This window comes from Flavobacterium xueshanense, from assembly GCF_900112975.1.
Classification (GTDB): domain Bacteria; phylum Bacteroidota; class Bacteroidia; order Flavobacteriales; family Flavobacteriaceae; genus Flavobacterium; species Flavobacterium xueshanense.
Window position 1 is genome coordinate 57,672 of sequence record NZ_FONQ01000007.1, and the last position, 57,671, is coordinate 115,342.

The following is a 57,671-nucleotide window of genomic DNA, read 5'->3' on the forward strand; positions in this document are numbered from 1 at the left end:
TTTATTAAACTATCGTAAAAAAGATTTTGGACTTTATTTTGTAAATTTTTATCAAAATAAATCAGCACATTGCGACACAATATTAAGTTCACTTCCGCGAAAACACTATCAGTTACCAAATTATGATTGGCCCAAACAATATTTTTTTTTAAGGAATAATTCATTATGAAATTATCACAATCGGAAGTATAATAACTCGAAAACGATTCTTTTCCTCCGGTCAATTGATAATTAGAAGTATACCCTTTTATCAATTTGTTCGAAAAAATTCCATCTTTTGCTCGGTTCAGAGCCATTTGATTAAAATCAGTAGCATAAATAGTTGTTCTGTCGTACAAGCCTTCTTCCTGCAAAAGAATAGCCATTGAGTAGGCTTCTTCTCCCGTTGCACAACCTGCATGCCATATTTTTATAAAAGGATATGTCTTTAAAATAGGGATAACATTTTCTCGTAATGACTTGTAGAAAACAGGGTCACGAAACATTTCGGTTACAGTTATTGACAAATCCTGTAAAAGTGCAGAAGCAAATATTTTATCATTCAAAACCTTAGATTTCATTTCAGAAATATCTTCAAATTTTGATACTGCCATTCTGTTCATAATCCTGCGCCTGATATGACCTTGGGAATACTCTCTGAAATCGTAACCGTATTCGTGATAGATTGCTTCTAACAACAATAAAATTTCCGAATCTGATGTTTCTTGATACTGCATTTTAAAACAATTTTGGTTTTAATATTTAACCAAATCAGGTATAATTTATCCAACTCATAAATTAAATTTTATAAAAATTACATTGAAAAATGGATTACATACGATCCATATACCAATTTAATTCTTTTTCCATTTTTTGATATTTAAAAATAGCTGTAATTATTTTTTGCAGACGAACAAAAGCAGTCTCACTTTTTACCACATAATCAAATGCTTTGTGGTGCATACAGTTTACAGCCACTTCAATTTTATCTTGAGAAGACAGCATTACAACTGGAATTTCTGAATTGTAAGCCTTTACTTTATCTAAAGTTTCAAGACCGTTCATGGCGTTTTCTATAATACCGTCTAATTGATAATCTAATATCACCACATCCGGACTGCTAGATAAATTAGATATACAGAGCTCTCCCGTAGAATAAGTTTCTACTATAAAATCAGCATTTTCTAAGAATTCAATTTCTAACGATTTTAAAAATAATGCATCATCATCTACAAGAAATATTTTTACTTTATCATTGTTATTATTCATTAAAGAGTATTTTTAATTATGTTTAATTCTTCTTGTAATTCAATACATGCTTGCAAACAAATTTTTTCTAATTCTAGCACCAAAGTACCAATTCCATCTGTTTTTTGTTCTACTATTGCGAAATCTTGGATTTTTTTTGCCATGTTTTCAAAATCAACACTCATCCCCATGATTGCAAATGATGGAATCATTTTATGTGCTGCTGCTCCTAATAAAGTCCAATTTTTTTCTGCTAAACTTTGTTTAATAGTATGTATCAAAGGAGGCGTTTGTTCTAAATAAAGAGATATCATCTCCATCATTAGTGTAGGATTCGATTTTGTTCTTTCGTTTAAATATACTAAGTCAATATATTTTATTTTTTTTGCTATAGTCACTTCCTCTTCTTTTAGTGTTTCTTTAAGTTTGGCAAGTTTTGGCTTTTTTAAGAGGCCTATAATTTTACTGTATAATATTTTTTCGTCAACAGGTTTTGCAATATAATCGTTCATCCCCACAACTTTGCATTTAGCCAAATCGACTGTGGTCACATCAGCAGTTAAAGCAATGATTGGTACTTTTGAATTCATTGTGTTGCGAATGTATTCTGTAGCTTCAAATCCATTCATTTCTGGCATTTGTAAGTCCATTAAAATGATATCATAAACGTCTGCTTTTAGTTTTTCGATCGCTACTTTACCATTTTCGGCAATGTCCCAAATAAATCCAAAATCATCTAACAATGTTTTCATTAACAATTGATTCAAAGGAATATCTTCAACTACTAGAACTTTTATATTTTTTAATTTTGTATCCAGTTCGACGTCCTCATTTCCCAGTTCAGCATCAGAACTTGTTTTTTGAAAACTTAAAGTAAAACTAAATGTAGAACCAATATCAATTGTGCTTTTTACACGAATGGTTCCACCTTGCTGTTCTATAAGTTGCTTAACTATCGCTAAACCTAATCCTGTCCCTCCATAAAGTCTTGAAGTTCCGCTAGAAGCTTGTTGAAAATTTTCAAATATTTTACCTATTTTATTTTCAGCAACTCCAATTCCATCATCAGTTATGGCAAATTCAATAATCGCTTTATCATCATCTTCATGTATCAAATTTACACTTACGGTAATGTTTCCTTTGGATGTGAATTTAATGGCATTACTAACCAAATTTAAAATGATTTGGTGCAAACGAACCGAATCGCCCAGAAGTACAGCAGGAATTTTATTGTCGTATTCTTTAACTAATTTTAAGTTTTTTTCCTGTATTTTGGTTTCAAATAAGTGAAGCATTGAAAATACAGAAGTTTTCATTTTGAAAGGAGTTTTTTCAAAGGTCATCTTTCCGGAATCTACTTTTGCTAAGTCCAAAATATCGTTTATGAGAACGATTAGTGCATCACCACTCATTTTGATAGCATCTAAATATTCTTTTTGTTTAGAGCTCAATTCTGTTTTTAGTACCACTTTTGTAAAACCTATGATCGCATTCATCGGCGTACGAATTTCATGGCTCATATTCGACAAAAATTGTTGCTTCGCTTTTACTGCATTTTCAGCTATAATGGTAGCACTTTCGGCGCTTTTTTTTGCTTCTTCAGCGATTTCTGTAGCTAATTCGGCAAAAACACGCGCCTCAATCAGTTCGGTAGCAATTCTCTTTTGTTCCGTCACATCTCGAGCAACAATTACAACACCAATAACATTTCCTCTATAATCTTTATAAACGGAACCGTTGAATAAGACATCGGTTAATTTCCCGTCTTTATGACGAATGGTTAACGGAGAATCAGCAACAGATCCTTTTTCGAAAACTTCTTGATATACTTCTCTTGCTTGTTGCTGCTGCGTAAAATAATCAAAAAAATCAGAGTCAGTAAGTTCCTCTCTTGTCATACCTGTGATATTTACCAATGCTTCGTTCATATCGGTAATTTTTCCTTTGGTATTTATCGTAACCAGTGGATCTTGGCTTGCTTCAATCAGACTCAGGGAATATTGAGAAGCTAATTTTGCAGAATTATTAATTTCTGTTAGTTCTTTATTTACAATTTCCCTTTTTTTGTTTTCTTTATTTTGAAATAGTAATTCTTCATTAGCAATCACTAACTCAGCAGCACGTTTTTCTTTTTCCTCGTTTTGATATGCCAATTCTTTGTTGGCAATCACTAGTTCCGCTGCGCGCTTTTCTTTTACTTTATTTTGATGCGCGAGTTCTTTATTTGCGATTTTTAAATCCAATGCCCATTTTTGTTCGGCTATATTTCGAGATACTACAATCACTCCTGATGGATTTCCTTGATCATCTCTAAAAACAGTTCCGTTGAACAGTATATTTGTCAGTTTACCCTTTTTGTGATGTAGTGTGAGAGTGGAATCAACGACGAATCCATTGGTAAAGGCTTCTTGAAAAATATCCTTTGCTTTTTGGGGTTCGGTAAAATAATCAAAATAGTCAGTGCCAATCAAGCTGTCACGACTAATACCCGTTATATTTACTGTTGCCTCATTTACGTCCGTGATTTTCCCCGCAATATCAATTGAGATTGTAGGGTCTAAAATGGCTTCAATTAGACTTCTTGCATATTTTGATATTTGATTATTTATGATTTCTATTTTTTATTAAATTTTTTGAAAAAATTGATTTAATTATATTTTATTGTTTGCCAATTTCCTCAATTGGGTTGCGCCTTTTGTCTTTTAATTGTTTAAAATGAGAAGGGGAAAGACCAGTCACTTTTTTAAATTGACTGGATAAATGAGCAACGCTGCTGTAGTTCATTTTCCAGGCAATTTCCGTGATATTTAATTCTCCGTAAATGATCAACTCTTTTATACGTTCTGTTTTATGGGAAATTATAAATTGTTCGATTGTAGTGCCTTGCACTTCCGAAAATAAGTTAGACAAGTAGGTGTAATCATGATCTAATTGTTGACTCAAATAATCTGAAAAATTAATTTTAATGGGTTCGACCGTATGGTGCACCATTTGTATAATCACATTTTTAATTTTTTCGATTAGCATCGATTTTTTATCATCCATTAATTCAAGTCCTGAATCTAAAAGGGCCACTTTCAGGAGTTGTCTTTGATCCATAGAAATATTTTCCATGATTTCGACCTCTCCTAATTCAACAACCATAAAGTGAAGTTTAAGCTTTTTCAACTCTTCTTTGACCGCCATTTTACAGCGATTACTTACCATGTATTTTATGTACAGTTTCAAATATTTTAATTTTACAGTTTGAACAAAACTAGCTTTTCGTGTTAAAGGTACATTATAAAATTTAACAAATGTGTTATAAAATTTATTCTTGTTAAGCCAATTTGACTTATTTAGAAGTCATTTCATTGTGTTTACTTTTCGTAGTAATTTTGGATCAAAGGTAATTACCTAAATCTGATTTTTGTTATATAATTATTTTAAATGCTTGTTTAATTACTATTGTTGATTTGGCTCTTAATCAGATGTGTTTGTAATAAATACCATCTTAATAATTAAAAAAGTAACCCTACAAATAATCATTGCCTTCATCTTATTTCATATTTGAAGAGGTGACGGTAACGCAAGATTTCTCAAATAAAAAAGAGAAATTTAACTTAAAATTAATTTATAGGAAAAGAGTTAACCCAATCTAAAGACTTGATAGAGGATACTTTATTTTCTGAATTCATTGTGACACGGAGTTCTTTGTTTGCTACTTTTTTTGAATACAAACCTTTGTAACGAAACACCGTTGATTTATCAAAATTATTTCTGTATGCTTCAACCAATTGAAGATCAATAAAAGTACCGTAGAATTGACGAAAACGAGTGCAAGTTTTTGTCAATCTTTCCTCAGTAGTATTTTTAATAACAGAAGGAGTTGCTTCGTTTAATGTGAATGGTTTAAATTTAGAAGTATTGCAAGTCATCAAAACTCTTTTGCCAAGCTCATAAGCTTTACTCTTTTGACTTTCACTAATTTCAGATAATCCAAGTCTTTCAACTTTAACTACTTCCGGTTCTGCTGATGCAGCTACAACATTTTTTGATTTACATCCAATGAGCAAAAAAATACTCAAAACAATAATTAATTTTTTCATGATCTATTTTATTTTTAATAAGATATTGGGGTCCGGACAGTTCTCTAAATAATGTTTCAGATTATTTTCACTGCAAACGCCAGGATAATCGCCAAAGGTATTCGAAATTTCTTTTATAATTTGAAAATGCAAATGAGGTGCATAATCCCCATTTACCGAAGCATCACCCAAAGTGGCTATTTGTTGCCCTTTTTCATAAACATCACCAATTTTGATGTCACTAATACTTTCTAATGATAAATGGCCGTATAACGTGTAAAATTTCTGATCTTCAATTTTGTGTTCTAAAATTATTGTGGGACCATAATCGCCCACACCAGTATTGTAATTAAAACTGTGAATAAATCCGTCAATTGCTGCCAAAACAGGTGTTCCTGCTTTAATCCATAAATCTAAACCGATGTGAATGTTGCGTTCTTCCGTTTTTGAATCGTTGAAAATTTCACTCCTTTGATACAAATTTCTAATTTCATTGTAGCCACCGTAAGCAACTTTTGCGTCATTATCTGTTAAATAGCTTTCTATAAATTTTTCAAAATCGGTTGAATTATCGATCTTGTGTTTGCTAAAAGCTTCATTTTTAATGGATAAATCCAAAGGGATGTAGTGATTATAATCAATTCTTTCATCTATAACTTTAACATTTTCAATGCCGTGTAAGATGGTTTCTAATGCTTTCATGTATTGTAAATTTTTAAAACATTAAAATTAAATAAAAAATGCCAACATAAAAATTTTGCGCTGGGATTATAACTTTTAATTTTAATTTCTGCATTCAAATTTTGAACAAAAACTACTTAAGTATTAGCATTGCGCATCGTAATTGTATAAAATCAGCTTTCAATAAATTTTTTTTTTGGATACTACTTTTTCAAATCCTATGAAGGAATTTTTAGAAAATAATATTCTTTTATTTTTTTATTTCAACTTTTGCTTCGCCACCAGAAACATTTATGCTAGTCTTCGTTTTTCCATCTTTGGTGGTAACGTTTACACCTTCTGTACTTATCGTTATGGCGATACTATCTTCAGCTTTGGTAGTTACGGTAGTTGTTTTTTTATTGGTAGTAACTTTGCTTGAAGTTTCTGTTTGCGCAGCAGGAACGTTATTCCCTTCTTTATCCTTGCAGGATACAATTGCAATCATTGACAATATTCCTAAAAGTAATGTTGTTTTTCTAATCTTATTTGGTTTTTAAATGGTTAACTATTTTAGCTCACAACATACTATTTTATTTGTGTAAGTGAATTAGAAGTACAAAAAAATCCTAACCGTTACCGATTAGGATTTATAACTTGCAAAACATTTATTTTAATATAAACTTGGATATTTTGATGGATTTACTTCATTCATCATTTCGTATACTTTCTCAAAAATATCTTCAGCAGAAGGTTTAGAAAAATAATCTCCGTCTGTACCGTAAGCCGGTCGGTGTGCTTTTGCTGTCAAGGTTTGTGGCTTGCTGTCTAAATGATGATAAGCATCTTGTTGCTCAATTATTTGTTGTAAAATATAAGCCGAAGCGCCACCAGGGACATCTTCATCAATTACTAACAGACGATTTGTTTTAGAAATACTTTTTACAATATCTTGATTAACATCAAATGGAAGTAATGATTGTAAATCGATAATTTCACAATCAATTCCCACTTCAAGCAATTCTTTTGCCGCTTGCTGTATCAATCGTAAAGTTGAACCATAAGAAACTAATGTAATATCAGATCCTTGTTTAAGCGTTTCCACCACCCCGATTGGAGTTTTAAATTCGCCATAATTCATCGGCATTTTTTCTTTCAATCGATAGCCATTCAAACATTCGATTACTAAAGCAGGTTCGTCACATTCGAGCAAACTGTTATAAAAACCAGCTGCTTGTGTCATATTTCTTGGAACCAAAACGTGAATTCCTCTGATGGCATTTATAATCATTCCCATAGGAGAACCTGAGTGCCAGATGCCTTCTAAACGGTGGCCACGAGTACGTATAATAAGAGGTGCTTTTTGTTTGCCCACTGTTCTGTATCTCAAGGTTGCCAAGTCATCACTCATGATTTGGATAGCATACAATAAATAATCTAGATATTGAATTTCGGCAATGGGACGTAAGCCTCTTAACGCCATTCCAATTCCTTGTCCTAATATAGTTGCTTCACGAATTCCAACATCGGCAACGCGTAACTCTCCGTATTTTTCCTGCATTCCTTCTAAACCTTGATTCACATCCCCAATGGCTCCGGCATCTTCACCAAAAATTAATGTTTCAGGGTATTTTGTAAAAATGGCATCAAAATTATCACGCAGAATCATTCGGCCATCCGTGTCTTCTTTTGCATCTTCATCGTAAATTGGCAATACTTCTTTAACAGAAAAAACATTTAAATCAGTTTCAGAAAATAAATTACTGCTAAAATTCTTTTGAGTTTTAGCGATGTATGCTGTAATCCACTGCGAAAGTTCTTCTTTACCAGTTTCATTTTGAATTAAACGCAATACTTTGCGGGCAGTAACCAAAATTTCTTTTTTCAAAGGAGATTTGATTTCGCTTAAATCAGCAATGAATTTTAATATTGTTGCTTTATTTGAACTGGAATCAGCAATTTTTTGCAATAAAGCAACCAGTTCTTTTTGCTCTTCAACAATAGGTTCTATGAAGGCATTCCAAGCAGCTTTTTTGCCTTCTAAAACGTCTTTTTTTGCTTGTGCATCAATAGCTTCGATTTCTTCTGGTGATGCAATATTAATGGCAATCATCCATAATTTCATTTGACGAATACAATCAAAATCTCGTTCCCAAGCCAATCGATCCGCGTTTTTGTATCTTTCGTGAGAACCGGAACTGGAATGTCCTTGTGGTTGTGTCAATTCATTTACGTGAATTAAAACAGGAACGTGATTTTCTCTGGCAATAGTTGCGGCTTTTTCATACGTGGCAATTAAGTCCGCATAATCCCAACCTTTTACTCTTAGAATTTCAAAACCATTTGTATTGTGTTCTCTTTGATATCCTTTTAATATTTCTGATATGTTTTCTTTTGTTGTTTGGTGTCTGGCATGAACAGAAATTCCGTATTCATCATCCCAAACGCTCATTACCATTGGTACTTGTAAAACACCTGCAGCATTTATGGTTTCAAAAAACAAGCCTTCAGATGTACTTGCGTTTCCAATAGTTCCCCACGCAATTTCATTTCCTTCAACAGAAAAATTAGAAGAATTTGGTATTCCTGAAACTTGTCTGTATATTTTTGATGCCTGGGCAAGACCTAGTAATCTTGGCATTTGTCCCGCTGTAGGAGAAATATCAGCACTTGAATTTTTTTGTTTTGTTAAATTTTTCCAAGAACCATCTTTGTTTAAACTATGAGTGGCAAAGTGACCGCCCATTTGTCTTCCTCCTGACATCGGATCTTGTTCAATATCAGTATGTCCGTATAATCCGGCAAAGAATTGTTGAATAGTAAGTTCACCAATGGCCATCATAAAAGTTTGATCGCGATAATATCCGGAACGGAAATCACCGTTTTGAAACACTTTTGCCATAGCAAGTTGCGGTACTTCTTTTCCATCACCAAAAATACCAAACTTGGCTTTTCCAGTTAATACTTCCTTGCGTCCTAACAGGCTGCACTCTCGGCTTATCATGGCTGTTGTATAGTCCTTTAAAACTTCGATTTTGAAATCTTCAAACGTCAATGTAGTATTGGTTTTTTCTTTTATCATAATTGAAAAGTGTAACTTTAAATGCCAAATTTACTTAAAAACAACCTATTTTCATAATACATTGAAAAAAATAGAATTTAATTTTTGCAATTTATTCTAATAAAAAGAACTTTATTTTTTCACTATATGTAATTTTATACATTAATATCTAAGAATACTTTAATAAATATTGATAATAACATTGAATTAGAACCATTTTCGATTAAAAAGATTGATTAATGTTTTAGGCGAAAAAGTTACAATAAAACGTATTTTTTCATTGTAATTATCTTGGGTAATTTCCCATCCATTGTTAGAATAGACTGGAAAATACAATTCAAAATAGTCTGTAACCAGATTTAGGCGAATTCCACTGTCGTAAACAAATCGCTGTTTCACGTCTTTATTTTTGATGAAACCAATATCGCCATAGACCTCAATCCAGTTCCAGATACTATAACTCGCATTGAAGGTGGTAATCCATCGATTGGCAAAAGGAGTAGCAATTTTGGACTTAAAACCGCCTTCTGCCAATACATATTGTTGACTAAAAAGTCCCGTGCTTTCTGATCTTCCAAAATAATTATAATCAAAAAGGTAATCCGTGGGTCTGTCCAATGCGAAACTGAAAAAATCCGATTGCGTTTTATTATACAAAAAACTCCCTGCGTAAAAGCGAAGATTAATTTGGCGGTTATCTTCAAATAGTTTTCGATATTCAATTTCACCCGTAATTTTCCCAAATTTTCCCGAAATTTGTAAATCGGACGTAAAATTAAAATGATTCGTAACCTCCGTTTTTGTATTGATGTATCTCGCATCAAATACCGAATAATTTTCTGGCGAGTTGTCAAGAACCAAAGCGCTTTTTTCCTTATTTACAATCACTTGTCGGAATAAGAAAAGTTGTTTCCTATTATCTCTGAAATTTGGCTCCCTAATTCGTAATTGTATGGCCGGATTCAATCTAAAATAGGAGGCATCTTCGGCATAATTAAAATAGGAGCCGCTTATAGAATATCGGGCATTATAAAGATTGCTTTTTCTAAAATTTTGATTGACTACGAAAACGGCTGAACCGGATAAATTATTCGATTTGGTAGAGTAGGACGGATTGACATCAAAAATAAAAGGCTTTTCAAGAATGGTTTTATTGTGGAGTCGCAGTCCGGGAGTCAGACCGTCGTACAAGTTGTAATAAATGGATGGAACGTACAGGATTTGATTGTAATACGGGTCTTCCAAGTCTTTCATGAATACAAATTTAACCGGACGATTATTAGGGAAAAAACCTTCTAATTTCTTCCAGTTATTTCTTAAGTTGTACTCTGGAACTTCATTTTTTAGATTTAAAATAATCTTATCAATACTGTTTCTGGGAATTGTAAATGTGCTGTCGCATTCTTCAATATCCAGCCATTGTTTAAAAACGATTGCTCCTTTTTTTGTGCCATAAACCGGAATAGGAATTGGCGCTCCTGTTCGGTTTTTAACTGAAAAAGTAATGCTGTCTTCGGTTTTTGTAACGCTCGAAAATTTATAATCAATAATGTCTCTGGAATCAATAATGGTTTTAAAAAACCAACTAATATCTTTGGTGGTTTTTGATTTTAATACAGTTTCAAAATCAGATCTCGATACTTGTGCGTGCTTATTTTTTTGATAAAATTCCTGTATACTGGTAGTTACAGCATCGTTTTGTAAATAATCATCCAGAAACCGAATGCTTAATCCTGCTCGGTATTTACTGGCAATTTGTTCGTTGAACTTGATTAAAGTATTCTTTGGAGCTCCTAATCGCTGGTCCAGATTTTTTCGTGCCATCAGCATGTAAAAATAGCTGTACTGACCGTTAAAATCAATATTGGTCAGATTGAAACTTTTAAGCAATCGGATGTTGGAGGCACTTCCCATCATTTTAGTTTTGGGGTGATTTTCATCGATATATTTCATCATCGCATAGACTTGAATTCCATCGTAAATCCAATTGTCTTTTCTCGGATACAGATGCAAACTCGTCTTTAGATATTCGTTTAAATAGGTTTTCAAAAACTTAATTTCAAAAATGAATTTGTCCGGAAACGGACTTATAAATGATGGAAGTTGATTCAATCCATAAAAAGGATTTTTTTCATAATCCGTCTGGGAAACTACAATTTTTTCATACGGATATTTCCCAATCAAATTATTGGCGTAATTTACAATTCTGTCAATTATAATTGCTTTTTCAATGTTGTCTACTTTTTTGTTTTTCAAGTCAGTCAGTACTTCAACTGAACTGTTTCTGTAACTCTCAAAATTAGATTTAGGTTCAATAATCAGACTAAAATCAGTTCTTTTATTTCCCGATAATCTGTAATGTAAAAAGTCATCTTTTCCAGTTGTTTTAACGCTGTTTAAATCTGATGTTGCTTCTAAAGTTCCCGGAAGTGTGAGGTCAATTTCGTAATCAGAAACAGCATTTGCAATATCCTCCAGATTATTATTACTATTTTTTATAAAAGTATGGTTTTCATACCTTGCAGGAGTTAGGTACCAGTTTTTAAGATTAAAACTACCGTTGTTATTGTAACCGTGTTTTGTAAATTTATCGCTTGGAATTTTTGAGATGTACGAAAGATGCAAAGTAATTTTCTGATTTGGAAGTAATTGCTCCTTTAATTGTACCACAATATAATCAGGATTTTTATCTGGTCGTTGCCAAGATAAAAACTGCTGAGAAGTATCGTTTATAATCAAATTTATTGTGCTGCCGCGTTCTTCTTCTTTGGCCAAATGAAAACCCCTGTAAAATTCGTCCGAAAATCGTTTGGCAAGCGGTGTGTTTTTATTGGAAAAAGCATGATTCCAATCATTCAAAACGATCGAAGTCAACGTATCATCAGACTGATTTATAAAAATAATTTTCTGTTGTATAGCCAATGTTTTATTATCAGCATGAAGCGCCGCAGTCATCTTGTTTTGATGTTGAGCATATTGATGCGCTGATGTTAATAAAACAAAGAAATAAATCGTTACTTTAAGGTATGATTTCAAGATTCGGTATTAATTTATTAAAAAAATAAATATACTTATAATTAGATATAATTGTTCTAATGTCCCTTAAAATTAAGCAAAAAAAGAAACTGTTTTTAAGGCAGTTTCATTTTTTTAAAAGTTTGGTGATAAATCGTATTTCTTATAAAAGGCATTGAGGACATCAACCACTTCATCTTCAGTGTCTACAATTTTAAATAAATTTAAATCTTGAGCACTTACGGTACACGCTTTTTCTACTAATACTGTTTTAATCCAATCAATTAATCCCGACCAAAAACTGGTACCAACAAGAATAATTGGGAACTTTGCTATTTTTTTCGTCTGAATCAAAGTTATCGCTTCAAATAATTCATCCATCGTTCCAAAACCTCCCGGCATCACAACGAAGCCTTGTGAATATTTGACAAACATCACTTTTCGAACAAAGAAATAATCAAAATTCAGATTTTTATCGCTGTCTATATATGGGTTAAAATGTTGCTCAAAAGGCAATTCAATATTCAATCCTACTGATGTTCCTCCGCCCAGATGTGCGCCTTTATTTCCGGCTTCCATAATTCCGGGACCACCGCCAGTAATCACGCCATAACCGGCTTTACTGATTTTGTATGCAATTTTTTCTGCCAATAAATAATTAGCATCTTCGGGCTTCGTTCTTGCGGAACCAAAAATAGATACACAAGGACCAATGCGTCCCATACTTTCATAACCGTTTACAAATTCGGCCATAATTTTAAAAATCGCCCAACTATCATTGGTTCTTATTTCGTTCCAGGTTTTTCTTTTTAGACGATCTTGGATTACTTTATCTTCGTCATTATCAAAATCTTCTAATCTCATATTCAAAAATATAATTTAATTTCTGTTTTTTTAGGAGCTATTTCCTGCTATCCTTTTCAATCTTTATTGTTTTAAAGAAAAACAATAAAGGATTTCCATTCCTATCAGGGCTAGGTAAATTTAATACGTTTGTTCTTCAATTGATTTTGTTATTTTAGAGATAACTTTACCGGTATGTTCAGTAGTTTTTGATTCTACGAGCATAATTAAGCATTCGTCAGTTGACGAAATTCTGTGGTTTATACCTTTTTTAACCACAAATAAATCTCCTTTTTTCATAGAGAATTTGGTCTCGTTTTCAATTTCCATTAAAAGTTCTCCTTCTACAATGTAAAATAATTCATCTTCATTTTCGTGATTATGCCATGGCAGATCTTGGCCTTTAATTTTAGCCACCTTGATAAATTGATCATTAACTTCGCCAATTATTTTAGGTGAAAAGTAGTTTTCTACACCGCTGAACGCTTCTTTTAAATTCATAATTTCCCGAAATTATTTTTTTAGTTTTTATTAATACTAAAGTAATTCTTTTTTTAAAAATTGCGCCGTATAGCTTTTCTTATTTTTTATAATTTCCTCAGGAGTTCCTTTGGCAATTAGTTGTCCGCCGCCTTTCCCACCTTCAGGACCAATATCAATAATGTAATCTGCCAGTTTGATCACATCCATATTATGTTCGATAATCAAAATCGTATTGCCTTTGTCAACCAGTTTATTAATCACTTCCATCAACACTCTGATGTCGTCAAAATGCAGTCCGGTTGTAGGTTCATCCAGAATATAAAACGTGTTTCCGGTATCTTTTTTGGATAATTCTCCAGCTAGTTTAATGCGTTGTGCTTCACCACCGGAAAGAGTCGTGCTTTGTTGCCCAAGCGTAATATAGCCCAAACCAACATCCTGAATGGTTTTTACCTTTCTATAAATCTTCGGAATCATTTCAAAAAATGGAACCGCTTCATCAACCGTCATATTCAACACATCCGAAATTGATTTCCCTTTGTATCGAATCTCCAATGTTTCTCTATTAAAACGCTTCCCTTGACAGGTCTCACATTCCACATATACATCGGGTAAAAAGTTCATTTCAATCGTTCGCACGCCAGAACCTTCGCAGGTTTCGCAACGTCCGCCCTTTACATTAAAACTAAATCGTCCCGCTTTATATCCCCGAATCATACTTTCAGAAGTCATCGTAAACAGGTTTCTGATTTCGGTAAAAACTTCCGTGTAAGTTGCCGGATTACTTCGTGGTGTTCTACCAATCGGGCTTTGGTCAATATCAATCACTTTATCGATATGTTCTAATCCTTCAATTTTTTTATACGGTTGCGGTTTTTTGACACCGTTAAAATAATACGCGTTCAAAATAGGGTAGAGCGTTTCATTAATCAAAGTTGATTTTCCACTTCCGGAAACTCCAGTTACACAAATCATTTTGCCCAAAGGCAATTCTATCGAAACATTTTTTAGATTGTTTCCAGTTGCTCCGGTCAGTTTTAGGAATTTTCCATTTCCTTCTCTACGTTTTGCAGGAACTTCGATTTTCATTTCGCCATTCATGTACATCGCTGTAATAGTATGATGCTTCAGGATTTCAGCAGGTGTTCCTTTACTTATGATTTCACCGCCATATTTTCCTGCTTTTGGTCCAATATCAATCACATAATCCGCACGTTGAATCATGTCTTTATCGTGTTCCACTACAATTACGGAATTTCCAATATCACGTAATTGTTCCAGCGAATGAATTAGTTTTTCGTTGTCTCTTTGGTGTAAACCAATACTTGGTTCATCCAGAATATACAAAACACCAACTAACTGAGAACCAATTTGAGTAGCCAATCGGATACGTTGCGCTTCACCACCTGAAAGTGATTTGGAGCTTCGGCTCAAAGCCAAATAATCCAAACCTACATTCATCAAAAAGTTTAATCGGTCCTTAATCTCTTTGATCACTTCGGTAGCGATACGCTTTTGTTTATCAGATAAATGGTTGTCTAAATCATTAAACCAAATAGTCAAATCCGAAATGTCCATATCGCACAATTCAGTAATGTTTTTTTTATTAATTTTAAAGAATTGTGCTTCTTTTTTCAAACGGGAACCTTTACAAACCGGACATTTTATTTCGTCCATAAATTCTTTAGCCCAACGCTTTATGCTTGTTGAACCGCTTTCGTCATGTTGATTTTTGATGAAATGCGAAATGCCTTCAAAATCAATTTTATATTCGCGTGCAACTCCTAAATCTTTGGAGTTTATGGTGAATTTTTCCTTTCCGCCATTCAAAATCATTTCCATCGCTTCCTCAGAAATGGTGTTAACTGCATCCGTCAATTTGAAACCAAATTTTTCACCAATAATTTCCAATTGCTTGAAAATCCAAGACGATTTATATTCGCCTAAAGGAGCAAAACCCCCTGCTTTTATTGATAATTTTGGATTTGGAATAATCTTTTTTGGGTTTATTTCATTTACCGTTCCCAAGCCGTTGCAATGATCACAAGCACCTTTTGGTGAGTTGAAAGAAAATAAATTGGGTTCCGGATTCTGGTATGAGATTCCGGTGGTTGGACACATCAAATTTCTGCTAAAAAAACGAACTTCATTTGAGTCTTGGTCTAAAACCATCAATACATTTTCGCCGTGGTGCATAGCTGTATTGATACTTTCTGTCAAACGTTTTTCGTTATCAGGAGTGTCTTCAATAACCATTCGATCCACAACAATTTCGATGTCGTGGGTTTTATAACGGTCTAATTTCATTCCCAAAGTAATATCCAACACATCACCGTTTACACGAACTTTAAGGAAACCTTGCTTGGCAATTTGTTGAAAAAGTTCCGCATAATGTCCTTTTCGAGCACGTATAACAGGCGCTAGAATATTGATTCGTTTGCCGGTGAAATCTTGAATTATCAAATACTTGATTTGCTCATCACTATAACTCACCATTTTCTCGCCTGTATTATAGCTATACGCATCGGCACCACGGGCGTACAACAAACGCAGGAAATCATAAATTTCAGTAATCGTTCCTACAGTAGAACGCGGACTTTTACTGGTGGTTTTTTGTTCGATGGCAATCACAGGGGAAAGTCCATCAATTTTATCTACATCGGGACGTTCCAAGCCACCAAGAAACTGTCTGGCATAAGCCGAAAAAGTTTCTACATAACGGCGTTGCCCTTCAGCATAAATTGTATCAAAAGCTAAGGAGGATTTTCCTGAACCTGAGAGCCCAGTAATTACAACCAGTTTTTCGCGTGGAATGGAAACATCTATATTTTTTAAGTTGTGCACGCGAGCGCCTTGAACTTCAATGGTATTGTCTTTGTCTAACATAATTTTGCAAAAAAGCAAAGTTACCATTTTGATTTATTCTTTCCGTACAACAGTTTAGAAGTTTATGTTAAAGATTTTGGTACTTTTGATATAATTTTGAAAAATATTCAAGACATTAACAACAAAGTATTACACTTTATTTTTATGAAAACAAGAATAGGTATTTTAGGATTGGGTGGAGTAGGTGGTTATTTTGGAGGACTATTGGCCAAAGCTTATTTTGAATCAGATGCAATCGAAATTGTATTTATTGCTCGCGGCGAAACTCAAAAAACAATAGTTCGTAACGGGTTAAAAATTATTGATGACACTTATGAAATGATTGTTTTTCCTAGATTGGTTTCGAATAATCCAGATGAAATTGGGAAACTCGATTGTCTTATTTGTGCCACTAAAACCTATGATATCGAAACCAGTTTGGGATCTATAAAAAAATGCATTTCGGCAACGACCATAATTCTACCTCTATATAATGGTGTAGATGCTACCGAACGCATACAAACATTATTTCCTGAAAATACGATTTTGCAAGGTTGTGTATATATCGTTTCGATGATTGAATCGCCGGGAATTATCAAGAAAATTGGTTCTTACGAAAAACTATTCTTTGGTTCTACAACAGCACCAATCTCCAAACTGAAGGAATTACAATCTATTTTTGAAAATGCCAATATCGAAAGTTTTCTTGTAGAAAATATTGAAGAAACGGTTTGGGAAAAATTCATTTTTATTTCAGCTTTGGCTTCAGCAACTTCGTATTTGAACCAAAATATTGGTGGAATTTTAAATAATCGTGAAAATAAGGCAGTTTATATTTCATTGTTAAATGAGATCACCGCTGTCGCTTTAGCAAAAGGGATAACGCTGTCCAATAATATTGTGGCTCAAACGATTATCAAACTTGAAAAATCGCCACAAAACAGTACATCATCTATGCACAGAGATTTATTAGCTGGACATAAAACAGAATTGAATTCGCTAACAGAATATGTGGTAAAAGAAGGACTGAAATTTGGTGTTGCTACACCAGTCTATCAAATGATATTAGAAAAGTTGTTTAGATAAATTGTGTGTAGTTTAATTTATTATCTTAAATTCCAATCCAATATTACGGACGCTTTCAATATTAATTCGCGAATCATCTTTGAAATATTTTCGGATTTTACTGATATAAACATCCATACTTCTTCCAGAGAAAAAATCATCAGTACCCCAAATTGCTTTTAAGATTTGTTCTCTTTTTATCATTTGGTTTTTATGATTATAAAAAAAATGAATAAGAGATGCTTCCTTCTCTGTGAGCTGCTGTATTTTGGAATTGCTTTTTAGACATAAACGTTTAGTATCGAATAAATAAGATCCAATTTGTAATTCATCAATTTCTGACGATAAAGATTGTTTTTGTCGACTTCTTTTCAAAATATTGTTCAGGCGTAAAACGAGTTCTTCTACCTCAAAAGGTTTTACGATATAATCATCGGCACCCAATTTTAATCCAATGATTTTGTCTTCTTTTAACTTTCTTGCCGTCAAGAAAACGAAAGGAATTTCGGGATTGATTGTAATGATTTTTTCTGCGAGCGTGAATCCATCCATTTTTGGCATCATGACATCAAAAACACAAATATCGAAGGTTGCAGATTGGAAAACAGTTAACGCTTCTTCTCCGTTTTCTGCCCAAGTCACATCATAATCATACAATTCTATATATTGTTTGAGAACGCTTGCAAAATCAAAATCATCTTCGGCTAAAAGTACTTTTTTCAATGGGAAATTATTAAACTTGAAACATAATTGTAAATACAGATCCTTTTCCTAAATCACTCATAACAGCAATCGAGCCTTGGTGTGCTTTTATGATTTGATTTACATAATAAAGGCCTAATCCTAGTCCTTTTGTATTATGTAAATTGCCTTGCTCGACTCTGTAAAATTTATCAAATAGTAATGAATGTTTATTTTTTGAAATCCCAATTCCATTGTCTTTAATGCTAATGCGAAATTGATTTTGGACTAATGCAGTTTTGATTGTAATAGTTGTGCTGCCATATTTTACGGCATTTTCGAGCACGTTTTGAATAGCGGTTGTCAAATGAAACTGGTCTAATAACAAAGTGGTTTTTGCAGTATTGAAATCTGTTATGATGTAAGTTTTTGGATTTGAAATTTTAAAATCCCCAATAATTGCATTCAAAAAAGTCTCCAAATCAATTTTTTCTTTTTGTAACTCAATTTCATGTTCACCCAATGAATTTGCCATTACTTGGTCAATCAAATTATGCAAACGATTATGTTGTCGTGAAATGGTATGGAGAACACTGTTAAATTGCGCGTCATTTTCCCGAATGTCTTTTCGCTCCAATATTTTAGTGGAAATACCTAATGTTGTCAAAGGGGTTATGAGTTCGTGAGTGATATTATTGATAAAATCAGTTTTTACGTCACTTACTTTTTTTTGTTTAATTAGTGCTTTAATGGCAATTACAAAAAGTGTTATTAATGTCAGAATCGAAAACAGTGATAAGATCAAAATCATTCTCATTCTTTTTAGAATTATAGTTTCCCAATCGATTACTGAGACATACATAGAATCTTCGGTAAGCAATTTATAATCCTGATTTAAGGAAGAACCGCTCGTTGTTCCAACATAATTCCGAACTAAAAAAGCATTGTCCAAAGAGGCTAAATCTCCGTAAAGTTTGTTTTTTATAAAAGGTTTTTCTGAAAATATGGTATCTGCTTTTTTCAGGCTGTTATAAATGACAAATTTGTTAAGAACAATTGCAAAATTAATAGTGAGATTAGGTATTTCCCTTTCGAATTTAAGTTGCAATTTTCGAGTTAATTCGCTTCTATATTGGTTTTGGAACAGAGCACTTTTAATATAAAATTTAGTTTTTTTATCCAGAATATAATTATTGGCTAATTGTTTATAAAGCAATTCTTTTTTGTTGACAAAAGCCGAATCAATATCACTATAACCATTTGTAATATTACCAATCTCCTCTTTAATTTCCGAGTGAAACTGGGCTACTTTATAATTGTAAGTCGTTTTTACCAAATAGCATTGCACAACCGACAAGGTTATCAAAGCGATAACCGAAAGTGCAATTAATAAATTGATTTTTTGTTTCATTTATGGAAAAATAGAATTCAAAAATAAGTATTTTATTATTCAATTTTTGCATTAACTGTGCATTAACCTTCAATTAACTTATACTACGAATATTTAGAAGCATTTTTGTAGCAAACTAAACCAAAAATCTTTCTAAACCAAAAATCTACATGCCTTTAAAATTCATTTTATTCATTATCTTATTCTTTGTTTCACTATTTGGTTTTTCTCAAAATGAAACTTCAAAAGACAGTATTTCTGATAAATTAAATGAAGTTGTTATTTCCCAAAATAAAAAATCATTTTCTAATCAAAATGGAAATATCAAACTCGATGTTGCCAATTCGATTTACAATTCTATTCCGAATACTTTAGATTTGTTGGCAAAATTGCCTGCGGTTCAAATTTCTTCAGATAGAGAAAAAATAACAATTATCGGAAAAGGAAATCCCTTGATCTATATTGACAATCAAAAAGTTGGAATGAATGATTTGAATGCTTTGGCTGTAGCCGATATAAAAAGCATCGAAATCGTCAAGAATCCATCTGCTAAATATGAAGCCGAAGGACGTGCTGTGATTTTGATTATGCGAAAATTTAGTAAAAAAGATAGCTTTCAAACTTCGATTACAGAAGTTGCTTCCTTCAAAAAAGACTATAATAATTACCTTGGATTCAATTCTAATTTCAAGAAAAACAAAATTGAATGGAAAGCCAATTTCAATTATAATAAGCTTCAGCCTTGGGAAAGTCATCGTATTGATTATCAAATTCCAGATGCTAATATTGTTTCCAATTATGACGTTTCCGCTTTTACAAAAAGAAAACAATTTATTTTTGGAGGTGGTTTTTTTTACAAAATAAACGAAGTTGATTATGTGTCGTTTAATGTAAATAGTAAGTTGCAAAATGATTTTTTTGATATCAATACAGCAACCTACAATAAAAATGCGAACATAAAAAATAACGTTTTAACTTTTAGTGATAATGATAGTAAAAAGAATTTTATGAACTCTTTTTTGAATTATATTAGGAAAATTAAGTCAATTGATACGCAGGTTTTTGCAGGTGTTCAATATTCTATTTTTGATCAGAATGAATCTAGTTTAGTGCAAAATAATTATAACGATACCGAATTTCAATTGACGCAAGATCGTAATCAGAAGTTTAATGTTGACGTATTTTCTGGAAGAATTGATTTAGAAAAAAAGTTCAAAAATGATATGAAATTAGAAATTGGCGGATTATATTCTACTGCAACTTCAAAATCTGATTTAGATTTTTTAAATTATGAAACAAATAAAACTACAACGAATCATTATGATTTTAAAGAACAAAATTCAGCGTGGTACAGTCAGTTTTCTGGAGAAATTAAAAAAGTAAATTTCTCAGTTGGATTGCGAGTTGAAAATACCAAAGTAAATGGAAAATTCATTTCTGATGAAGAGCCTTTAGTCAATAAAAATTACAACAATTTATTTCCGAAAGTACAGCTTACTTTCCCGATAGATACTCTAAAAACTATTAGTTTAAATTATGCAACAAGTATTTCGAGGCCCAATTACTCGTCATTAAGTCAAGGATCAACGTACATCAATCCGTATTTTTTATATGCTCGAAATATTAATTTGGACCCAACTATCAACAACGAAATTTCATCCACTTTTCAATTAAATGATAAAACAATTAAATTGAGTTATTATCAAAATAACAATCCTGTTTACGGTAGTTTTTCGTATGATAACCAGCAAAACATAATGACTTTTAAAGAAATAAATTTTGATAAAGAGTCTGGATTTAATCTGGAATTGACTGCTCCTTTTAAGTATAGAAATTGGAGTTCCACTAATTCTTTAAGTTGCATATGGAATAAAATAGAAGATGATTCCGCGCTATTTAGAGCGTCAAAACCATATTTGTATTACTATTCGAATAATGAATTTAAGCTTCCCAAAGGCTATACAATTTTGTTAACAGGTTGGGGATTAACCGGACAAAAAGAAGGTGTCTTTGAAAGAAATGCTAAATTTATTATGGATTTTGCAATTTCAAAAACGTTTTTCACCAACTGGAATTGCACATTAAGTTACAATGATATTTTTAGAAATATGATCTATGAAGAGAATTTCACGATAAACAATATTAGTTCAAAAGCTAATTATTTGGTTGATTCCCATGAATTTTCAATAACTATTAAATACTCATTTGGTAAAATAAAATCGACAGAGTTTAAAGAGAAAAGCATTGATGATAATTCGAATAGAATCCGATAATTTCATATACAAACAGAGTCCTTGTAATTACAAGGACTCTGTTTGTTATAATTCATTTTATAAATTATTCTTCTTCACCATCGTTTTGGTTCGATTCATTTTGAGAATCTTCTTTATCACCAGAAACTATTTCGAAAAAACTAAAAATAGAACCGCCATAACTTTTTTCGAATGAAAAGTGAATCATGTGATCCAGTTTAGTATATTTTGAATGCTCGATTACCATCATTCCTTCTTCATTTAGCAATTCTTTTTCGAAAACTAACAAGATAATTTTCTCAAAAGTTTTTTGATCCAAGGCATACGGCGGATCTGCAAAAATAATATCATAAGACGTTTTACATCGTTCTAAATACGTGAAAACATCACTTTTTGTGGCCGCAATATTAAAATCATATTCGGCTGCAACTTGTTTGATAAATTTTACACAACCAAAATCGCCATCAACAGAAGTAATCGGTGTGCTTCCGCGAGAAGCAAATTCGTAACTGATATTTCCGGTTCCGGCAAATAAATCTAATATTTTAAGTCCTTCAAAACTGAAATGGTTGTTCAAAACATTAAATAATGCCTCTTTGGACATGTCAGTTGTGGGACGAACGGGAAGTCCTTTTGGTGGAAAAATGCGTCTTCCTTTGTATTTTCCTGAAATGATTCTCATGAGTTGAAAAGTATAAAATGATTTCTGTTTTCGGCCTCAGAAAAATAATTGTTCCATCGCAAATCTTCCACATCGATAAGGGAAACGTTGCGAATGTATTTGTAAGTGATTTTAAAATAATCACTTTCGGCATCGATATTTCCGATTAGTTCCAGTGGGAAGTTTTCTGGATTTAAGTTCAATTGTTCGGCAGTAAATAATATGTAATACAAGAAATCTTCCGGCGTACTGTAATCAAATGAATTGAATAGGAGAAGTTTTTGGTTTTGAACTACAATGATTTCAAAATGACCAGTGTTAATATGGACAAACATTTTTTTCTCATCCTTATTTTTGGAAGCAACCAATAATTTGGAAACCAAAATGCTATTGGCATGTTTATAATCAAAAGCACCAAATTGGTCAATAAAAAAATTATTGATATTCACGTACGGAATATAAACCGCATTCATTTGATAGTTTGGAATTTCATCAAAAGCGAAAAAATCGGTTTCAAAAACCTTGGTATTGTATTGCAAATAGCTGCCTAAAAAGTTTTCGTCAAATAGCGGTTGCGGAACAAAAGTTGAAAGATTATTATTGTGAATTACCAGAATCTCATCATAGGAATCGTTTAATTCCGGATGATCTCGAAAAGCATTGGCAAACAAATTTTCAATTTTTGTGGATTTATGAAACGTATCAAAATGCACTTCGTTGAATGAAGTTACCGTGTTATTTAGCGTGTCAAAACAACAAAAAGAAAGTCCCGTCAAGGAAACTTGAATGGAGAGTTTTTTATATTTTTTTTCGGCTATGTTCATAATACTAATGCTTTTTTCAACAGTGCAAACTTACAAATTTAAAAATCAATAACAATTGCAATGGCAAAATTCAATTACAAAATTCAATTGCAATGACAGTTGCAATATCAACGACATTGGCAATGACAATAGCAAAATTCACTGGCAGTAATTGAAAATTGAAATTGCTATTGACATTGAAATTGAAAAAACATTCTTTACTTTGCAGTCAAATAACACGAAATGAATTCCTCCCTGTTTTATAGTCTTTTACAAAAAAAGTTCCCTTTTCAACCCACGTATAAACAGGATATTTTTTTTCAAAAAATAGCAATTTTTTTAACCGAAACCGATAATAGAACCATTTTTGTTTTAAAAGGATATGCGGGAACGGGAAAAACAACCGTGATTTCTACGATTGTAAATAGTTTATTGGACATCAATAAAAAATATGTTTTATTAGCGCCTACAGGTCGTGCAGCAAAAGTAATTGCTAATTATTCGAACAAGCCTGCTTTTACAATTCATAAAAAAATCTATTTTCCCAAGAAATCTTCCGGTGGTGGCGTTTCGTTTACATTGCAGCAAAACAAACATAAGAATACAATATTTATCGTCGACGAAGCATCTATGATTTCAGATACTAATTCGGATTCGAAGCTTTATGAAAACGGTTCTTTACTAGATGATTTGATTTCGTATGTGTATTCGGGAACTAATTGCAAAATGATTTTATTGGGAGATACCGCTCAATTGCCGCCGGTAAATTTGGATATTAGTCCCGCATTGGACATTCGTACTTTGGGAATGAATTATGATAAGGAAATTGAGCATATAGAGTTGGATGAAGTGATGCGTCAAGAAGAAAATTCCGGAATTTTGCATAATGCTACCGAGCTTCGGGAATTATTAAAAGATTCCTTCATAGATGAATTCAAATTTGATGTCAAGAAATTTAAAGATATTGTTCGATTGACCGATGGGTATGATATTCAGGATGCTATCAATTCCGCCTACAGCAATTATAGTATAGAAGATACGGCTTTTATTGTTCGTTCCAATAAAAGAGCGAATCAATATAATGAGCAAATCAGAACCAAAATCCTCGATAAAGAAAGCGAACTTTCCACAGGCGATTTCTTGATGGTGGTAAAGAATAATTATTTCTGGTTGAAAGATTCTGATGAAGCCGGTTTTATTGCCAATGGTGATATTATTGAAATATTGGAAATTTTCAATATCAAAGAATTGTATGGCTTTAAGTTTGCCAAAGTAAAAATACGAATGATTGATTACCCTAATCAGATTCCATTTGAAACAGTATTATTATTGGATACCATAAAAAGCGAATCTCCATCGTTGACCTATGAAGAATCAAACAGATTGTATCAGGAGGTCTTAAAAGATTATGAAGGCGAAACCAAATATAATCAGTTCCAAAAAGTAAAAGCCAACGAATATTTCAATGGCCTGCAAGTGAAATTCTCGTATGCAATTACGTGTCATAAATCACAAGGCGGTCAATGGAATACAGTTTTTATTGAACAACCTTATTTGCCCGATGGAATCAATAGAGATTATATTCGGTGGTTGTATACCGCAATGACCCGAGCCAAAAATAAATTATATTTGATCGGTTTTAAGGATGAGAATTTTGTCGAGTAAAATAAAATTCCTTTTCCCGAAGAGATACAAATTACCCTCGCATCTTTCAATGATTTAACTGTATTGATAGAAATATGGTCAACTTAAGAAAACAGATTCTTTTTTGATGATAAAATTTATCAAAACAAAGCGTTTTTCTCTCATTTTGAGAAAGAAAAAAACTCTGTAATGATGACTCCTGTTAAAGCAGTTAAAGGAGAATGTCAAGAAATTAAAAACAGAAATAAAGCTCCAAACGACTTGTATTGGACAGCAGTGTCGAGAATTAGACAGCCTATAGAATCTCTTTTTAATTGGTTGATTGAAAAAACAAATATTCAAAGAGCATGTAAAGTCAGATCCACTAAAGGATTGTTACGACATCTGTTTGGCAAGATTGCAACTGCCTTTACAAACTTAATATTTTAAACCTTTATTCACGTAATTAAGTTAATTACAAATATATTGGTTAGCTAAATGTGCAGTTTTTGTTTGCATTTCCAAATTATCTTTATCTATTTATTGCAGCCTGATCAGTCAAGAATAACAATTTTCCGTCGAAGGGTTTAATGAGTTGCGTAGGGTATTTTTCGGGATTATAATCGCCATATAAAACTTCGTTTAATGCATGCGCTTTACTTTCTCCAAAAGTTATTACCACAATTTCCTTCGCTCTATTAATAAAAGGCGCTGTTAGGGTTATTCGATACATACTTTGTGACTCAAGATAATAGGCCGATACCCATTTATTATTTTCATGCAATACGGCTTCACCTGGAAAAAGTGAAGCGGTATGGCCATCATCGCCCATTCCTAATAAAATCATGTCAAATTGTCCATGCTCTCCTGTAAGACTTTTGATCAATTTTTCATATTCGAAAGCATATTCCTCCGGTGAAAAACCTTCCTTATACATTGGAAATAGGTTGCTTTTTGGTATGCCAACATGATTTAACAGGTAGTCGGATGACATTTTCGCGTTGCTGCGTTCATCATCAAGCGGCACCCAGCGTTCGTCACCCCAAAAAATAAAAACATTTTCCCAATCTATTTTGGCCTTGTACTGGGGTGTTGCTAAAAGCTTGTAGATCGATACAGGAGATGAACCGCCGGTAAGCGCTACCAAAAAGCGGCCCCGTTTCTGTATTGCATTTTTTGCCGCAGCTACAAATATATTGGCTGCGTAAGGTGTTATTTCTTCTTTACTACTAAAAATACTTACCATCTGCTACTTCTTTTTCTTCTAATTCTACGTCATTTAGTGAGTTTGATGCCCATTCATGTCCCTGGCGGGCAAGTAATTTATTTGCTTCTTCAGGACCCCAGCCCCCGGCTTCATATTTATACAAACTTGAAAACTTATCGTTTTCCCAAGCTTCCTGAATGGTTGTTACTACATCCCATGCTTCTTCAACCTGATCTGAACGCATGAATAAAGTTGGGTCTCCCAGCAAAGCATCCAATACTAATGTTTCATAAGCTTCAGGTGATTGAGTGGAACATGAAAAATAATCAAAAACCATCTCTGCAGGTTTTAACGAAAGTGACAGGCCAGGTTTTTTTGTCATAAACTGCAGCCTAATATCCATTGCAGGTTGAATATTTATAATTAAACGGTTTGGCATCATACCTTCTTTACCAAAAGAAAAAGTAGAATGGGGTACAGGCTTAAATTGTATAACGATCGAAGATTGTTTTTCCTTCATTCTTTTGCCTGTTCGAACGTAAAAAGGAACACCTTGCCAACGCCAGTTGTCAAGATAAAATTTCATGGCTACAAATGTTTCTGTGTTAGAATTGGCTACAACTCCCTTTTCTTGCAAATATCCGGATACTGGTTTTCCTTTTATTGATGCTTTATCATATTGACCTCTTACTGTGTAATGTTTTACTTCTTCGGGAGTTATACGTCGTATCGCTTTTAAAACGTCAGCTTTACGGTTTCTGATTTCATCTGCTTGCAATGATGTGGGAGCTTCCATCGCTACCATTGTTAAAATTTGCATTAGGTGATTTTGTATCATATCGCGAAGTGCACCGGCATCTTCATAAAACCCGCCACGATCTTCAACACCAACTTCTTCTGCAACAGTAATTTGGACAGAATCAATAAAGTTTCGGTTCCAAAGAGGCTCAAACATCGAGTTTCCAAAGCGGAAAGCTAAGATATTTTGCACTGTTTCTTTGCCCAAATAATGGTCTATTCGGTATATCTGTTCTTCTTTAAAAGTTTGTGACAGTAGCTCATTTAGCAGCATTGCAGAACTTTTATTGTATCCAAAAGGTTTTTCAATAATAATACGGTCCTGTGCAGGATTAGCAGCAAGATCCATTTTCTTTATATTGTTTGTGATTGTTTCAATGAAAGATGGCGCTATTGACAAGTAAAAAAGTCTGTTGGCACGCTCCCCAAAAGACAAATCTATAGCGTCCAACTTTTGTTTCATTATTTGATATGATTCTTCGTGATCTATATCATTTTGCAAATAATTGATATGAGAAGCAAATTGTTGGTAGGCTTCTGTTGAAGCTATTTTATTTCTGGAAAACGCTATCAGGTTCTCGCTTACATGGTTTCTATATAATGCATCGCTTCTCTCTGCTCTTCCTAGCGCTAAAATTTTAAACTTTTCCGGCATGCGACCATCAAGGTAAAGATTATAAAAAGCCGGAAAAAGCTTTCTTTTTGCTAAGTCGCCCGTTGCCCCAAAAACAACAATGATGGTGGGCTTTATAGTATTGACATTATTCATTTTGTTCCATTTAAAATTTAGTCATTCCACTCTGTGTGAAATATACCGTTCGTATCAATACGTTCATAAGTATGTGCCCCGAAGTAGTCACGCTGCGCCTGTATAAGGCTGGTAGGAAGTTTTTCGGATCGGTAAGCATCAAAATAAGCTAAGGAATTCATTAAACCAGCAATGGGTATCCCCTTTTGAACTGCGAATTGTACCGTAGACCTAATACTGGATTGATTCTCGTTTATGGCCTTCGCGATAGTATCATCGAGCAGTATGTTTTTTAGTTCACCATTTTTGGCGTAAGCCTGGCGGAAATCCTCAAGCACTACAGAGCGAATAATACATCCACCGCGCCAAATCTTAGCGATGGTCTCAAGGTTCAGGTCATAATTATACTCTTGTGAAGCTTTAGTTAATAATGCTAATCCTTGTGCATAGGTTATTAATATAGAAAAATGTAGAGCTCCTTTTAGTGCTTCTATAGCCGAAGGCAGATCAGTGTTACCTTGTTCTGCATTCCAAACTAATTTCGCGGAAGCCTCAATTCTTTCCGGTTTGTTTTTCGACATATTACGCATTGCAACCGCAGCGTCTATGGTGGGCAACGGTACTTCTAAGTCCATCCCATTTTGAGAAGTCCATTTTCCGGTTCCTTTAGATTTTGCCCAATCCGATATTACATTTATAAGCTTTTGGCCGTCGGTATCTGTTTTCTTTAAAATATGGCCTATAATTTCAATCAAGTAGGATTGAAGTTCGGTGTCATTCCAGTCTTCAAATACTTTTTGAATTGTAGAATCGTCTAATCCGTAGCCGCGTTTCATAAGATCGTAAACCTCTGAAATAAGCTGCATAATACCGTATTCAATTCCGTTATGAGCCATTTTTACGTAGTTACCCGCAGATCCGTTGCCTAAATATTCTACGCACGGTTCGCCATCCACTTTAGCTGCTATCGATTCAAAAATAGGTCTTAGTCTTTCATAGGCTTCTTTATTACCGCCGGGCATAAGGCTCGGGCCAAATCGCGCTCCTTTTTCACCACCGGAGATACCCATTCCAAAAAAGTGAATTCCTTTGGCTGATAATTCTGTAAATCTACGGTCGGTATCCGTAAAATAGGTATTTCCACCATCGATAATAATGTCTCCTTTATCTAGGTGGGGCAATAGGCTTTGAATGACAGTATCTACAGGCTTTCCTGCAGGTACTAATATCATAATAGCTCTTGGTTGTTTAAGAAGTTCTAAAAACTCTTTTACTTCTGTTGTGGCTTTAATTTGGTGTTGGGGATTAGCTTCCTGTGTTAGGGATAACACTTTTTCCGTATCCAAATCCAAGCCTGCCACAGCATGTTTTTGGTCGGCCATATTTAACAGCAGATTACGACCCATGACCCCTAGACCAACTATACCAAAATCGAATGTTTTCATAACTAGTATCTAAATTTATTATTGCAAAAAAAGGCTGGAATTTATAAATAAATCCCAGCCTTCATCCATTAATTACGCTACAGTTACACTGTTTATAGCATCTTTTAATGCTTTAGCAGCAGCAGCTGGGTCTTCAGCACCATAAATGGCACCCCCTGCAACAGCTACATCAGCACCAGCAGCTACAACATCTTTGATTGTATCGATGTTTACGCCACCTGCAACAGAAAAGGGAACTTTTGCTAGTCTTCCTTCACTGATTAGTGTTTGTACAGAGTATCCAGCTAATGTTTGTTCGTCAAGACCAGCATGTAACTCTACAAAAGCAACTCCAAATGCAGTTACTTCTTGAGCTCTTTCTACTCTGTTTTTAACTCCAATAGTATCAACTACTACCTTTTTACCGTGTTTTTTCGCAGCTTCTACAGCTCCTTGTATGGTAGCATTATCTACAGCACCCATAACTGTTACTAAATCTGCACCTGCTAAAAATGCGATCTCAGCTTCTAGGAAACCAGTATCTGCGATTTTCATGTCTGCAAAAATTAATTTGTCAGGAAAAGCTGTTTTCATTGCAGTAACAACTTTTAGACCTTCCGATTTAATTAGCGGTGTACCTAATTCTATAATATCTACGTAAGGTGCTACTTTGTGTGCCAATTCTAATGCTGCTTCTGTAGTAAGTAAATCAATTGCGACTTGTAATTTTGTCATGTCTAAATTTATAAAAAAAATTAATAATATAAAAAAATCGTTATTCCAGGTTAGCGTGTTTGGGCCATAGCGCTTCTTTAGTCAAACCTGATTCTTGCCATAAGGTCATAAAAACACCTTCCAAGATAAATAATGTAAATTGTTCAAAAAGGCTGCCTGCATATTGCTTAGAAACGGAAACACCGAAGTCTGTTTTTGTTGCTGCGTTTATTAGTATGATACTGTCTGCCAATTTTGCTAATTTACTTTCTGCAGCAGCAGTAATAGCAATAACTTTAGCTTGTTGACTTTTAGCTTTCTCAGCCGATGAAAGTACTGAAGAAGTAGTTCCAGAACCCGATGCAAGAAGTAACAAATCTCCTTTCAGAATAGCAGGTGTATTCGTTTCTCCAACAATGAATACAGTATACCCTAAATGCATAAACCGCATGGCCGCCATTTTTAATGCAAGTCCGCTCCTCCCAGCAGCCATAACAAAAATTCGTTTGGCTACTTTTATTTCGTGAACCAAAACCTTTAGCTGTTGAGGATTCACCTGATTTGCTAATTGTATATTTTCCTCTAGAATAGCAAGCAAATTATTGTTTGTCAAGGTATTTGTGTTCATATTGTTTTATTTTTAAATAAGGCCGTCCGCTCATTATATCAGTCAAATTATTACAGCATTAAGAGTGGGTAATTTTGAGTGGTATTTTTTGCAGTAACTATTTAGTACAGGATACAATTATGTTTTTGATTCCCATGTGTAAAATCAAACGAAATAATTATCCTACTATCGCTATTTTGAAATAGCAGTTTGTATATATTTGATTAGTAATAATTACTGATGCAAAGATATATCTGAAGGGAGGGAGGAATGTTATATAAACAAGACTATGCGGTATAAATTTGCGCCAATCCGTTTTGAAGGTCGGTTGGAGTTTCTTTTAATTTTGCTTTTACAAATTTATTAAGTGCAGATGGGGAACTAAACCCAAGATCAAATGCGATTTCTTTGTGAGAGTGATCAGAAAACAATAATTGTCTTTTAATTTCAATAATAATGCGGTTATGAATTGCATTTATTGCGGTTTCTCCAGAATATTTTTTAGTTAGAGCATTGAGCTTTTTAGTGCTAATAAAAAGTTTTAATGCATAATATTGCACGCTGCGCTCACTTTTATATTGATGGTTTAAAAGTTTTTTAAAAGCAATATAAATATTTTGATTTTTTCCTTGCGTGTCGTGATGCAAAACAGGATGTTGGCCGTGTATTGATTCTATAAGTCCTAAAAGAAAAATTTTGATGTAAAAACGAGCCTGTTCTTTTTTAACAAGGCTTGGGGCGTTATAAATATCTTGTATGTTCTTTATAATTGGGAGGACTTTTTTTAATTCTGGTCCAGAAAGTGCAGTGTTATTAAGGTGTACCGATAGATTAACATTATAAGCACTGAGTTCATTTTTCAATATATCCGAACAAAACAATACTTCTTCAAATAATATAATTTTGCCAACCAAATCATTACTCAGATTTGAAAAAAAATGGATTTGATCCGGAAATATAATAGAGATATTTCCTGATTTCAATAAATATATTTTATCTTCAATGTGTACTTTAATATTTCCAGACTCAACTAAAATAATACAAAAATGATCTTTTTTATGTGGTTGAAAATAATCTTGAATACTTGCTGTCTCGAGGTCAAAAACCCGAAACGACAAATTTTTATCATCCATTTTCTGAATGTTTTTCTTGATCTCAAACCTTTTTAAGTACATAGGATTTTTTTTATATCAGTGCTCAGCGCGATCAAATCAGCAACTCAAATCAATCAAGTTCACTAGGATATCATGTGCAGTGATACTCGCAATGATAATTTATTAAATTCAAAAAAATATTTTTCTGCTCGCATTTCGTTACCATATTTATAGTCAAAGTATAATATCAGATAAACGAAGTAGCAATAAATTTACGTAAAACAGTAATTTACAAAGATACACTTTTCTTAATTTTAAGAGAATAATTAAGCCTAAAATTAGGCTCAAACTGGATTTATTACTGTTCTTACGTCAGTAACAAGGAATTTTATTTTACACTTTGATTGGAAAAATAAGTAAATTGACCACTCGATTCCAATGCAAATGGACCACCAGTTATCGGATAAATGTATTGGGTTATTTTATATCCTTAAAACAAAAAATAATAACTAAGAAATAGAAAGAAAGAGGTAAAAAGTGAACTAAGAACAAGTATATTGATAAAAAATAAATTCAATTTAATTGTATCCTACTTTTGTTTTTTAAGGTTTTAAAAAAATAGTAAAAAAGTTAAATTTAACTAAAATAAATCTTGATTTTTAATAACTTAAGCGATTGAAAAGAACTTATTTCAGCAGTTTTTTATTTCATTTTTTAGTTTCAAAAACGCTTCAAATTTTTTTTTTAGGGTATAATTGAATCAGGAATTCCTTAATAATAGGTTTTTTTTGAAAGAAAACCACATTTGGTTACCTACAAACCCGGGCAATATAGAGATCGTCAATTGTGTTTGAAACAATAAATACTTTAGATTTATTGGTCCTAAAAATAGTTAAAACTATACACTTTAATGCATTTTGCTTTTAGCTTCTAAAAATGTACATAGTAAGATATGGATTTTTAAATATCAAATAAACATAAAGTATCAAGATTAACCGTTCATATAATTTGGGCTACAAAGTACAGCTATGGAGTTTTGCACGAGGATATTAAAATGCGATGCAGAACTATTTTGATACAAATAAGTGAAGGGGAAGGCGTTCAGATATTAAAAAGAGTAGTGTCAAAAGATCATGTCCACATGCATATTGAATATCGACCTTCCCAGGATGTAAGCACTTCGGTTAAATTACTGAAAGGGCGTTCTTCAAGAAAACTAAAAATTGAATTCCTAGATCTAAAAAAAAGATATTGAGGGCCTCATTTTTGGACTATAGGTTTTGGATGTTGGAGTACGGGTAATATCACAGATATAATGGTAAATCAATATTTGGAACATCACAGAAACCTGAATGAAAATAATAATGACAACTTCATAATTGAAGACTAGCAACCGTGCAGACTTTAAGTCTGCCAACCAAATCTATGGACTTACAGTCCATAGTGGTTTATTTAATTAAAACAGGATATTTTTTTATCATTAAATTTGGGTTTGACCATTAAGACAGCCACATTTTTCTCTTCTCTATTTTTCGATTTGTGCTGATAGCAAGGAATAAGAACTGATAAACAGATAGTAGTGTTTTTAATAAACTTGAAAGTAATTTTAAATTCATTAATTCGTATGGTTTTCAGGCGAGGTAGCATTGAATATTGACAAAAAGAACTATTTTTGAAAGTATGTACGTTACTAATTATTTTTTATTTTATGCTTTTTAGTGATATTAGTACCATGCAAAATAGTTGCAGTTTTGGGATCATACTTGGTTTTTACGGATTTTTTTTAAGAATAAAAATAAAAAAAGAATTCATTACAGAATTAATGGATGAAGACCAAACGCATTATTAGTAAAATAAAAAAATCATACTACCTTAGCGCATCAGCAATTCCGTATAAAAATGAAAATAATAGCAGTTATTCCCGCCCGTTATGCCTCAACACGATTTCCAGCTAAACTGATGCAGGATTTGGGAGGTAAAACGGTTATTTTAAGAACTTATGAAGCCGCCGTAAACACGCAATTATTTGACGATGTTTTTGTGGTAACGGATTCGGATTTAATTTATAACGAAATCGTTTCTCACAAGGGAAAAGCCATCAAAAGTATCAAAGAACACGAATCAGGAAGTGATCGGATTGCAGAAGCTGTCGAAAATATGGACGTTGATATTGTAATTAATGTGCAAGGAGATGAACCGTTTATTGATTCGGAACCTTTGGCAAAAGTCATTGAAGTTTTTAGAAATGATTTGGATAAAAAAGTAGATTTGGCTTCCTTGATGCGTGAAATTACAAATGAAGACGACATCAATAATCCCAATAATGTAAAAGTGGTTGTGGATCAAAATGGATTCGCTTTGTACTTTTCGCGTTCGGTAATTCCGTATCCAAGAGAGAAAAATGTGGGCGTACGATACATGCAACATATCGGGATTTATGCTTTTAGAAAACAAGCCTTATTAGATTTTTACAGTTTGCCGATGCAATCTTTGGAAGCATCCGAAAAACTGGAACAATTGCGTTACCTAGAATTTGGAAAACGAATAAAAATGGTGGAAACAACTCATATTGGAATCGGAATTGACACTCCGGAAGATTTAGAAAAAGCTAGGAAAATGCTGTAATTATTCCAGGTTATCGTGATCGAAATAGCCTTTCGTTTTTACTTTGGTGGAAAAGAAATTCAAGAAAAGTACAATAAAGAACAGAAACAATAAGGCTTGTGTAGTTACTAGAAATTTCCCAATTGTGGTAATAGGGTACAAATCACCATAGCCAATAGATGAGGATGTTACGATACTAAAGTAAACTGCATCAAACCAATGAAAAAACGGTTTGTTCATATAACGGTCAATTGAATAAAAAACGGCATAAGCAAATGCAATCTCTAAATAATTAAAGAAAAGCAACAACATTGATCTCTTGTACGAACGTGGTTTTGAAAATAAATCAGAAGCAAAAATTAATGTTGGAATGTAAAAAACAGTTTCCAAAAATACATAAACAAGAATCCAAATGAGCCACTGATGGCTTTGCCAATGATTTACTAAAATCACTATTGGAAAAACCACTTTAAGTAAAACATAGAAATCCAAAGCTAAATCCTGATATTCGACTCCTTTTTTGCTGGCCCAATATTTAATGTAAATTCCGGGAAAAAGCAATTGGGAAGAAGCAAGGATCAAACGCACTATTTTTTCAATTCCATTGTCTTCCTGATGATCATTATTCCAAATGGATTGAATATTTTGTATTCGTTTTTGAATCGGATTAAATTTTGGTTGAAAACCTTGTGACGTTTTTCCTAGAAGCAGTTTTTTTACAATTTTTTTCATTCCATCAGAGTATTAAATAACGCTATGTAAGAGTACAAAATAATTGTGTTTCTTCAAGACTATTGGATTGCAAATTTTCAGAAAGAACATTTAGGATTCATTATTTAATTTAACTTTTCGATTACAATCAATTCATTATGAACTTCAACTCTAGGAATGGTTTTTATTTGAAATTGACTTTTGAAAAACTCGGAGACGTATTTTTTATTCCTTACATTTTGACTTTCATTCAATAGCATTGTATTGAAAAGGATAAAACCATGATTTTTTAATAGCGAGCAAACTCTATTGGTGAAAAAAGTTTCAAATAAAAAATTAGGCATTGCTGTATCTTGAAAAATATCAATTATAATTAAATCGTATTTGGTTTTAGTTTTCAAAACAAATTCGAAAGCATCAGCAATTACAATTTCAAGATTTTTCACTTCATCTAATTTAAAATAGGTGTTGGCTATTTTAATTATTTCGGGGTCAATTTCAACTCCGGTAATTTTTCCTTTGTATTTTATTTCATCAACCAATGTTTTGATAACGCTTCCGCCGGCAACTCCCAAAACTAAAATATGATTCATTGGAACTATTTTTTCATAACCAATGTTTTTTAATCCTAATCTCAAAATACGTTGTAAACTGCCGTACGAATAATTGGCATTTTCAGAATCTAAAACTAATTCGCCATTAGTCCAAGTCACTTCAATCGATTTACTTAAAGCAGATTTCGTTTCATAAACTTTAATCGGAATTAAATAACTAAATATTTTTTTAATCATTGGAGCAGTTTTATTCAAAAATAAGATATAAATTATTTATTTTGTATGAAATAATAAAGAATGAAAAAACAATTTTACAAATGGATATTTTTCAAGCTCATGGGTTGGAAAATAGTTGGAGGTATTGATGCAAATATCAAAAAATGTGTGATGATAGTGATGCCGCATACGAGTGCGCACGATTTTTATTTGGGCATTTTCATCAGAGGAATAACCGGCTTAGAAATGAACTGGATGGGTAAAAAGGAATTATTCCGCTTTCCTTTCGGATTTTATTTTAGATATATGGGCGGGGAACCACTGGATCGTTCTGGAGGTTTGAACAAAGTCGATTCTATTGCGGCTATTTTTCAAAGAAAAGAAATTTTTCGTTTGGCTGTTGCTCCTGAGGGAACTCGTGAAAAAGTTACAAAACTAAAAACAGGATTTTATTATATCGCTTTAAAAGCAAATGTTCCTATAATTCCGATCACATTTGATTTTGGAAGAAAAGAAGTGAATTTAGGAAATCCAGTTTTACCTTCAGGAGATATCGGAAGTGATATGGATATTTTGAAGAAACATTATAAAGGTGTAAAAGGCAAAATCGAGGAAAATGGATACTCATTTGAATAACTGTTGAATATTTTTGAAAAAAAAATAAAGGTGGACAAGTTTTGACTTATAGTTATCCAACGGCTTCAGGTGATTTTGCACCAATAAATCTAAGAGCCGAAGCAGGCGTAACTTCAGTTTTTGTTCTTAGGAAATAGAATTGTCTTTAAGTTTAAAATAGTGAATAACCCCAATTTAGAAATCTGAATTGGGGTTATTTACTTTTAATCGGGAACATAACTTTTAAAAGTTCCATTTTTATAAAAAATTACGATTTTATCAATGGCACCAGAATATGATTCTTTTGCGCTATTTTGATTTTCTGTTTTTTTTATTTCCAATTCGGGAATCGGATTTGGGATTTTTATTTCCGAAAATAAATTCTCAGGAATTATTTCAGTATTCGGTGGAGTAGGAATATTTTGTTTTCCAATGTACTCAGCATTGTTTTCTTTTATATCTAACTGTTCCGAATTTTTTGGAAAAGTTCCTTTTCCATTCAAAATCCAATACAAATCTACATCAGGAAAAACATCTAATATTTTAAGTATAAAGTCCAAACTGGGTTTGTTTCTTCCTGACAACAGGTGCGACAAACTGGAGCGCTGTACACCAATTCTGTCCGCAAAAGAAGAAGCATTCAAGCTGTAATAATCCAGTATAATTTCTAATCTTTTTATAAAATCTTCTATGTTTACCATTGTAAATTAGTATTATAAATTAACTATTCACAAATGTAATTAAAATAGATTGAAATACCTAAATTACAACTGTAAATCGATTTTAATTGATGTATTTTATTAAAGTATTTTAAAAGGTAATTACATTTAAAACACTGATAAATAAATATTTAAATTATATAAAATAAATTGATAACATTTGTCAATTAAAGGAAGATAAGTCATTATAGCTTCTTACAGATAATTGTTTACATTCTTGAAATATTTTGAATTTAAATAGTTTACAAATGTAAATACAAAGATGTTTACTTTTGTAAATCAAATAAAACAGCATGAATTTAGAACAATTATTCAGTCAATATAAAGAAGAGACTATTCACGGTCGTTACATAACTTTAGATTCGATTGAGCCACTACTTCAAAAATTAAACACCAATAATCAACTTAAAATTATTGGGAAATCAGTGCTCGGAAAATCTATTTATTCGTACCAAATCGGAGAAGGTAAAACTAGAATTTTCCTATGGTCACAAATGCATGGAAATGAAAGTACCACTACGAAAGCATTATTTGACTTTTTAAATGTGTTGCAGAGTGGTTCTGAATTGGCACAACAATTATTAAATTCATTTACTTTTTACAGTATTCCAATGTTGAATCCTGATGGTGCCAAGTTATATACTAGAGAAAATGCCAACAAAGTAGATTTAAATCGCGATTCGAATGAGCTGACCCAGCCAGAAAGTAAGCTATTAAGAGCGGTTTTTGAATCTTTTAATCCAGATTATTGCTTTAATCTTCATGATCAGCGTACGATTTTTGGCGTAAGCGATACCGGAAAACAGGCAACACTGTCGTTTTTAGCGCCTTCTTATAACCGAGAACGGGAAATAAACGAGTCCCGATTGAAAGCTATCAATTTGATTGCGAGTATAAATGAGGTGCTTCAAGAGTATTTACCAAATCAAATTGGACGTTTTGATGATTCTTTCAATATCAACTGTATTGGAGATAAATTTCAATATTTGGGAGTTCCCACATTATTATTTGAAGCAGGTCATTTCCCAAACGATTATGAAAGAGAGGAAACCCGTAAATATGTTTTTATGGCGTTAATCTCGAGTTTTACTACACTGAGCGAAAACGTTATAGTTAGCAACGGAATCACCAAATATTTGAATATTCCTCAAAATAAAGTCGTTTTTTATGATTTTATGTATAAAAACATCAAAATAAATTATGATGGTATCGAAATAATCACCAATTTTGCAGCACAATACAAAGAAGAGTTAATTGAAAATCAGATTTGTTTTAATGCTCATGTTTCACAGATAGGCGATTTAGAAAATTATTTTGGTCATTTTGAATATGACGCTGAAGGTGCGTCATACAAAAATAATTTTGATTCAATTCCTAAATTAAACCAAAAAGCTGATTTTTATTTAGATAATGACATAAAATTTGTTAACGGAATGATAAAAATATAATATTTATGTCTTTTTGTTGTTTTTATGTATAATTTTATACTTTGTTATAGTAATTAATAATATTAATTTAAGAATTATGAGTAAATTTCGTTTAGATGAAGTAGATCACCAGATTTTAGATATGTTGATAGACAATACAAGAGTTCCATTTACGGATATTGCAAAAAAATTATTGATTTCTGCAGGAACTGTGCATGTCAGAGTAAAAAAAATGGAAGATGCCGGAATTATTATGGGATCTTCATTAGTTCTTGATTATGATAAATTGGGATACTCTTTTATCGCTTATGTTGGTGTTTTTCTGAATAACACCTCTCAAACAAAATTTGTTTTGGAACGTATCAACGAAATTCCATTTGTAACGGTAGCTTCAGTAACCACAGGAAAATTTAATATTTTTTGTAAAATTAGAGCTAAAGATACTAAACATGCAAAAGATGTTATCTTCATGATTGATGATATTGATGGAGTGTATAGAACTGAAACGATGATCTCACTTGAGGAAAGCATAAACGACAAGAAGCGCTTGATGCACACTATTTTCAAAAATATGTAATTATCTTGAATGCGCTATATATAAATATAACCTCAAGTTTATTCTTGGGGTTTTTTTTATGACAAATTAACTAAACCAACTACAACTAAATTATGTACACACTCCCTAAAATTGAACGTTTCAATCAAGACGTTCTCTCTAAATACCATATTTACAATAGTGTTTTTATCACATTGCCGTTTCACTCCATAGATAACACGGGAGCTTTACTTCCTTTGTTTACAGATATTTGTGATACAGGATTTAAAAAGCAAGAAACTCCGAAAGAAATTGTTGATTTTTTTGCCAAAAGGTATTTACATGATCCCTCAGAAACAGAGAAAATTGATATCATGTTTCGTTTTATTCAATATATCGAACGCCAAATTGTTCTGTTTGACGCCATTGAAGATGCTGCCTTCCCGGTTATTCACAATATGGAAGGAAGAGGGTCGTTGAGGGATATCAAAGAAAAATCAGATGCAAAAGATAAGGAAGAAGAGTTGATTGATTTTTTGGAGGATTTCAATGTAAGGACTGTTTTGACCGCGCATCCTACACAATTCTATCCTGGTGCTGTTCTTGGAATTATTAATGATTTGACAGAGGCGATTCGTAAAAATGACTTACTTAATATTAAGCAATTACTGGCTCAATTAGGTAAAACTCCTTTTATTCAAAATGAAAAACCAAACCCTTTTGATGAAGCAGTAAGTTTGATTTGGTATCTCGAAAATGTATTTTACCAAACTTCCGGTGAGATGGTGCAGTACGTGCAAAAGAATATTTTTAACGGTAATTCCATAAAGAATCCATTGATTAAACTTGGATTTTGGCCTGGAGGTGACCGCGATGGAAATCCATTTGTGACTACTGAAATAACTCTCAAAGTAGCGGAACGCTTGCGAACTTCTATTTTGAAATGTTATTATATCGAAATTAGGAATTTAAAAAGAAAGCTAACCTTTTCAGGAGTAAATACTTTAGTGACTGAACTGGAACAAAAACTTTATAGGTCTGTATTTTATTCTACAGGAGAAATTTTCATTACTTTGGATGAATTCAAATCACAATTAAATAAAATTAAACAAATAATTATCGACCAGCATCAATCGTTATATTTGGATGAATTGGACGCACTATTAATAAAAGTAAATTTATTTGGATTTCATTTTGCTTCATTAGATATACGGCAGAACAGTAAAATTCATGATGCTGTGTTCAAAGATATAGTGGATTTTTATTTAAAAACAAATGCCTCTGTTTTTCCGGAAAATTATTTTGAATTAACAGAAGAAGAAAAGTTTAAGGTATTGTCAAATACAAACGGAAATCTTGATGCTGCTGTGTTTTCAAATGAAATGACTCGTTTAACAATCGAATCCATTCAAGCGGTAAAAACAATTCAGGAAAAAAATGGTGAATTTGGTGCAAATCGATACATAATTAGTAACAATGAAAGTGCGCTCAATGTGATGGAGACCTTTGCATTATTCCGTTTAAGTAATTGGGAAAATCCTCCCGTTGATATTATTCCTCTTTTCGAATCAATTGATGATTTGCAGAATGCGCATGAAATCATGGAGAAATTATATACGAATCCCGCTTATGCAGCACATTTGATGAATAGAAACAATAAGCAAACGATAATGCTTGGTTTCTCTGACGGGACAAAAGATGGAGGGTATTTAATGGCGAATTGGAGTATTTATAAGGCGAAAGAAGAACTTACTGCAATCTCCAGAAAATATGGCGTAAAAGCAATTTTCTTTGATGGTCGTGGAGGCCCGCCCGCTCGTGGAGGTGGAAAAACACATAAATTCTATGCTTCTTTAGGTCCAAATATTGAAAACAATGAAATTCAGGTTACAGTGCAAGGACAGACTATTAGCTCGAATTTTGGAACCTTAGATTCATGCCGTTATAACTTAGAGAATTTGTTAAGTGCCGGTGTAACGAATCAAGTTTTTAATAAAGGGGAAAATGAATTGATTTTGGACGAAAAAAATATATTGGATCAATTGGCAGGTTTTGGTTATGAAAAGTATTTGAGTTTTAAAAATCATCCTAAATTTATTCCTTATTTGGAACAAATGAGCACGTTAAAATATTATGCTAAAACTAATATTGGCAGCCGACCGTCTAAAAGAAGTAAATCAGAACATTTGGATTTTGCTGATTTACGTGCGATTCCTTTTGTGGGTTCCTGGAGTCAGTTGAAGCAAAATGTACCTGGATTTTTTGGAGTAGGTACTGCCTTAAAGCATTTTGAAGATACAAATCAATGGGATAAAGTTCAGAATTTATATGATAATTCTATGTTCTTTAAAACCTTGTTAGAAAACAGTATGATGTCATTGGCAAAATCATTTTTCCCATTAACAGCTTACATGAAAAAAGACCCTCAATTTGGTGTTTTTTGGCAAATTATTTACGACGAGTTTTTAGAAACAAAACGATTACTTTTGAAAATTGCAGGTCATAAAGAGCTTATGGAAAACTATCCTGATGGTAAAGCATCGATACAAATAAGAGAACGTATAGTATTGCCATTGTTGACTATACAACAATATGCATTACTTCGTATTAATGAATTAAATAAAGAGGATAAACCAGATGAAGCTTTAATAAAAGTGTACGAAAAAATTGTTACCCGTTCCCTCTTTGGAAATACAAATGCCAGTAGAAACTCCGCTTAAAAGATAAAAAATGAAATCAACACAATTACCCGTAAACGAATATGCATCTTTTTATGCTCCTTATATAAACGCTTTAGGAGAAGTAAATTTGATGGAAGAATTAGAAATTTCATTGCATGATTTTATCCGTTTTGTTCAAAATATTCCAATGGATAAGTTTGATTACAGATATGCGGAAGGGAAGTGGAATATCAAAGAGATTATTCAACATGTAATTGATACCGAGCGCATTTTTGCGTATCGCGCATTGCGTATTTCCAGAAATAACGAAACACCTTTACCAGGTTTTGACGAAAATTATTATGTGGCGAATACTGAAGCTGCCAATAGAAGTATTCAGGATTTACTGACTGAATTTTCAGCTGTGCGACATTCAAATTTGTTTCTTTTTAAAAGTTTATCTGAAGAACAATTAAGGAGGATTGGAATCGCTTCGAATGCAGCTGTTTCAGTTCGTGCGATTGGTTTTATTATGATTGGACATCAAAAACACCATCAAAAAGTTTTCGAAGAAAGATATTTGTAACTTATTTAATACAAGTTGACCAGATTTTCAGCTTGTTTTCGAATGACATTGTATTTGCAGGACTAGTAGAAGGCATCTCATAATATAGGAAGCCTTCTATTTTTCCAAATTTCTTCAAAAAGTATCTTTGACTTTCTTTTCCGTTAAAAATGATGGTTGTAATTCGGGGAAATTCTTTGAAAAATGTTTCAAAATCATTTTCTTTATGATTTTTAATGTGAATATCCAAACTTCCTTTTCTTTCACAATTTTCTAAAACATCCCAAAGTCCAATGTTATTTGCTTGAAGTAATTGTTTTTTTTCTTGGAATACTTCAGCTATTGGTAAATTATCGAATAACGTGTACATTATTTTCCAGAAATGATTTCTTTTGTGCGCATAATATTCCTGTTTTTCGAGTGATGCGATGCCGGGCATTGTACCTAGAATCAAAATCTCGGTTTTGGAATTTACAAAAGGAGGAAAGGATTGTATCATGTAAAATTTTTAAACTGCAGCGTTTTCTTTTTCTAATATCGCCAATGCTAACCGAATTTTACCGTAATCTATTTTTTCTTCAAAATAATCAAAATACGGTTTTAAAGCATTTGGTGATTCTAATTTTACTTGCGCTTCAGCAATTTGAGAAACTTCATCTTTTGAAATAAAAGAATCTAAGTCAATATCAGCTCCGTCAACATACAGTTTCGCTAAATGTGACATAATTGTACTAAGACCTAATTTTCTTTTCTGAGCAATTTCCTCGACAGACAATCCGTTTTTATAAAGTTCCAATGTTTCTTTGTAGGTTGTGGCTTCTTTCTTTTTTCTGACAACTTTATATTTTTGAAAATCAATTATCGTTTTGATAAAAGCATCGCCATATTTTTCCAGTTTTGCTTTTCCAACGCCATCAATTGCGAGTAATTCATGATCGCTCATCGGTCTTTCGGTTTCCATTTGGCGCAAAGCCGCATCACTAAAAATTACATACGCAGGAACTGATTCCTCTTTAGAAATTTCATAACGTAATTTTCGTAAAGTTTCAAAAAGTGAATTGGCAGCAGCTTTAGTTTTTGGTTCTCTTGCCTCTTGTTTCTCAATAATAATTTTCTGAACCGTGGTTAGTTGTACTTTTTCTCCTTCAAATAAAACTTTTTTTGCTAGAGTGGTTAATCTGATTTTGTTTTGTTTGTGAAAAGCAATTTCACAGTAGCCTAAATTGATCAATTGTATCAAATATTGATTCCAGTCATACCACGAAAGATCAGCGCCAACCCCATACGTTTTTAAGTTTTGGTATTCTTTTTCATAGATGTAAGCATTTTTGGAACCTCGCAAAAAGTCAATGATTACAGGCAGTGGTTCAGTTTCCTGTAACCGAATAATTGCCGATAATGCTTTTTGTGCAATTACCGTTCCATCGAAAAACAGCGGTGGATTTTTGCAAATATCACAATTCCCACAGTTCTCTGTAACAAGTTCTCCAAAATAAGAAAGCAATATTTTTCTGCGACAACTCAGCGCATCGGCATATTGTTTCATACGTTCCAGTTTAGCCAGCTGTAATTCAGCGTTTAAACCTTGTGTAGCAAATTTTTGCAATTGAATTACATCGCCATAACTTTCAAATAATACCGTTTCTGATGGCAAACCATCGCGACCGGCACGACCAATTTCCTGATAATAGCCTTCAATATTTTTAGGTAAATTGTAGTGAATCACCCAACGAACATTTGATTTGTCAATTCCCATTCCAAAAGCAATGGTTGCGCAAACCACTTTACAGTCATCATTGATAAATTCATCTTGTGTTTTCGAGCGAATTTTATTGTCTAAACCGGCGTGATATGCTTTTGCGCTAATGCCGATTTTTTGTAATTTTTCAGCAAGTTCTTCCGTTGTTTTTCTGCTCAAGCAATATACGATTCCGGATTCATTTGGTTTTTCTTGGATGAAATCTATAATTTGTTTGATTCTGTCCAAAGCAGGGCGAACTTCTAAACTCAGATTTTTTCTATCAAAAGAAGCTACAAATAGTTTCGGATTCTTTAGATTTAATTGTTCGCTAATGTCCTTACGTGTAGCTTTATCAGCAGTTGCAGTTAAAGCTAAAATTGGAGTAGAGGGAAAGCGGTTTTTCAGATATCCTAGATTAGTATACGCTGGTCGGAAATCATGTCCCCAAGATGAAATGCAATGTGCTTCATCGATTGCAATAAGACTTACAGTTAAGTTATTGAAAATATTATCCAGAAAAGACAAGCTTTCCGGAGCAATGTAAACCAATTTAATTGTGTTGGATTTTAAACTTTCAATATAAAATTGTCGTTCGTCTACGGTTTGGCTGCTGTTGATGAAACAGGCTTTAATACCATTAGCTTTTAAGCCATCGACTTGATCTTTCATCAAAGCAATAAGCGGGGAAATTACGATTGTGATTCCTGGAAATATCAGTGCTGGTAGTTGAAAGCAAATTGATTTTCCTCCACCTGTAGGCATTATTGCTACTGTATCTTGTCCAGAGAGAATACAATTTATTATTTGTTCCTGATTAGGTCTGAATTTTTCAAAACCAAAGTTTTCTTTGAGTTTGGCGAGTAAAATTTCATGAGTCATTTTGGCGTATATTTAGAAGTCTAAAATTATAAAAAAAGGAACTCGTGAATGAGTTCCTTTTTATAAATATATTTAAAATGGGATTAACTAATCCTCATCTTCGTCATCGTCTTCATCTGAGAAATCTTTTTCATCAGCATCTTCGTCATCCTCATCATCTCCTAAATCAGAATCCGGTTTGTCGATAGCGTCATCTTCATCGTCGTCATCAATATCATCGTCTAAATCCAAACCCTTGATCGGTTCAACTACTTCGTCGATGATAATTTCATCATCTTCCTCAAAGTTTTCAATTCTATCAGCAAGTTTAGTGCTCACTTTTACTAAATAAATAGTATCGTCAGTTTGTACTTCGACTGCTTCAATCAATTCATTTTTAGCATTTCTAAAACTAATAATGTTTGAATCATCATAACCATCTGGGAATTTATCAACCAAAAGGTTCAAAATTTCATTGGTAAGTTTCGCGTAATCTACAATTACTCTTTTCATAAAATATTCTATAAATCTAATAAATAAGCGAAAATTAAAGGAGCTACAATGGTAGCATCGGACTCAATAATGAACTTAGGTGTTTTAATGTCTAATTTACCCCACGTAATTTTTTCATTTGGCACCGCTCCAGAATACGAACCGTAACTGGTTGTTGAATCTGAAATCTGACAGAAATAACTCCAAAACGGAATGTCATGCATTTCCATATCTTGGTACAACATTGGCACCACGCATATTGGAAAATCTCCAGCAATACCGCCGCCAATTTGGAAGAAACCTACACCATTTGTACTGTTTTTTGGATACCAATCTGATAAGAAAACCATATATTCGATACCGGATTTCATTGTAGAAGCTTTCAAATCTCCTTTAATTACATACGATGCAAATATATTTCCCATAGTACTGTCTTCCCATCCCGGTACAATAATAGGTAAATTTTTCTCAGCAGCTGCATACATCCAACTGTCTTTTAAGTCAATTTCATAATATTCTTCAAGAACACCTGAAAGTAACATTTTGTACATAAATTCATGTGGAAAATATCTTTCGCCTTTATCATCCGCATCTTTCCAGATTTTGTAAATATGCTTTTGCAAACGACGGAAAGCTTCATGTTCCGGAATACAAGTATCTGTTACACGGTTTAGACCTCTTTCGAGTAAATCCCATTCGTCTTGCGGAGTCAAGTCACGATAATTTGGAACTCTTTCATAATGAGAATGAGCAACTAAATTCATGATGTCTTCTTCTAAATTTGCACCAGTACACGATATGATATGAACTTTATCCTGACGAATAATCTCAGAAAATATTTTTCCAATCTCGGCGGTACTCATAGCGCCAGCCATGCTTACCATCATTTTTGCACCATTGGCTAATTGTTCTTCATATGCCTTAGCTGCGTCAACTAAAGATGCAGAATTGAAATGCAAATAATGCTTTTCTATAAACTGACTGATTGGTCCCTTGCTCATTTTTTAAAATTTAAATGCTTAAAAATCAAAACGTTAAAATTATAATTTCAAATTTAACGAATTTTTATATTGAATAATTGAATAATTGTTAATTTATTTTTTGTCGTAACCTAATATTTTCAAAACTTCTTCAGAGGTTTGTTGTTCTGAGAAAACTTCAGTGGCTAATATACCGTTTTCGTCTCTGTCTATCAATATATGTTTAGGTTGCGGAATCAAGCAATGGTGCAAACCACCATATCCACCAATAGTTTCCTGATAAGCTCCCGTATTAAAAAATCCGATATATAAAGGTTTTTCTTTATTGTATTTTGGCAAATAAATAGCATTCATGTTTTGCTCTGAGTTGTAATAATCATCGCTGTCGCACGTCAATCCACCCAACAAAACCCGCTCATACATATCATTCCAGCGATTTACGGCCAGCATGATAAAACGCTTGTTGATTGCCCATGTATCTGGTAAAGTAGTGATGAAAGAGGAATCAATCATGTTCCATTTCTCTCTGTCATTTTGTTGTTTTTGATACAAAATCTGATAAATCGCTCCACCACTTTCTCCTACAGTAAAAGACCCAAATTCAGTAAAAATATTTGGAACATCAACTTCGGCTTCATCACAAGCTATTTTGATCTGATTGATGATTTCGTCAATCATGTATTGATAATCGTATTCAAATGCCAATGAGTTTTTTATAGGAAAACCACCGCCAATATTCAATCCGTCGAGCGAAGGACATTCTTTCTTTAAAGCTACGTAAACCTTAATACATTTTACTAATTCATTCCAGTAATAGGCGTTGTCATTAATTCCTGTGTTGATAAAAAAGTGCAACATTTTAAGTTCCAGTTTCTTATTTTCCTTGATTTCTTTTTTGTAAAACGGAACAATATTTTTGTATCCAATTCCTAGCCTTGAAGTATAAAATTCAAATTTAGGCTCTTCTTCTGCAGCAATACGAATTCCAATTTTGAATTTGTTTTTTATTTGTCCTTGAAGCAAGTCAAGTTCTTCAAAATTATCAATAATTGGAATGGCGTTTTTATGACCATTATTAATAAGTCGCGCAATATTTTCAATATATTGGTCTCTTTTAAAACCATTGCAAATCACATACGTACTTTTATTAATTTTACCGTTTGCTAAGAGGTTTTCAACAATATTAATATCAAATGCAGATGATGTTTCAATATGAATATTGTTTTTGAACGCTTCGTTCATAATATATTCAAAATGAGAACTTTTTGTGCAATAACAATAGTAATATTTTGCCTCATATTTATTTTTTTCCATCGACTTACGAAACCAGCTTTTGGCTTTGTTGATGTTGTTGGAAATTTGAGGTAAATACGTAAATTTTAATGGCGTACCATATTGCTCTACCAGTTTCATCAAATCGATATTATGAAACTGAAGATTATCTTTGTTTAATGTAAATTCTTCTTGGGGAAAATAGTAGGTTTGATTGATTAAATCAGAATATTTTGTATTCATTAGATGTCGTGATTATAGATTAGAATATTGTAAAATAAAGTAACCTATAATTCAAACCCGGATATTTGCATATACGATTTGAAGCTTCTCGTGATCTGCTTTTAAGTATTGGAAAACATCAAAACTAAAGTTTCCTTTAATAGAATAAAACCGCTTCAATATTCTTAAAAAAGACATATTGTTTCGGATTTTACTGGAACTATAATTTGGCTTGTTTTGACTTTTTTTCATCGGTGCAAATGTAAAAAATATTATATACGCAATGCAATCCTTTTTATAAAAATTAATTAAGATTTATAATCCAGAAACGCCTTAAGAATTAATTCATTTTCAACCGATTGATTGATTTTTATTTTTCCTATACCTTCAATCAATACAAATTGAATGTTGCCGTACTCATTTTTTTTGTCATGAATAAGTAGTTCCAAGATAGGTTCGATATCCTTTTCTTCAAAAATGATGTCGTCATATATAGACTTGATGCAGGATTTTATCTCGGAATATTCTTCTTTATTGATTAGTTTTTTATCCAATGAAATGAAACTTTCTAATATCATCCCAACGGCAATGGCTTCTCCGTGCAGCAAAGTAGTTTTATTTTCATTTTCCAGAAAATAACTTTCAATGGCATGACCCAATGTGTGACCAAAATTCAATGCTTTTCGGATATTTTTTTCGGTAGGATCTTGAAGGACAATTTCATTTTTTATTTCAACCGAACGGTAAATCAATGTGTCAAAATCAGCAAAATCTATAATTTTTAAATCTAGAAATTGTTCCCAATATTTCTTATCGTATATTAAACCGTGTTTCAGCATTTCGGCAAGACCCGAACGCATTTCGTTTTGCGGAACTGTTTCGAGATATTGAGTGTCGATAAGCACCATTTTTGGTACATTGATAACGCCGATTTGGTTTTTTAGATTCCCTAAATCCACTCCGTTTTTACCTCCTACAGAAGCATCAACCATTGATAATAGCGTAGTAGGAACGTGAACAAAATCAATTCCACGTTTGAATGTCGAAGCAACAAATCCACCTAAATCAGTAACAACGCCACCACCGAGATTAATTACAAGACTTTTTCTGTCGGCACCAAGTTCCGTTAATACATTCCAAATTTGGACACAAGTCTCAATATTTTTATTTTCTTCACCAGCATCAAATTCTATAATTTCAATCGTAAGATCAGTTTCCAAATATGGAAGAAAATTAGGCAAGCAAAACTCATTGGTATTGCTGTCTACAATAATAAATAGGTTGGAGTATTTATTTTCTTTTAAATGAAAGTTTAATGCTTCGTATCCTTTTTCGTTGAAATGTATCGGATAACTGTTGGCTTGAATTGACTGCATCTTTATAGATTAATTGGAACCGCAAAATAAGGTAATTTTTGCTAAACAATATTCAAAACTCTGTCTATATTTGTACAAAAATATAACAAATAATGGAAAAAATATTCAATAATACACAAGTTGCCTTTTCATTAAAAAGTGATACCGAATTGGACAGAGCTTATTTTCTTTTCAAAATGATTGCAAATCAGCCACTGGTTCGTATTGGAACTGCGGTTACTAATTTTGCCCTGAAAGCAAATCTTCCTGTTGAAGGTTTAATTCGCGCTACTGTTTTTGACCATTTTTGCGGAGGTGTAAATGAAGTTGATTGCCTTTCAGTGGTGGATAAAATGTACACCAAGGGCGTTTCATCTGTTTTGGATTATTCTGTAGAAGGAAAAGAAGAGGAAGATCAGTTTGATGCTGCGCTTGAAATGACCTTAAAAACAATCGAATTTGCCAAAGAACGTCAAGCGATTCCTTTTGCCGTTTTTAAACCTACTGGTTTTGGTCGTTTTGAATTGTATGAGAAATTAGGAGAAAAACAAGTGTTAACTCCGGAAGAACAAGCGGAATGGAATAGAGTGGTAGAACGTTTTGATTTAGTTTGTAAAGATGCGCATTCTAAAAATGTTGCCCTTTTGATAGACGGTGAAGAAAGTTGGATGCAAGACGCTGCAGATGATTTAGTGACCGAAATGATGCGCAAATACAACAAAGAAAAAGCGATTGTTTTTAATACGTTGCAAATGTATCGTTGGGATCGTGTAGATTATTTGAAAAAATTGCATGAACAGGCAAAAAATGAAGGATTTTTTATTGGGATGAAATTAGTTCGTGGTGCTTACATGGAAAAAGAAATTGCACGTGCGGAAGAAAAAGGATATTCATCGCCAATATGCGCTTCAAAAGAAGATACAGATGAAAATTATGATGCAGCAGTTCGCTACATGATTGAACACTTAAATATGATGTCAATTTTTGCAGGAACCCACAACGAATCCAGTACCTATACTTTAATGGAATTGATGCAGCAAAAAGGAATTAAAACAAACGATGATAGAATTTGGTTTGGTCAATTGTATGGTATGAGCGATAATATCAGCTACAATTTAGCCGCTCATGGATATAATGTTGCTAAATATTTGCCTTTTGGTCCTGTAAAAGATGTGATGCCGTACTTGATTCGTCGTGCAGAAGAAAATACTTCGGTAGCCGGACAAACCAGTCGTGAACTAACATTGATTAAAACAGAACGCGATAGAAGAAAAGGGAAGTAGTCAAATAAAAATAGAATACGGATTACACGGATTTACTTCGTAAAAACACGGGTAAAAATTGATTTTAGTTGCATGAACAGCAAGAAAAAATCAATTTTTATCCGTTTTTTCGCTTTTGCGAATTCGTATTATCAGTGTCCTAAAAAAATGATAAGGATCTTAAAATTTAAGAATGGCTAAACTGTAAGTTACTTAAATTTTTATAAATCCCATTCTCTAAAGCGATTAATTCTTGATGCGTTCCTTGTTCTGTAATTTTTCCATTATCCAAAACTAATATTTGATCTGCACTGCGAATTGTCGAAAGACGGTGCGCAATGATAATACTTGTTCTTCCTTCCATCAAAATTTCAAGCGCTTCCTGAACTAGTTTTTCACTTTCACTGTCTAATGAGGATGTAGCTTCGTCCAGAATTAAAATACTTGGATTTTTCAATAATGCTCTTGCAATTGCGATACGTTGTCGTTGTCCTCCTGAAAGTTTAATTCCTCTTTCTCCCACAATCGTTTCAAATTTTTCAGGGAAACTTTCAATGAAATTATAGGCATTAGCTTGTTTTGAAGCGGTAACAATTTCTTCTTCGGTGGCATTTGGTTTTCCATAAGCAATATTTTCTCTAATGGTTCCACCAAATAATATTACATCCTGCGGTACAATACTCATGTTTCCACGAAGGTTTTCTAAATCAAAATCATAAATATTTTTTCCGTCAACCAATATTTCTCCTTCATCAATATTATAAAAACGCAATAAAAGCGAAGCAATTGTCGATTTTCCAGTTCCGCTAGGACCTACAATGGCAATTTTTTGACCAAAATTAGCAGTAAAACTGACGTCTGTCAATACTTTAATTTCTTTTCTGGAATGATAACTGAACGCGACATTTTTGAACGTAACGTTTCCTTTTATTTTTTGAGTTTTATCAACATTTTGAACTGAATTAATTTTTTCAGGATTTTCATCCAATAATTCAAAAACTCGTTCTGTTGCGCCAATTGCTTTTTGAATTTGGGCATAAAGCTCCGCAATTCCACCAAAAGAAGCACCAACAAAAGTGGAATACAATACAAAAGAAATCAATTGTCCCACGCTCATTTCCCGGCTGATGCTCAATCGAACACCGTACCAAACAACGGCCACAATGGCTCCGAAAAGACAGAAAATAATGAATGAAGCAAAGTAACCACGATATTTTCCGCCTTTAATGGCTATTGTAACAACTTCTTTTATTTTTCCGTTGTAACGGGCAATTTCGTACCATTCATTGGCGAAAGCCTTTACGATACTGATACCTTGCATGGTTTCTTCAACAATCACCTGACTTTCGGCTACTTTATCCTGAACGTTTTTCGAGTATTTTCGAATAAATCGTCCAAAAATAACTGCAGCAACAGCAACAAGCGGAACTACGGATAACATCAGCAACGTCAATTTGATACTTTCATTTGCTAATAAAAGAATACCTCCAATAATTAAAATGAATTGTCTTAAAAATTCTGCTATAGTGGATGTTAAGGTGTCTTGTATTTGGGTAATATCAGAACTGATTCGGCTGTTTAATTCACCAACACGCTTTTGCGAAAAAAATGACATGGGTAACTTTACAAGATTGCTATACAATGATAATCTAAGATTAGCTAAGGTATTTTCAGTAAAATTGACAAATAAATACAATCTAAAAAATGAAAATATCGATTGAAGAAATAAGATTAATATTAAACCTCCAGCAATCATGTTAGCTTGGGAGTTATCTTTATTTTTCACGCAATCTATCAACATTCCCATTAGTTTAGGAAAAGCAAGCGCAGTAGCCCCAGTAAACAATAAAAAAACTAATCCTACATAAAATTTCCAACGGTGATTTCCTGCATATCGAAATATTACAGTTGCTTTTTGGAGTGAAGTTGCAGTAATTTTTGATTTTGGTAAATCGTTTTCTTTGAACCTGGCCATTATTTATTGTTTAAAGCGCAAATGTAAGACTATAACAAATCAATACAAAAAAATACTTAAGATTCATGCCTCACATAAAGCGCTATTGTAGAGGATTCAGGCAAATAAAGCCAATATTTTATTGATTTTTTTACGGATTTGCTTGCAGATACCATTTCTAGCTGTATATTTGCACTCGCAATAAGGAAATGAAAATGACCGCATTGTTTTAGGGCGATTAGCTCAGCTGGTTCAGAGCACCTCGTTTACACCGAGGGGGTCGGGGGTTCGAACCCCTCATCGCCCACCATAAGAGACAAAGAAGAAATATTCTCCTTTGTCTCTTTTTTATTGCTATCTATGTGCTTGTTAATCAAATACAATAGCTGAACAGCTTCGTTAATTCTTGTGGTTCGAAATCCAGTTCCATTAAATGTTAGATTTTCGGGATAAATTGAACCAATCAAACCCCTACATTCTTCAAATGTTCCGCCTTCATACCCTATACTAAGCCGCAATAGATTATCAATACCTTCATTCAAGAGCCCTTCTATATCTTCCTTTTAATTAGTAATGCTTGATAGTTTAGCTTCAAGTTTAGTAACTATAACACCATAATCAGATTTCATTTCCCTGTAATCCGAAGCATCAATTTGATTTGTTACAACTAATTTTCTTGCTTTAGAAAGCCTATTCTCATAATCTTTTATTTGAGCTAATAGTTGTCGTTTTTCACCTTGTATTCCTTTAGTTTGTTCTTTGTAAGCTTCGGCTATTAATACGGTATAAAGCTTTTTATATTCATGTCTGGCCAAATACATTTGGAGTTCATTTACAAATTGTTCATTCACTGCTTCTGCTCTGAAGCGATGTGTACATCCTCCGAAACAATGATAATAAGAGTAACCCGTTGGGTGTAATTAAATTATTTGTGTTTTAATATTATTAATTGGTCTATCAAAAATAAATTTATTGATGAATTGTACCAAAGTTAACTCTGCTATTTTAGCCAAAATTCTTGTTTTAAAACCTTTAAAAGATTTCGCATAATTTCTTCTAATCATAAATTGGTCGCACAATTGGGAAAATAAAGTTTCAATTCTTTTTCTTGATTTTCTAAAAATATATGGTTGTTTTTTATATCCTTTTTGATTTTTTCTCATTGGTGTTTCCAATTTGATATTTGCACTTTCAAATAAGTCTAATTGTTGTGTTGCAGACAAATAACCTCTGTCTCCAAGTAGCACACAATCAGATAATTGATATTTTAAATCTTTTAACAAATGTACATCGTGAACACTTGCTTTTGTAATATCTATTGATTGAAAAACTCCTGAAATACTACAAACTCCATGAAGTTTATAACCATAAAACCAAGTGTTTTGTGATGCACAAAAACCTTTGTCAGGCGCAGTGTGAAAGTCATCTTTACATATTTTTATTCTGTTATGTCTAGCCATTTTACAAATCTCAAGTGGCATACTGTCTACTATAAAATAGTTTTCAAATTCAATAAACTTTGAATACAAATGTTGTCTGATTTCTTCAGTAAAATGGAATAACTTTTTTCTCCTTTTATTGTATTGACTTCGCTCAATTAAATTAGGAATTTCTCCTTTTTGTAATTGATTAAAAAATGAATTTTCACTATCAATAGACATATATTCAGAAGTTAAGCTCAATGCAACTATTTCTAAATCAGACATCTTAAGTCTTCTTCCAGCTCTAATTTCTGTATTTAAAACAATATTAAAAGAAGTAATAACTTCTAAAACTCTAAAATAATTTTTTACTATATTTGACATAGATATTGGGTTGTTTGGCGACATCAAGATACTGAAATTCAGCGTCTTGACCAATATCTAATCCCTTTATTTTACTTTAAAATAATTGCACCCAACGAGTTAAGAGTAATATCTACTATGTCCTTTAGATTTGCTCCCAGAAAGAATCTTTGCGCATTTTGGGCATATAAGAAAACCCCGAACCGGGAGGTCTTTAATAGTTTCGACTTTTGGTCGGGATGTTTTTCCACGTCCATCAAGTACATCCTAGACTGTGTAGTAAAGAGCCTCCGAAATTATAGCTTCGTGTTGTCCCTTTACAAAAAAGCTCTCTTTATCCTTATACTTCGGTACAAATATCTTCCCACAGTACAAAGGATTGCGTACCGCGAGCCAAAAGCTATACATTTTTGTCTTAATACTTTTCTTTTTAGCTAGACGGTGTATATCTTCGGTACTGAATATTCCTTTGGCTAATTCATGAAAAGCCCATCTCATAATTGATGCTTCGGGCTATTTGAGGGCAATGTATTTACTTCCATCTTCCTTTGATCTGTTCACATAACCAACCGGAGCTAGGCTCACATAACGACCTTCTTTTTTAGCTCTTCGCATCCCGTGAAACACATTTAATGCCTTATGCAATAGCTTCATGGTGCGGGACAACAACAACAACAACAAAATTTAAATTTTCATTAATTTTTTACGCAAAAAACGGATTTCAAAAAATTATAACATTTAGTTAATTGTTAAAATAAACTTAAACAAAGTTTTGATAACTATTTTTTCATAAATTTGTTAACCAAATAGTTAAACCGTATAATTAAACAACATGGATAAAATAAAAACTGAGAATACTGAAACAGAAATATTAAATGCAGCAAAGGAAATTTTCCAGTTAAAAGGTATGGCTGGCGCCAGAATGCAGGAAATTGCAGATAAAGCGAAAATTAATAAAGCATTGTTACATTATTACTATAGAAGCAAACAACTTTTATTTGAGGCAGTTTTTAAAAGTGCTTTTACACTATTGGCGCCTCAATTAAACAAAGTATTGAATGATGACAGCGATTTATTTGAAAAAATAAGAAGATTTACTGAAAATTATGTCTCGTTTGTAATCAAACATCCCTATTTGCCAAATTTTGTAATTCAAGAATTAAATAAAAATCCAGAGTTTGTAGTAAAGCTTCGATCAGAAAAAAATTTTCCTTCTATTGATAAATTCAAACTTCAAATTAGTGATGCTATCAAACAAGGCGTTATTAAACCAATAGAAGCGGAACAATTATTTATCAATATAATATCTTTAAATATTTTTCCATTTATAGGAGAACCACTTTTAATGGCTCTTGTTAATGTGGACAAAGAAAGCTACAATAAAATATTGCAACATCGCAAAACAGAAGTGGCGGAGTTTATTATTAATTCTATAAAAATCTAAGTTATGAAAAATAAGTTAGTCATATTATTGCTATTTCTATTATCAATAAGTTCAAATGCACAACAAATTTTGACTTTGGAAGATTGTTATACATTAGTTAATAAAAATTATCCTTTATCAAAACAAACGGGATTATTACAACAAAAATTAAGCTATGAAATCGAGGCGCTAAGCAAAGGGAAACTGCCAAAAATTGATGTAAACGCTCAGGCAACTTATCAAAACGAGGTAATAGGATTACCCGCGACATTACCCGGAGTGGAACCTTTAAATAAAGACCAATACAGAGCGACTTTAGATGTAAATCAATTAATCTATAATGGAGGTAGAATTGATGCAAATGCTAAATTAAAAGAAGCACAGGGCAAAACACAACAACAACAAATTGAGGTTAGTTTATATCAATTAAAAAGTAGGATTAATCAATATTATTTCTCTATTTTATTACTTCAAGAAAAGAGCGCCTTATTGTTGTCTAAAAAGGAGTTACTTGAATCGAAAGTTAAAGAAGTACAATCAGCGGTAAAATTTGGTGCTATTCTTCCAGCATCCGAACAGGTTTTGGAGGCTGAAATCATTAAAATCAATCAGCAGTTAACGGAAATTAAATTTGAAAAAATAAAATTACTAAATAACCTTTCTGAATTAACTTTTACAACAATTGATTCCGACACAATTTTATTACAACCCAATTTTAATTTTATAAATACAGCAGCAACAAGGCCAGAACTTGTTTACTATGACTTCCAAAATCAACAATTAGAGTTTTCTAAAAATGTAATTTCCAAGTCTAATCTTCCTAAAATAAATGCTTTTGGTCAAGCCGGTTACGGAAATCCAGGATTGAATATGTTAGATAATTCTTTTCAGACTTTTTATGTGCTGGGCTTAAAAGCCAATTGGAATGTTTTTGATTGGGGTAAAAACAAAACAGACATAAAGGCATTGGATATTTCAAAAGAAATAGTGACATCAGAAAAAGAAACATTTGAACTGAATAGCAAAATGCAATTAGAAGAGCTCGATTATGAAGTTAAAAAAATGGAACAACTCATACTTTCTGATAGCGAAATAATTATAATACGTGAAAAAATCATGAAATCCTCTGATGCTCAAATGAAAAATGGTGTTATAACCTCGTCAGAATATCTTATAGAATTAACCAATCTGTTTGAAGCAAAAAATATTTTAAACACGCATGAAGTCCAATTATCGTTAGCCAAATCGAGTTACGAAATAATCAAAGGAAAATAAAAAAAGAATCAGAAAAAATTTTTAAAAATGAAAAAAATAAGTGTCATAATTCTAGCCACAATAGGATTAATTTCCTGTAACAAAAATAGCGCTAAAGCCGATGGTTACGGAAATTTTGAAGCAACAGAAATAACTGTTTCCTCCGAAGCTAATGGAAAAATAGAGTTCCTAAAATTAGAAGAAGGAGACGTTTTAAAATCTCAATCACAAGTAGGATTAGTTGACACTTTGCAATTACATTTTGCAAAACAACAATTAATTGCGTCTAAAAGCACCGTTTCTTCTAAATCCGTAAATGTAGTATCGCAAAAAAGGATATTACAAGAGCAATTAAAAACTACCAACTTAGAGAAAAATAGAATCCTTAATATGTATGCAGAAAATGCTGCAACCAAACGCCAAGTAGATGAAATTGATGGAAAAGTAAAAGTCATCGAAGAACAGATAAAAAGCGTCGGAACTCAAAATGCACCGATTTTAAATGACTTGAAATCGATAGATGTTCAAATTGCCAAAATCAACGACCAAATAGCGAAAAGCAAAATTATTAATCCTATCAATGGAACGGTGTTAACTAAATATTCAGAGCCGGGTGAAATAACAGCATTTGGAAAACCAATATACAAAATTGCCGATATTTCCGAAATGACTTTGAGAATCTATGTAAGCGAAACACAGTTATCAAAAATAAAAGTAGGACAAAATATAACCGTAAAAATTGATGCTGAAAAAGATATGAAATCATATCAAGGAACTATTTCATGGATTGCATCTTCTGCAGAGTTTACTCCGAAAATTATCCAAACCAAAGAAGAACGGATAAATCTGGTTTATGCCGTGAAAGTGAAGGTCAAAAACGATGGTAGTTTAAAAATCGGGATGCCTGCCGAAATGTGGATTAAATAGTTGCTTTAGATTACGTTAAGTCGATAAGTTTACGGCCACGCGAAAAAAGCATTCAAAGAAGATAACTTAAAAGAAATTGCAGCCTGTATTTTACAGGATTGGGTATTGATTTTTACAAAATGAATACAAATAATTAATAATCAATAATAAAAATAAAATCATAAAAATGGAAAAGCACTATTATAATGTAGATGTTAATTGGAATAACGATCGTAAAGGAAATTTATGTTCTCCCGAAATAAATCAATTTAAT

Annotated in this window: 51 protein-coding genes, 1 tRNA gene and 1 pseudogene (2 of these 53 cut by a window edge); 17 read left to right on the top strand and 36 right to left on the bottom strand. The window is 32.7% G+C overall.

All coding sequences use genetic code 11. The annotated features are described in order from the left end of the window. The 12 genes from BMZ76_RS08350 to uvrA all read right to left on the bottom strand — a co-directional run. Nucleotides 1-716 carry the 5' portion of a CheR family methyltransferase gene (locus tag BMZ76_RS08350; RefSeq protein ID WP_091204822.1) on the bottom strand. Its footprint begins 109 nt before the window's first position, so only the first 716 of its 825 coding nucleotides appear in the window; the start codon lies at nucleotides 714-716; the stop codon falls past the left edge of the window. A gap of 94 nt (nucleotides 717-810) precedes the next feature. Then, nucleotides 811-1,248, bottom strand: coding sequence for a response regulator (locus tag BMZ76_RS08355; protein ID WP_091204825.1), 438 nt, complete (start codon nucleotides 1,246-1,248; stop codon nucleotides 811-813). Then, complete coding sequence (locus tag BMZ76_RS08360; protein WP_091204828.1) at nucleotides 1,248-3,845, bottom strand: PAS domain S-box protein; 2,598 nt, start codon at nucleotides 3,843-3,845, stop codon at nucleotides 1,248-1,250. Before BMZ76_RS08360 ends, BMZ76_RS08355 begins: the two co-directional genes overlap by 1 nt. A 40-nt stretch (nucleotides 3,846-3,885) precedes the next feature. Beyond that, on the bottom strand, nucleotides 3,886-4,434 hold the full coding sequence (locus tag BMZ76_RS08365) for a helix-turn-helix domain-containing protein (protein WP_091204830.1): 549 nt from the start codon (nucleotides 4,432-4,434) through the stop codon (nucleotides 3,886-3,888). 401 nt (nucleotides 4,435-4,835) lie between these two features. After that, entirely contained in the window at nucleotides 4,836-5,315 is a 480-nt protein-coding gene (locus BMZ76_RS08370; RefSeq protein WP_091204833.1) for a hypothetical protein, read from the bottom strand. A gap of 3 nt (nucleotides 5,316-5,318) precedes the next feature. After that, nucleotides 5,319-5,996: a peptidoglycan DD-metalloendopeptidase family protein gene (locus BMZ76_RS08375; RefSeq protein ID WP_091204836.1), complete on the bottom strand. Its 678-nt coding sequence runs from the start codon at nucleotides 5,994-5,996 to the stop codon at nucleotides 5,319-5,321. 229 nt (nucleotides 5,997-6,225) lie between these two features. Further along, nucleotides 6,226-6,462, bottom strand: a complete 237-nt coding sequence (locus tag BMZ76_RS08380; protein WP_244281770.1) for a hypothetical protein — start codon at nucleotides 6,460-6,462, stop codon at nucleotides 6,226-6,228. A gap of 165 nt (nucleotides 6,463-6,627) precedes the next feature. Continuing rightward, entirely contained in the window at nucleotides 6,628-9,036 is a 2,409-nt protein-coding gene (locus tag BMZ76_RS08385; protein ID WP_091204843.1) for an alpha-ketoacid dehydrogenase subunit alpha/beta, read from the bottom strand. 186 nt (nucleotides 9,037-9,222) lie between these two features. Beyond that, nucleotides 9,223-11,970, bottom strand: coding sequence for a gluzincin family metallopeptidase (locus tag BMZ76_RS08390; RefSeq protein WP_091205036.1), 2,748 nt, complete (start codon nucleotides 11,968-11,970; stop codon nucleotides 9,223-9,225). A 195-nt stretch (nucleotides 11,971-12,165) separates the two neighbouring features. Then, a complete protein-coding gene (locus BMZ76_RS08395) occupies nucleotides 12,166-12,894 on the bottom strand; it encodes an LOG family protein (protein WP_091204846.1) in 729 nt (242 codons plus the stop codon). 120 nt (nucleotides 12,895-13,014) lie between these two features. Then, nucleotides 13,015-13,374: a cupin domain-containing protein gene (locus tag BMZ76_RS08400; RefSeq protein WP_091204848.1), complete on the bottom strand. Its 360-nt coding sequence runs from the start codon at nucleotides 13,372-13,374 to the stop codon at nucleotides 13,015-13,017. Between the two features lie 36 nt (nucleotides 13,375-13,410). Continuing rightward, entirely contained in the window at nucleotides 13,411-16,242 is a 2,832-nt protein-coding gene (gene uvrA, locus BMZ76_RS08405; protein WP_091204851.1) for an excinuclease ABC subunit UvrA, read from the bottom strand. A gap of 144 nt (nucleotides 16,243-16,386) precedes the next feature. Between uvrA and BMZ76_RS08410 the strand changes: the two genes are divergently transcribed. Then, the gene (locus BMZ76_RS08410) at nucleotides 16,387-17,307 is read left to right on the top strand and encodes a ketopantoate reductase family protein (protein WP_091205038.1); all 921 of its coding nucleotides are present in this window, start codon (nucleotides 16,387-16,389) and stop codon (nucleotides 17,305-17,307) included. A gap of 12 nt (nucleotides 17,308-17,319) precedes the next feature. Here BMZ76_RS08410 and BMZ76_RS08415 read toward each other — a convergent pair whose 3' ends face one another. After that, nucleotides 17,320-18,009, bottom strand: coding sequence for a response regulator transcription factor (locus BMZ76_RS08415; RefSeq protein WP_091204854.1), 690 nt, complete (start codon nucleotides 18,007-18,009; stop codon nucleotides 17,320-17,322). Nucleotides 18,010-18,019: 10 nt separating this feature from the next. After that, nucleotides 18,020-19,378 (bottom strand): sensor histidine kinase, encoded by a 1,359-nt coding sequence (locus BMZ76_RS08420; protein WP_091204856.1) that lies wholly within the window; start codon nucleotides 19,376-19,378, stop codon nucleotides 18,020-18,022. Between the two features lie 149 nt (nucleotides 19,379-19,527). On the opposite strand from BMZ76_RS08420, the gene BMZ76_RS08425 reads away from it, so the two are divergent. After that, a complete protein-coding gene (locus BMZ76_RS08425) occupies nucleotides 19,528-21,630 on the top strand; it encodes an outer membrane beta-barrel family protein (RefSeq protein WP_091204859.1) in 2,103 nt (700 codons plus the stop codon). Between the two features lie 64 nt (nucleotides 21,631-21,694). Here BMZ76_RS08425 and BMZ76_RS08430 read toward each other — a convergent pair whose 3' ends face one another. Next, nucleotides 21,695-22,291, bottom strand: coding sequence for an RsmD family RNA methyltransferase (locus BMZ76_RS08430; protein WP_091204860.1), 597 nt, complete (start codon nucleotides 22,289-22,291; stop codon nucleotides 21,695-21,697). Next, complete coding sequence (locus BMZ76_RS08435; RefSeq protein ID WP_091204861.1) at nucleotides 22,288-23,094, bottom strand: DUF3822 family protein; 807 nt, start codon at nucleotides 23,092-23,094, stop codon at nucleotides 22,288-22,290. Before BMZ76_RS08435 ends, BMZ76_RS08430 begins: the two co-directional genes overlap by 4 nt. A gap of 222 nt (nucleotides 23,095-23,316) precedes the next feature. On the opposite strand from BMZ76_RS08435, the gene BMZ76_RS08440 reads away from it, so the two are divergent. Both BMZ76_RS08440 and BMZ76_RS08445 read left to right on the top strand, forming a co-directional pair. Then, entirely contained in the window at nucleotides 23,317-24,738 is a 1,422-nt protein-coding gene (locus BMZ76_RS08440) for an ATP-dependent DNA helicase (RefSeq protein WP_091204863.1), read from the top strand. Nucleotides 24,739-24,906: 168 nt separating this feature from the next. Then, the gene (locus BMZ76_RS08445) at nucleotides 24,907-25,146 is read left to right on the top strand and encodes a transposase (protein WP_091204866.1); all 240 of its coding nucleotides are present in this window, start codon (nucleotides 24,907-24,909) and stop codon (nucleotides 25,144-25,146) included. Between the two features lie 82 nt (nucleotides 25,147-25,228). On the opposite strand, the gene pgl is transcribed toward BMZ76_RS08445, so the two are convergent. The 6 genes from pgl to BMZ76_RS08475 all read right to left on the bottom strand — a co-directional run bounded on the left by pgl (nucleotide 25,229) and on the right by BMZ76_RS08475 (nucleotide 31,369). Continuing rightward, entirely contained in the window at nucleotides 25,229-25,942 is a 714-nt protein-coding gene (gene pgl / locus BMZ76_RS08450; protein ID WP_091204868.1) for a 6-phosphogluconolactonase, read from the bottom strand. After that, nucleotides 25,926-27,470 (bottom strand): glucose-6-phosphate dehydrogenase, encoded by a 1,545-nt coding sequence (gene zwf, locus BMZ76_RS08455; protein ID WP_091204870.1) that lies wholly within the window; start codon nucleotides 27,468-27,470, stop codon nucleotides 25,926-25,928. Before zwf ends, pgl begins: the two co-directional genes overlap by 17 nt. 17 nt (nucleotides 27,471-27,487) lie before the next feature. Continuing rightward, on the bottom strand, nucleotides 27,488-28,894 hold the full coding sequence (gene gndA, locus BMZ76_RS08460) for an NADP-dependent phosphogluconate dehydrogenase (protein ID WP_091204873.1): 1,407 nt from the start codon (nucleotides 28,892-28,894) through the stop codon (nucleotides 27,488-27,490). Nucleotides 28,895-28,966: 72 nt separating this feature from the next. Then, nucleotides 28,967-29,608: a 3-hexulose-6-phosphate synthase gene (hxlA, locus tag BMZ76_RS08465; RefSeq protein ID WP_091204874.1), complete on the bottom strand. Its 642-nt coding sequence runs from the start codon at nucleotides 29,606-29,608 to the stop codon at nucleotides 28,967-28,969. A 40-nt stretch (nucleotides 29,609-29,648) separates the two neighbouring features. After that, the gene (gene hxlB, locus BMZ76_RS08470; protein ID WP_091204877.1) at nucleotides 29,649-30,215 is read right to left on the bottom strand and encodes a 6-phospho-3-hexuloisomerase; all 567 of its coding nucleotides are present in this window, start codon (nucleotides 30,213-30,215) and stop codon (nucleotides 29,649-29,651) included. Nucleotides 30,216-30,481: 266 nt separating this feature from the next. Beyond that, complete coding sequence (locus BMZ76_RS08475; protein WP_091204879.1) at nucleotides 30,482-31,369, bottom strand: AraC family transcriptional regulator; 888 nt, start codon at nucleotides 31,367-31,369, stop codon at nucleotides 30,482-30,484. Nucleotides 31,370-32,252: 883 nt separating this feature from the next. Here BMZ76_RS08475 and tnpA point away from each other — a divergent pair. Together tnpA and kdsB are read left to right on the top strand one after the other, a co-directional pair. Continuing rightward, nucleotides 32,253-32,678, top strand: a pseudogene (gene tnpA, locus BMZ76_RS08480) (IS200/IS605 family transposase). A gap of 509 nt (nucleotides 32,679-33,187) precedes the next feature. Then, nucleotides 33,188-33,913: a 3-deoxy-manno-octulosonate cytidylyltransferase gene (kdsB, locus tag BMZ76_RS08485; protein ID WP_091204882.1), complete on the top strand. Its 726-nt coding sequence runs from the start codon at nucleotides 33,188-33,190 to the stop codon at nucleotides 33,911-33,913. On the opposite strand, the gene BMZ76_RS08490 is transcribed toward kdsB, so the two are convergent. Next, nucleotides 33,914-34,624, bottom strand: a complete 711-nt coding sequence (locus tag BMZ76_RS08490) for a potassium channel family protein (protein ID WP_091204886.1) — start codon at nucleotides 34,622-34,624, stop codon at nucleotides 33,914-33,916. Between the two features lie 104 nt (nucleotides 34,625-34,728). Next, nucleotides 34,729-35,394 (bottom strand): spermidine synthase, encoded by a 666-nt coding sequence (locus BMZ76_RS08495; protein ID WP_091204889.1) that lies wholly within the window; start codon nucleotides 35,392-35,394, stop codon nucleotides 34,729-34,731. Between the two features lie 60 nt (nucleotides 35,395-35,454). On the opposite strand from BMZ76_RS08495, the gene BMZ76_RS08500 reads away from it, so the two are divergent. Continuing rightward, on the top strand, nucleotides 35,455-36,009 hold the full coding sequence (locus BMZ76_RS08500; protein ID WP_091204891.1) for a 1-acyl-sn-glycerol-3-phosphate acyltransferase: 555 nt from the start codon (nucleotides 35,455-35,457) through the stop codon (nucleotides 36,007-36,009). Between the two features lie 203 nt (nucleotides 36,010-36,212). Here the strand turns inward: BMZ76_RS08500 and BMZ76_RS08505 are convergent, their stop codons facing one another. Continuing rightward, nucleotides 36,213-36,689 carry a helix-turn-helix domain-containing protein gene (locus tag BMZ76_RS08505; protein ID WP_091204893.1) on the bottom strand — a complete coding sequence of 159 codons (477 nt, stop codon included), beginning with the start codon at nucleotides 36,687-36,689 and terminating at the stop codon, nucleotides 36,213-36,215. A gap of 311 nt (nucleotides 36,690-37,000) precedes the next feature. On the opposite strand from BMZ76_RS08505, the gene BMZ76_RS08510 reads away from it, so the two are divergent. The 4 genes from BMZ76_RS08510 (at nucleotide 37,001) to BMZ76_RS08525 (ending at nucleotide 41,915) form a co-directional block, all read left to right on the top strand. Then, nucleotides 37,001-38,155 (top strand): M14 family metallopeptidase, encoded by a 1,155-nt coding sequence (locus BMZ76_RS08510; protein ID WP_091204895.1) that lies wholly within the window; start codon nucleotides 37,001-37,003, stop codon nucleotides 38,153-38,155. Nucleotides 38,156-38,231: 76 nt separating this feature from the next. Beyond that, entirely contained in the window at nucleotides 38,232-38,711 is a 480-nt protein-coding gene (locus BMZ76_RS08515) for an Lrp/AsnC family transcriptional regulator (protein WP_072943262.1), read from the top strand. Nucleotides 38,712-38,803: 92 nt separating this feature from the next. Further along, nucleotides 38,804-41,389, top strand: coding sequence for a phosphoenolpyruvate carboxylase (locus BMZ76_RS08520; RefSeq protein ID WP_091204897.1), 2,586 nt, complete (start codon nucleotides 38,804-38,806; stop codon nucleotides 41,387-41,389). A 10-nt stretch (nucleotides 41,390-41,399) separates the two neighbouring features. Then, nucleotides 41,400-41,915, top strand: a complete 516-nt coding sequence (locus BMZ76_RS08525; protein WP_091204899.1) for a DinB family protein — start codon at nucleotides 41,400-41,402, stop codon at nucleotides 41,913-41,915. 1 nt (nucleotide 41,916) lies between these two features. On the opposite strand, the gene BMZ76_RS08530 is transcribed toward BMZ76_RS08525, so the two are convergent. The 6 genes from BMZ76_RS08530 to aroB form a co-directional block, all read right to left on the bottom strand. Beyond that, nucleotides 41,917-42,393: a DNA-deoxyinosine glycosylase gene (locus BMZ76_RS08530; RefSeq protein WP_091204901.1), complete on the bottom strand. Its 477-nt coding sequence runs from the start codon at nucleotides 42,391-42,393 to the stop codon at nucleotides 41,917-41,919. Nucleotides 42,394-42,402: 9 nt separating this feature from the next. After that, a complete protein-coding gene (gene recQ, locus BMZ76_RS08535; RefSeq protein ID WP_091204903.1) occupies nucleotides 42,403-44,514 on the bottom strand; it encodes a DNA helicase RecQ in 2,112 nt (703 codons plus the stop codon). 87 nt (nucleotides 44,515-44,601) lie between these two features. Next, entirely contained in the window at nucleotides 44,602-45,006 is a 405-nt protein-coding gene (locus BMZ76_RS08540; protein ID WP_091204905.1) for a DNA primase, read from the bottom strand. A gap of 8 nt (nucleotides 45,007-45,014) precedes the next feature. After that, on the bottom strand, nucleotides 45,015-45,986 hold the full coding sequence (locus BMZ76_RS08545) for a deoxyhypusine synthase family protein (RefSeq protein ID WP_073353127.1): 972 nt from the start codon (nucleotides 45,984-45,986) through the stop codon (nucleotides 45,015-45,017). Nucleotides 45,987-46,079: 93 nt separating this feature from the next. Beyond that, nucleotides 46,080-47,480, bottom strand: a complete 1,401-nt coding sequence (locus BMZ76_RS08550) for a type III PLP-dependent enzyme domain-containing protein (RefSeq protein WP_091204907.1) — start codon at nucleotides 47,478-47,480, stop codon at nucleotides 46,080-46,082. Nucleotides 47,481-47,767: 287 nt separating this feature from the next. Beyond that, nucleotides 47,768-48,835 carry a 3-dehydroquinate synthase gene (gene aroB, locus BMZ76_RS08560; protein ID WP_091204913.1) on the bottom strand — a complete coding sequence of 356 codons (1,068 nt, stop codon included), beginning with the start codon at nucleotides 48,833-48,835 and terminating at the stop codon, nucleotides 47,768-47,770. A gap of 92 nt (nucleotides 48,836-48,927) precedes the next feature. On the opposite strand from aroB, the gene BMZ76_RS08565 reads away from it, so the two are divergent. Further along, nucleotides 48,928-50,097, top strand: coding sequence for a proline dehydrogenase family protein (locus tag BMZ76_RS08565; RefSeq protein WP_091204916.1), 1,170 nt, complete (start codon nucleotides 48,928-48,930; stop codon nucleotides 50,095-50,097). Between the two features lie 166 nt (nucleotides 50,098-50,263). Here BMZ76_RS08565 and BMZ76_RS08570 read toward each other — a convergent pair whose 3' ends face one another. Continuing rightward, nucleotides 50,264-52,051, bottom strand: a complete 1,788-nt coding sequence (locus BMZ76_RS08570) for an ABC transporter ATP-binding protein (RefSeq protein WP_091204918.1) — start codon at nucleotides 52,049-52,051, stop codon at nucleotides 50,264-50,266. Between the two features lie 211 nt (nucleotides 52,052-52,262). Between BMZ76_RS08570 and BMZ76_RS08575 the strand changes: the two genes are divergently transcribed. Continuing rightward, nucleotides 52,263-52,340, top strand: a tRNA-Val gene (locus BMZ76_RS08575). Between the two features lie 253 nt (nucleotides 52,341-52,593). Here the strand turns inward: BMZ76_RS08575 and BMZ76_RS08580 are convergent. From BMZ76_RS08580 to BMZ76_RS15905, 4 genes are all read right to left on the bottom strand, one after another. Then, a complete protein-coding gene (locus tag BMZ76_RS08580) occupies nucleotides 52,594-52,881 on the bottom strand; it encodes a hypothetical protein (RefSeq protein WP_143071067.1) in 288 nt (95 codons plus the stop codon). 69 nt (nucleotides 52,882-52,950) lie between these two features. Then, nucleotides 52,951-53,835, bottom strand: coding sequence for an IS982 family transposase (locus tag BMZ76_RS08585; protein WP_091204924.1), 885 nt, complete (start codon nucleotides 53,833-53,835; stop codon nucleotides 52,951-52,953). Between the two features lie 246 nt (nucleotides 53,836-54,081). Continuing rightward, entirely contained in the window at nucleotides 54,082-54,312 is a 231-nt protein-coding gene (locus BMZ76_RS16450) for a recombinase family protein (protein ID WP_091204926.1), read from the bottom strand. Between the two features lie 15 nt (nucleotides 54,313-54,327). Further along, nucleotides 54,328-54,468, bottom strand: coding sequence for a hypothetical protein (locus tag BMZ76_RS15905; RefSeq protein WP_167547440.1), 141 nt, complete (start codon nucleotides 54,466-54,468; stop codon nucleotides 54,328-54,330). Between the two features lie 178 nt (nucleotides 54,469-54,646). Here BMZ76_RS15905 and BMZ76_RS08595 point away from each other — a divergent pair, with 178 nt between their 5' ends. The 4 genes from BMZ76_RS08595 to BMZ76_RS08610 form a co-directional block, all read left to right on the top strand. After that, nucleotides 54,647-55,258, top strand: coding sequence for a TetR/AcrR family transcriptional regulator (locus BMZ76_RS08595; RefSeq protein ID WP_091204929.1), 612 nt, complete (start codon nucleotides 54,647-54,649; stop codon nucleotides 55,256-55,258). 3 nt (nucleotides 55,259-55,261) lie between these two features. Next, nucleotides 55,262-56,512, top strand: a complete 1,251-nt coding sequence (locus BMZ76_RS08600; protein WP_091204932.1) for a TolC family protein — start codon at nucleotides 55,262-55,264, stop codon at nucleotides 56,510-56,512. A gap of 27 nt (nucleotides 56,513-56,539) precedes the next feature. Beyond that, nucleotides 56,540-57,418 carry an HlyD family secretion protein gene (locus tag BMZ76_RS08605; RefSeq protein ID WP_091204933.1) on the top strand — a complete coding sequence of 293 codons (879 nt, stop codon included), beginning with the start codon at nucleotides 56,540-56,542 and terminating at the stop codon, nucleotides 57,416-57,418. 166 nt (nucleotides 57,419-57,584) lie between these two features. After that, nucleotides 57,585-57,671: the start of an OsmC family protein gene (locus BMZ76_RS08610; protein ID WP_091204936.1), read on the top strand. It continues 366 nt past the right edge of the window; 87 of the gene's 453 nt are visible here — the first part of the coding sequence; its start codon is at nucleotides 57,585-57,587; the stop codon falls past the right edge of the window.

Excerpts from the sequence above, each read along its gene's own strand:
- BMZ76_RS08500 (WP_091204891.1), top strand. The coding sequence starts at position 35,455 with ATGAAAAAACAATTTTACAAATGGATATTTTTCAAGCTCATGGGTTGG.
- BMZ76_RS08595 (WP_091204929.1), top strand. The coding sequence starts at position 54,647 with ATGGATAAAATAAAAACTGAGAATACTGAAACAGAAATATTAAATGCA.
- recQ (WP_091204903.1), bottom strand. The coding sequence starts at position 44,514 with ATGACTCATGAAATTTTACTCGCCAAACTCAAAGAAAACTTTGGTTTT.
- BMZ76_RS08545 (WP_073353127.1), bottom strand. The coding sequence starts at position 45,986 with ATGAGCAAGGGACCAATCAGTCAGTTTATAGAAAAGCATTATTTGCAT.
- BMZ76_RS08375 (WP_091204836.1), bottom strand. The coding sequence starts at position 5,996 with ATGAAAGCATTAGAAACCATCTTACACGGCATTGAAAATGTTAAAGTT.
- BMZ76_RS08520 (WP_091204897.1), top strand. The coding sequence starts at position 38,804 with ATGTACACACTCCCTAAAATTGAACGTTTCAATCAAGACGTTCTCTCT.
- gndA (WP_091204873.1), bottom strand. The coding sequence starts at position 28,894 with ATGAAAACATTCGATTTTGGTATAGTTGGTCTAGGGGTCATGGGTCGT.
- BMZ76_RS08440 (WP_091204863.1), top strand. The coding sequence starts at position 23,317 with ATGAATTCCTCCCTGTTTTATAGTCTTTTACAAAAAAAGTTCCCTTTT.
- BMZ76_RS08355 (WP_091204825.1), bottom strand. The coding sequence starts at position 1,248 with ATGAATAATAACAATGATAAAGTAAAAATATTTCTTGTAGATGATGAT.
- BMZ76_RS08420 (WP_091204856.1), bottom strand. The coding sequence starts at position 19,378 with ATGAAACAAAAAATCAATTTATTAATTGCACTTTCGGTTATCGCTTTG.
- uvrA (WP_091204851.1), bottom strand. The coding sequence starts at position 16,242 with ATGTTAGACAAAGACAATACCATTGAAGTTCAAGGCGCTCGCGTGCAC.
- BMZ76_RS08400 (WP_091204848.1), bottom strand. The coding sequence starts at position 13,374 with ATGAATTTAAAAGAAGCGTTCAGCGGTGTAGAAAACTACTTTTCACCT.
- BMZ76_RS08600 (WP_091204932.1), top strand. The coding sequence starts at position 55,262 with ATGAAAAATAAGTTAGTCATATTATTGCTATTTCTATTATCAATAAGT.
- BMZ76_RS08445 (WP_091204866.1), top strand. The coding sequence starts at position 24,907 with ATGATGACTCCTGTTAAAGCAGTTAAAGGAGAATGTCAAGAAATTAAA.
- BMZ76_RS08510 (WP_091204895.1), top strand. The coding sequence starts at position 37,001 with ATGAATTTAGAACAATTATTCAGTCAATATAAAGAAGAGACTATTCAC.
- BMZ76_RS08565 (WP_091204916.1), top strand. The coding sequence starts at position 48,928 with ATGGAAAAAATATTCAATAATACACAAGTTGCCTTTTCATTAAAAAGT.
- BMZ76_RS08390 (WP_091205036.1), bottom strand. The coding sequence starts at position 11,970 with ATGACTGCGGCGCTTCATGCTGATAATAAAACATTGGCTATACAACAG.
- BMZ76_RS08435 (WP_091204861.1), bottom strand. The coding sequence starts at position 23,094 with ATGAACATAGCCGAAAAAAAATATAAAAAACTCTCCATTCAAGTTTCC.
- BMZ76_RS08490 (WP_091204886.1), bottom strand. The coding sequence starts at position 34,624 with ATGAAAAAAATTGTAAAAAAACTGCTTCTAGGAAAAACGTCACAAGGT.
- BMZ76_RS08410 (WP_091205038.1), top strand. The coding sequence starts at position 16,387 with ATGAAAACAAGAATAGGTATTTTAGGATTGGGTGGAGTAGGTGGTTAT.
- BMZ76_RS08495 (WP_091204889.1), bottom strand. The coding sequence starts at position 35,394 with ATGATTAAAAAAATATTTAGTTATTTAATTCCGATTAAAGTTTATGAA.
- kdsB (WP_091204882.1), top strand. The coding sequence starts at position 33,188 with ATGAAAATAATAGCAGTTATTCCCGCCCGTTATGCCTCAACACGATTT.
- BMZ76_RS08585 (WP_091204924.1), bottom strand. The coding sequence starts at position 53,835 with ATGTCAAATATAGTAAAAAATTATTTTAGAGTTTTAGAAGTTATTACT.
- pgl (WP_091204868.1), bottom strand. The coding sequence starts at position 25,942 with ATGGTAAGTATTTTTAGTAGTAAAGAAGAAATAACACCTTACGCAGCC.
- BMZ76_RS15905 (WP_167547440.1), bottom strand. The coding sequence starts at position 54,468 with ATGAAGCTATTGCATAAGGCATTAAATGTGTTTCACGGGATGCGAAGA.
- BMZ76_RS08475 (WP_091204879.1), bottom strand. The coding sequence starts at position 31,369 with ATGTACTTAAAAAGGTTTGAGATCAAGAAAAACATTCAGAAAATGGAT.
- BMZ76_RS08385 (WP_091204843.1), bottom strand. The coding sequence starts at position 9,036 with ATGATAAAAGAAAAAACCAATACTACATTGACGTTTGAAGATTTCAAA.
- hxlB (WP_091204877.1), bottom strand. The coding sequence starts at position 30,215 with ATGAACACAAATACCTTGACAAACAATAATTTGCTTGCTATTCTAGAG.
- BMZ76_RS08430 (WP_091204860.1), bottom strand. The coding sequence starts at position 22,291 with ATGAGAATCATTTCAGGAAAATACAAAGGAAGACGCATTTTTCCACCA.
- BMZ76_RS08525 (WP_091204899.1), top strand. The coding sequence starts at position 41,400 with ATGAAATCAACACAATTACCCGTAAACGAATATGCATCTTTTTATGCT.
- BMZ76_RS08540 (WP_091204905.1), bottom strand. The coding sequence starts at position 45,006 with ATGAAAAGAGTAATTGTAGATTACGCGAAACTTACCAATGAAATTTTG.
- BMZ76_RS08515 (WP_072943262.1), top strand. The coding sequence starts at position 38,232 with ATGAGTAAATTTCGTTTAGATGAAGTAGATCACCAGATTTTAGATATG.
- hxlA (WP_091204874.1), bottom strand. The coding sequence starts at position 29,608 with ATGACAAAATTACAAGTCGCAATTGATTTACTTACTACAGAAGCAGCA.
- BMZ76_RS08605 (WP_091204933.1), top strand. The coding sequence starts at position 56,540 with ATGAAAAAAATAAGTGTCATAATTCTAGCCACAATAGGATTAATTTCC.
- BMZ76_RS08505 (WP_091204893.1), bottom strand. The coding sequence starts at position 36,689 with ATGGTAAACATAGAAGATTTTATAAAAAGATTAGAAATTATACTGGAT.
- BMZ76_RS08570 (WP_091204918.1), bottom strand. The coding sequence starts at position 52,051 with ATGGCCAGGTTCAAAGAAAACGATTTACCAAAATCAAAAATTACTGCA.
- BMZ76_RS08365 (WP_091204830.1), bottom strand. The coding sequence starts at position 4,434 with ATGGTAAGTAATCGCTGTAAAATGGCGGTCAAAGAAGAGTTGAAAAAG.
- BMZ76_RS08530 (WP_091204901.1), bottom strand. The coding sequence starts at position 42,393 with ATGATACAATCCTTTCCTCCTTTTGTAAATTCCAAAACCGAGATTTTG.
- BMZ76_RS08425 (WP_091204859.1), top strand. The coding sequence starts at position 19,528 with ATGCCTTTAAAATTCATTTTATTCATTATCTTATTCTTTGTTTCACTA.
- BMZ76_RS08370 (WP_091204833.1), bottom strand. The coding sequence starts at position 5,315 with ATGAAAAAATTAATTATTGTTTTGAGTATTTTTTTGCTCATTGGATGT.
- BMZ76_RS08550 (WP_091204907.1), bottom strand. The coding sequence starts at position 47,480 with ATGAATACAAAATATTCTGATTTAATCAATCAAACCTACTATTTTCCC.
- BMZ76_RS08380 (WP_244281770.1), bottom strand. The coding sequence starts at position 6,462 with ATGATTGCAATTGTATCCTGCAAGGATAAAGAAGGGAATAACGTTCCT.
- BMZ76_RS08395 (WP_091204846.1), bottom strand. The coding sequence starts at position 12,894 with ATGAGATTAGAAGATTTTGATAATGACGAAGATAAAGTAATCCAAGAT.
- BMZ76_RS16450 (WP_091204926.1), bottom strand. The coding sequence starts at position 54,312 with ATGAGATGGGCTTTTCATGAATTAGCCAAAGGAATATTCAGTACCGAA.
- zwf (WP_091204870.1), bottom strand. The coding sequence starts at position 27,470 with ATGAATAATGTCAATACTATAAAGCCCACCATCATTGTTGTTTTTGGG.
- aroB (WP_091204913.1), bottom strand. The coding sequence starts at position 48,835 with ATGCAGTCAATTCAAGCCAACAGTTATCCGATACATTTCAACGAAAAA.